Origin of the sequence: Calditerrivibrio sp. (genome assembly GCA_026415135.1) — a bacterium.
Lineage (GTDB): Bacteria > Chrysiogenota > Deferribacteres > Deferribacterales > Calditerrivibrionaceae > Calditerrivibrio.
The window spans coordinates 1-44,172 of sequence record JAOAHS010000060.1; the positions used below are offsets into that span (position 1 = coordinate 1).

General features: G+C 36.0%; 40 protein-coding genes. 29 read left to right on the top strand and 11 right to left on the bottom strand.

Annotated elements, in window-relative coordinates:
* The first annotated feature begins 85 nt into the window (after positions 1–85).
* The 4 genes from leuS to N3C60_09490 all read left to right on the top strand — a co-directional run bounded on the left by leuS (position 86) and on the right by N3C60_09490 (position 5,215).
* Positions 86–2,647, top strand: coding sequence for a leucine--tRNA ligase (leuS, locus tag N3C60_09475; GenBank protein MCX8085136.1), 2,562 nt, complete (start codon positions 86–88; stop codon positions 2,645–2,647).
* A gap of 36 nt (positions 2,648–2,683) precedes the next feature.
* On the top strand, positions 2,684–3,172 hold the full coding sequence (locus N3C60_09480; GenBank protein ID MCX8085137.1) for a hypothetical protein: 489 nt from the start codon (positions 2,684–2,686) through the stop codon (positions 3,170–3,172).
* On the top strand, positions 3,147–4,052 hold the full coding sequence (locus N3C60_09485; GenBank protein ID MCX8085138.1) for a hypothetical protein: 906 nt from the start codon (positions 3,147–3,149) through the stop codon (positions 4,050–4,052). Before N3C60_09480 ends, N3C60_09485 begins: the two co-directional genes overlap by 26 nt.
* Before the next feature lie 185 nt (positions 4,053–4,237).
* Entirely contained in the window at positions 4,238–5,215 is a 978-nt protein-coding gene (locus tag N3C60_09490) for a M23 family metallopeptidase (protein ID MCX8085139.1), read from the top strand.
* Here the strand turns inward: N3C60_09490 and N3C60_09495 are convergent.
* Complete coding sequence (locus tag N3C60_09495) at positions 5,196–6,332, bottom strand: SH3 domain-containing protein (protein ID MCX8085140.1); 1,137 nt, start codon at positions 6,330–6,332, stop codon at positions 5,196–5,198. The genes N3C60_09490 and N3C60_09495 overlap by 20 nt on opposite strands.
* Before the next feature lie 56 nt (positions 6,333–6,388).
* Here N3C60_09495 and N3C60_09500 point away from each other — a divergent pair, with 56 nt between their 5' ends.
* The 12 genes from N3C60_09500 (at position 6,389) to ccsB (ending at position 21,158) form a co-directional block, all read left to right on the top strand.
* Entirely contained in the window at positions 6,389–7,453 is a 1,065-nt protein-coding gene (locus N3C60_09500) for an AI-2E family transporter (GenBank protein ID MCX8085141.1), read from the top strand.
* An 18-nt stretch (positions 7,454–7,471) separates the two neighbouring features.
* A complete protein-coding gene (locus N3C60_09505; protein MCX8085142.1) occupies positions 7,472–8,395 on the top strand; it encodes a bifunctional riboflavin kinase/FAD synthetase in 924 nt (307 codons plus the stop codon).
* A complete protein-coding gene (rimO, locus tag N3C60_09510) occupies positions 8,392–9,687 on the top strand; it encodes a 30S ribosomal protein S12 methylthiotransferase RimO (GenBank protein ID MCX8085143.1) in 1,296 nt (431 codons plus the stop codon). The genes N3C60_09505 and rimO overlap by 4 nt, the downstream gene beginning before the upstream one ends.
* A gap of 16 nt (positions 9,688–9,703) precedes the next feature.
* The gene (bamD, locus tag N3C60_09515) at positions 9,704–10,465 is read left to right on the top strand and encodes an outer membrane protein assembly factor BamD (GenBank protein ID MCX8085144.1); all 762 of its coding nucleotides are present in this window, start codon (positions 9,704–9,706) and stop codon (positions 10,463–10,465) included.
* 9 nt (positions 10,466–10,474) lie between these two features.
* On the top strand, positions 10,475–11,740 hold the full coding sequence (gene serS, locus N3C60_09520) for a serine--tRNA ligase (GenBank protein ID MCX8085145.1): 1,266 nt from the start codon (positions 10,475–10,477) through the stop codon (positions 11,738–11,740).
* A gap of 23 nt (positions 11,741–11,763) precedes the next feature.
* Positions 11,764–12,435 (top strand): SAM-dependent methyltransferase, encoded by a 672-nt coding sequence (locus N3C60_09525; GenBank protein ID MCX8085146.1) that lies wholly within the window; start codon positions 11,764–11,766, stop codon positions 12,433–12,435.
* Between the two features lie 281 nt (positions 12,436–12,716).
* Positions 12,717–14,624: a DUF294 nucleotidyltransferase-like domain-containing protein gene (locus N3C60_09530; protein ID MCX8085147.1), complete on the top strand. Its 1,908-nt coding sequence runs from the start codon at positions 12,717–12,719 to the stop codon at positions 14,622–14,624.
* Between the two features lie 48 nt (positions 14,625–14,672).
* Positions 14,673–14,933, top strand: coding sequence for a DUF4212 domain-containing protein (locus N3C60_09535; GenBank protein ID MCX8085148.1), 261 nt, complete (start codon positions 14,673–14,675; stop codon positions 14,931–14,933).
* A 13-nt stretch (positions 14,934–14,946) separates the two neighbouring features.
* Positions 14,947–16,761: a cation acetate symporter gene (locus N3C60_09540; GenBank protein MCX8085149.1), complete on the top strand. Its 1,815-nt coding sequence runs from the start codon at positions 14,947–14,949 to the stop codon at positions 16,759–16,761.
* 146 nt (positions 16,762–16,907) lie between these two features.
* Positions 16,908–18,641: an ammonia-forming cytochrome c nitrite reductase subunit c552 gene (locus N3C60_09545; GenBank protein MCX8085150.1), complete on the top strand. Its 1,734-nt coding sequence runs from the start codon at positions 16,908–16,910 to the stop codon at positions 18,639–18,641.
* Positions 18,642–18,732: 91 nt separating this feature from the next.
* Positions 18,733–20,115 (top strand): cytochrome c biogenesis protein ResB, encoded by a 1,383-nt coding sequence (locus tag N3C60_09550; GenBank protein MCX8085151.1) that lies wholly within the window; start codon positions 18,733–18,735, stop codon positions 20,113–20,115.
* The gene (gene ccsB, locus N3C60_09555; GenBank protein ID MCX8085152.1) at positions 20,112–21,158 is read left to right on the top strand and encodes a c-type cytochrome biogenesis protein CcsB; all 1,047 of its coding nucleotides are present in this window, start codon (positions 20,112–20,114) and stop codon (positions 21,156–21,158) included. Before N3C60_09550 ends, ccsB begins: the two co-directional genes overlap by 4 nt.
* A gap of 156 nt (positions 21,159–21,314) precedes the next feature.
* Here ccsB and mtgA read toward each other — a convergent pair whose 3' ends face one another.
* Entirely contained in the window at positions 21,315–22,019 is a 705-nt protein-coding gene (mtgA, locus tag N3C60_09560) for a monofunctional biosynthetic peptidoglycan transglycosylase (protein ID MCX8085153.1), read from the bottom strand.
* Positions 22,020–22,276: 257 nt separating this feature from the next.
* Here mtgA and N3C60_09565 point away from each other — a divergent pair, with 257 nt between their 5' ends.
* The 7 genes from N3C60_09565 to rpsU all read left to right on the top strand — a co-directional run bounded on the left by N3C60_09565 (position 22,277) and on the right by rpsU (position 29,851).
* Positions 22,277–22,615, top strand: coding sequence for a P-II family nitrogen regulator (locus N3C60_09565; protein ID MCX8085154.1), 339 nt, complete (start codon positions 22,277–22,279; stop codon positions 22,613–22,615).
* A 9-nt stretch (positions 22,616–22,624) separates the two neighbouring features.
* On the top strand, positions 22,625–23,908 hold the full coding sequence (locus N3C60_09570; protein MCX8085155.1) for an ammonium transporter: 1,284 nt from the start codon (positions 22,625–22,627) through the stop codon (positions 23,906–23,908).
* Between the two features lie 160 nt (positions 23,909–24,068).
* A complete protein-coding gene (gene tig, locus N3C60_09575) occupies positions 24,069–25,397 on the top strand; it encodes a trigger factor (GenBank protein MCX8085156.1) in 1,329 nt (442 codons plus the stop codon).
* 10 nt (positions 25,398–25,407) lie between these two features.
* Positions 25,408–25,995, top strand: a complete 588-nt coding sequence (clpP, locus tag N3C60_09580; GenBank protein MCX8085157.1) for an ATP-dependent Clp endopeptidase proteolytic subunit ClpP — start codon at positions 25,408–25,410, stop codon at positions 25,993–25,995.
* Between the two features lie 51 nt (positions 25,996–26,046).
* Complete coding sequence (clpX, locus tag N3C60_09585; protein MCX8085158.1) at positions 26,047–27,303, top strand: ATP-dependent Clp protease ATP-binding subunit ClpX; 1,257 nt, start codon at positions 26,047–26,049, stop codon at positions 27,301–27,303.
* A complete protein-coding gene (gene lon / locus N3C60_09590; protein ID MCX8085159.1) occupies positions 27,296–29,614 on the top strand; it encodes an endopeptidase La in 2,319 nt (772 codons plus the stop codon). Before clpX ends, lon begins: the two co-directional genes overlap by 8 nt.
* 18 nt (positions 29,615–29,632) lie before the next feature.
* Complete coding sequence (gene rpsU / locus N3C60_09595; GenBank protein MCX8085160.1) at positions 29,633–29,851, top strand: 30S ribosomal protein S21; 219 nt, start codon at positions 29,633–29,635, stop codon at positions 29,849–29,851.
* 27 nt (positions 29,852–29,878) lie between these two features.
* On the opposite strand, the gene N3C60_09600 is transcribed toward rpsU, so the two are convergent.
* From N3C60_09600 to proB, 9 genes are all read right to left on the bottom strand, one after another.
* A complete protein-coding gene (locus tag N3C60_09600) occupies positions 29,879–31,867 on the bottom strand; it encodes a transporter substrate-binding domain-containing protein (GenBank protein MCX8085161.1) in 1,989 nt (662 codons plus the stop codon).
* 72 nt (positions 31,868–31,939) lie between these two features.
* Positions 31,940–32,398, bottom strand: a complete 459-nt coding sequence (locus N3C60_09605) for a nucleoside deaminase (protein ID MCX8085162.1) — start codon at positions 32,396–32,398, stop codon at positions 31,940–31,942.
* Positions 32,395–33,102: an RsmE family RNA methyltransferase gene (locus N3C60_09610; protein MCX8085163.1), complete on the bottom strand. Its 708-nt coding sequence runs from the start codon at positions 33,100–33,102 to the stop codon at positions 32,395–32,397. The genes N3C60_09605 and N3C60_09610 overlap by 4 nt, the downstream gene beginning before the upstream one ends.
* Positions 33,087–33,872 (bottom strand): 50S ribosomal protein L11 methyltransferase, encoded by a 786-nt coding sequence (locus N3C60_09615; GenBank protein MCX8085164.1) that lies wholly within the window; start codon positions 33,870–33,872, stop codon positions 33,087–33,089. Before N3C60_09615 ends, N3C60_09610 begins: the two co-directional genes overlap by 16 nt.
* Positions 33,866–34,339, bottom strand: a complete 474-nt coding sequence (locus N3C60_09620; protein ID MCX8085165.1) for a tRNA (cytidine(34)-2'-O)-methyltransferase — start codon at positions 34,337–34,339, stop codon at positions 33,866–33,868. Before N3C60_09620 ends, N3C60_09615 begins: the two co-directional genes overlap by 7 nt.
* Positions 34,340–34,675 carry a ribosome silencing factor gene (gene rsfS / locus N3C60_09625; GenBank protein ID MCX8085166.1) on the bottom strand — a complete coding sequence of 112 codons (336 nt, stop codon included), beginning with the start codon at positions 34,673–34,675 and terminating at the stop codon, positions 34,340–34,342.
* Complete coding sequence (gene nadD / locus N3C60_09630) at positions 34,669–35,316, bottom strand: nicotinate-nucleotide adenylyltransferase (protein ID MCX8085167.1); 648 nt, start codon at positions 35,314–35,316, stop codon at positions 34,669–34,671. The genes rsfS and nadD overlap by 7 nt, the downstream gene beginning before the upstream one ends.
* Position 35,317: 1 nt before the next feature.
* Positions 35,318–36,547, bottom strand: coding sequence for a glutamate-5-semialdehyde dehydrogenase (locus N3C60_09635; protein ID MCX8085168.1), 1,230 nt, complete (start codon positions 36,545–36,547; stop codon positions 35,318–35,320).
* On the bottom strand, positions 36,525–37,688 hold the full coding sequence (gene proB / locus N3C60_09640) for a glutamate 5-kinase (GenBank protein MCX8085169.1): 1,164 nt from the start codon (positions 37,686–37,688) through the stop codon (positions 36,525–36,527). Before proB ends, N3C60_09635 begins: the two co-directional genes overlap by 23 nt.
* Positions 37,689–37,823: 135 nt before the next feature.
* On the opposite strand from proB, the gene N3C60_09645 reads away from it, so the two are divergent.
* The 6 genes from N3C60_09645 to truB all read left to right on the top strand — a co-directional run.
* Positions 37,824–38,291: a ribosome maturation factor RimP gene (locus tag N3C60_09645; protein ID MCX8085170.1), complete on the top strand. Its 468-nt coding sequence runs from the start codon at positions 37,824–37,826 to the stop codon at positions 38,289–38,291.
* Between the two features lie 27 nt (positions 38,292–38,318).
* On the top strand, positions 38,319–39,605 hold the full coding sequence (gene nusA / locus N3C60_09650) for a transcription termination factor NusA (GenBank protein ID MCX8085171.1): 1,287 nt from the start codon (positions 38,319–38,321) through the stop codon (positions 39,603–39,605).
* 67 nt (positions 39,606–39,672) lie between these two features.
* A complete protein-coding gene (infB, locus tag N3C60_09655) occupies positions 39,673–42,642 on the top strand; it encodes a translation initiation factor IF-2 (GenBank protein ID MCX8085172.1) in 2,970 nt (989 codons plus the stop codon).
* Positions 42,643–42,924, top strand: a complete 282-nt coding sequence (locus N3C60_09660) for a DUF503 domain-containing protein (GenBank protein ID MCX8085173.1) — start codon at positions 42,643–42,645, stop codon at positions 42,922–42,924.
* Complete coding sequence (gene rbfA, locus N3C60_09665; protein ID MCX8085174.1) at positions 42,924–43,274, top strand: 30S ribosome-binding factor RbfA; 351 nt, start codon at positions 42,924–42,926, stop codon at positions 43,272–43,274. Before N3C60_09660 ends, rbfA begins: the two co-directional genes overlap by 1 nt.
* On the top strand, positions 43,274–44,172 hold an 899-nt coding region (gene truB, locus N3C60_09670), incomplete at its 3' end, for a tRNA pseudouridine(55) synthase TruB (protein MCX8085175.1). The genes rbfA and truB, both read left to right, overlap by 1 nt.

Below are 44,172 nucleotides of genomic sequence, written 5' to 3' on the forward strand. Positions count from 1 at the left end.
ACCAATCCCAACCTTTTTCTTGATGTTTTGTAAAAATACTGCTATTTTTTCTGTTAAAAAAGTTTGAAAATTGGAGGCTGTTTTTATGAAGTATAATCCATCGGTTATTGAAAATAAATGGCAGAAGATATGGGAAGAGAGAAAGGTTTTTAAAGTGGAGATGGATGGATCAAAACCTAAATTTTATTGTCTTGAAATGTTCCCCTATCCTTCTGGTAAGATACACATGGGTCATGTGAGAAATTATGCCATTGGGGATGTTATCTCCAGGTACAAATTTATGCAGGGGTTTAATGTGCTGCACCCTATGGGATGGGATGCTTTTGGTCTACCGGCAGAAAATGCTGCCATCAAAAATAATGTTCATCCAGCAAAATGGACCTATTCAAACATAGAAAATATGAAATCTCAGCTTAAAAAGATGGGTTTGTCTTACGATTGGGACAGGGAGATAGCTACCTGTGATCCAGAGTACTACAAATGGGAACAGATGATCTTTTTACAGATGCTGGAGAAAGGGTTGGTTTATAGAAAAAAGTCATTACAAAATTGGTGTGAAGATTGTCATACAGTGCTTGCTAATGAGCAGGTGGAGGATGGCAGGTGCTGGCGTTGTGGAGAAGAGGTTACCAAAAAGGAGATAAATAGCTGGTATTTTAAAATCACTGACTATGCTGAGGAACTTCTTGAGTGGACATATAAATTACCTGGATGGCCAGAAAAGGTCTTAATAATGCAAAGAAACTGGATAGGTAAGTCCTATGGTGCGGAAGTGGATTTCAGGGTGGACGGAGAAGATACGGTGATAACTGTGTTTACCACAAGGCCAGATACCTTGTATGGGGCAACATTCATGCTTCTTGCGCCTGAACATCCTTTGGCAAAAAGCCTCATTAAGGATACCGATAAAGAAAAGGATGGTCTGGCTTTTATAGAATCTATTTTAAAAGAAGATAAAGTAAGCCGTATGGCGGATGATAAGGAGAAAAAAGGTTTTTTTACTGGGAAGTATACAATCAATCCCCTTACTGGCTACAAGATGCCCATTTATATAGCTAATTACATCCTTATGGACTATGGTACTGGGGCAGTTATGGCTGTGCCAGCCCATGATGAGAGGGATTTTGATTTTGCAAAGAAATATAATCTGGAGATAATTGTGGTGATCAAACCCCATGATAGGGATCTGGTTCCTTCTGAGATGACAGAAGCGTATACTGAACCCGGCATAATGATTAATTCTGACAAGTTTAATGGTATGGATAGTGAAAGGGCAAAGGCTGAGATAACAAGCTATTTGGAGTCCTTGGGGATAGGTAAGAAGACAGTAAATTTTAGATTAAAGGATTGGGGGATATCCAGGCAGAGGTATTGGGGAGCACCTATACCTATAATATATTGTGATGATTGTGGGACTATTCCTGTACCTTATGAAGATCTGCCGGTGAGGTTACCTCTTGATGTAGAATTTACAGGGATTGGTAACCCACTTGATAAGTCTGAATCTTTCAAGAATGTGAAATGTCCAAAGTGTGGTAAAGACGCTACAAGGGAAACGGATACAATGGATACATTTGTGGAGTCTTCTTGGTATTTCTTAAGATACTGTTCACCAAAAAATGACAATGCTCCGTTTGATAAAGATGAGGTGAAATATTGGATGCCGGTTGATCAATATATAGGTGGTGTAGAACATGCTATTTTGCACTTATTATATTCGAGATTTTATACAAAGGTATTGAGAGATCTTGGTTACATAGATTTTGATGAACCTTTTGAAAGGTTGTTAACGCAGGGGATGGTTTGTAAAGAGACTTATAGATGTAGTGAGCATGATTGGCTTTTCCCTGAAGAGGTGGAAGGTGGAAAATGTGTCCATTGTGGTAAGGGAGTCGAAGTGGGTAGAGTGGAAAAGATGAGTAAGTCCAAAAAAAATGTTGTTGATCCGGATAGTCTTATCGAGGAGTATGGTGCGGATACTGCAAGATTGTTTTCACTTTTTGCTTCTCCACCTGAGAAAGATCTTGAGTGGAGCGAGCAAGGGGTTGAAGGTTCGTTTAGATTTTTGGGTAGGGTTTGGAGACTGATTACCAAAAATATAGAACTTTTTAGCTACAGCTTTTCTGGTGAATACACCTGCGATAGCAAAGTAGCAAAAGATATTTTGTATTACATGAATGCTACTATAAAAAAAGTTACTCTCGATATAGAAAAATATCAGCTAAATACTGCTGTAGCTGCAATTATGGAATATTCGAACAATCTCCAGGATGTTGAGCCTAACCTCTCCACAGAAGCTGAAAGGTACTATTTTAAAGTAGCCCTTGAGAATCTAATGATACTTCTTGCGCCTTTTACCCCTCATATAGCGGAAGAATTGTGGCACCTCACTGGTCATGAGGGGTTGATAGCGTATCAAAGGTGGCCCCAATACGATGAAAAATTGACAGTAAGGGATGAGGTTACCATTGCTGTTCAGATAAATGGTAAAGTTAGAGGTGAGATTGTTATTCAGAGGGGAACAGATGAAAGAGTGGTACTTGATATGGCTAAGAATGACTCAAAGGTTTCGAAATATTTAGAAGGTAAAGCACTAGTAAAGGAAATTTATATTAAAGAAAAACTTGTAAGTCTGGTGGTAAAATAGGGGTTTAACCCCTATTTACCATCAGCTGGGGCGTATATGTTTAAAAAATTACTTTTTTTGTTGTTACTGGTTATGGTTGGGTGTGGTTATCAGATTGTAGGGCTGGGGAAGTTACCAGATGCTAAATTTTATCTTGAGCGTATAATCAATATGGATAAGGAGTCTGATTTTTTTACCCTAATGGATGATGAATCAAAGATGTTTTTAAATACCCACAATATTCTTGCCTCTAAAGAAGATTATGATTATTCATTAAGCTTGATGCTTAGCTCTGTGAATACTGACAGTTCCATAGTCTCAAAAACCAGCCAGACGATGCAGACTAACCTCACCTCTTCAGTAACAATTGTGGTAACAGATAAAAACGGTAAAAAGGTTTTCGAGAAAAACTATACCTCTACAAACAGCTATAATATCTCTAACAACATCTCTCTTAACATAGAAGAGAGAAATAATGCATTTAGGAAGACGCTAAAAGGTATACTTTTAGATTTTCTTTATGATTTCGAAAAAGCCAAAAAATAGATTTATAATTGCTGGTAGCAGATACTTTTGTGAGAAGCAGGTTTCTAAGCTTTTAAAAGATACCAAGTCAGATAGTGTTAGATACTTTTATGGCGATGAATTTGAGCAAGAGGATTTTTTTGAGTATATCATGTCTGTTCCCATCTTCTATGAAGAGAACATTGCTGTTTTAAAAGATTTCGATAAGATTAAAGAAAAAGTAAGATTGGAGATATTAGAAAAGCTTTCTAAGATGAAGGTAAACAGGGTATATCTTTTATTTTATGATGAAAAACCTAAAGAGGAAACATATAAAAAGTTTGCTGGCGATTATGAGATCTTTTTGGAGAATAAAAGATTGTTAAATCCAAGCTACGTAATGGATGCTTTTAAGGATTCTGGCATATCTATTAGCTATGATACAGCAAAATATATATTTGAAATGTGTAATAAGGATCCTATGATTATAGATAATGAGGTGGAGAAGATAAAGATTTTTTTCAATTATAACAAACCTAAAAGTGATGAAGATATTATATCCTTATTGAGTTTTACCAAAACTGAGAGTATCTATCAGCTTATCAGGGCTTTTTTTAGTAAAGATATCCAGCGTTCCTTGTCTCTTTTGAAAGTTATTGTTGATGAGGGGGAGAGCCTTGAAAGGATTTTCTATGAACTTGTAAGACATATTATTAGTATAACCCTTTATCAGATTTCGCCTTCGCTTGTCTCAGAATATACATATACAATAAATAATTACAAAGATTATCTTGCTAAGTGGAGTTTTGAGAAGGTTTCTGAACTTCTCGACGAAATTATGGAGATAGATTTTGGTATAAAAACCGGTCAGGAAAATTATTTAAGTGGTTTATATAGAATTATTTATAAGTTACGAGATTAGATTTAATGGCTTATTAATATTGCTCTTTAGATCCTTGTCGTGTAACTTGTTGATATGTCTTGTAAATAAAAGTATTGACACGGCTAAATATATTGTTTATAAAACAGCTGTTTAATATCCAGTTTGAGCCTATGGGGCTCATCATAATTTATTATTATTGGAGGGAAAAATAATAGGAGTTAGAAATGTTTTGGAAAAGTTATATAGAAAAATTAATAGATTTTTTCAAAAAAAGAGATGAGCATGTAACTGTACTGATATTCAAAGATTCAGGCTTGGGTGAGGTAAAAGCAAAAAATCTCCACCATTCGACTCTAAAGGCTGTGGCCATAGGTGCCTTGTCCTTCTTAGTTTTTGCATTTTTATCATTTTTAGCTGCTACTTTTTTGTTCAGTGAGAGGATGACGGCTCTTAGGTACTTTGCAGAAAACCAAGCTCTAAAGAAAAAGATTTCAGAGTACAATCGAAAGATATCAGAGATAGAGCAAAAGATGAATTATTTAAGTGAGTATGAAAATAAGCTTAGAAATCTATCCAATGAACTTAAGATTACTCCAAAACAACTACCTCAGGGTGGAAGGGAAACCCCTCTTAATAGTTTAAATATAGAGTCAAAAATCTCTTCAGAGGATGTAGATAAAAAATTAAAAGATATCGATAAGCTTAAAAAACAGTTAGAAGAAAAAGAAAAGTCTATGTCCGAACTCCTTGATATGCTTAATACAATCAAATTGGTTGTAGACTCTACCCCTACAATTTTGCCTGCAAATGGCTGGATATCAAGTGCTTATGGTAGAAGGATCTCACCTTTTGGCAGAGGTATGGTGTTTCATGAGGGGATAGATATATCACTTAGACCTGGTACACCTATACGAGCTACTGCAGGTGGTGTTGTGGTATATGCTGGTTGGCAACAGGGGTATGGTAGACTTGTAGTTATAGATCATGGCTTTGGCTATAAGACAAAGTATGGTCATAACTCTGTTTTAAAGGTGAAAGTAGGACAAAGGGTGAAAAGGGGTACTGTTATTGCCCTTTCTGGGAATTCTGGGGATAGCACAGGGCCACATGTTCATTATGAGATAGTGATAGGTAATAAAACTGTGGATCCTATGAAATTCATGAAATCGAATAAAATAGCATCTATATACTCTGGCAGATAGTAGTTATTTTATAAGCTTTTTGCCATAGCCCTGTATTGTCATATAGTAATTTTTGTTTGATAACCTTGTTATATTTTGTATCGTTCAAACTTTCTACTGCATGGTATATAAGGTAGTCGTTGTCTATTTTTTCTCCAAACAGTACAATATGACCTTTCATATGGATGAAAGTGCAAAAAGCTGGAGCACTGTTTAGTGCTTTTAGAAAGCTATCCTTATTGCCTCCTTCCCAAAGGGTTTTACCCACTTCTGCTTGTTGTTTTGAATTTCGTGGTAGATCCACTCCAAAGAGCCTGAATATGTCTCTAATCAATGCAGAACAGTCCCTAAAACCATATTTGCCACCCCAGTCGTATGGTTGTCCAAGAAGTGATTCGAGAATATCCTTTACAACAGTTGTATCAAATTTTAAAGGGTGTGGCTTTAGTGAAGGGTCTGTAGTTATCTCTTTTGTTGTTCCATTTGGAAAAATTATATGAAATGTATTGTTTGAAACTACTTTGTAGGGGATTCTTGAACCCAGTCCTATTGTCAGGTTATCAAGGATAATCTTATCAGATACAACTGCGAGCTTAGGTAATTCGAAGTATTTTTTGTAATCTTCGTAACTTTTTAATAAGATGTAATTCTTTTGTACCCATCCTCTGGTAAAAGAACTTTGTACATAATACCACTGTTTGTCTTTCGATGTGTGTAGAATTACAACAGGTTCAAAAGGTTCTATAAGGCTATATTGATTTCTGTCTATGGAGTCATGTTTGTTGTGGGTTAGCATCGCATAGGTGGGGTACATTTTTATATGTGTTCTTTTTGTGGTAATGCCAAATAAGTTTTTCTCTTGTAGGTGCTCAAGGTCTCTGTTGATTTCCAGCACTGATATAATCTTTTCATCAAGGGGCTCACGGTTTATAAACTTTATTCTACTTGATAGGTTATCGTGATATAGGTATCTTTGCTTAATATCGATAGGTGTCAAATGAGGAAAATCTATAACATTGGCTGAAAACTCAATGTTTGTATAGATGGTTTGGTTTAGTTTGATGTAATCTATTTCATAGGCCAAGGCATTTATTGATAAAAATAGACATACTAGAACTTTTTTTGTGTTGATTAACATACTCATATATGATATATTTTTTTAAGGTTTAAGTCAAGGACACTTGTGGAGTTGAAATGGTCTTTAGGTTAAGATTAGATCTTAAGGCACTATTAGGATTGTCACTTTTACTGTTGATTGTAATTTTTTACATAAAACTTCAAAATGTTGTGAATATCTTTGCAGTATCTTTTTTGATCTCCTATATTCTGATTCCAATGGTTCATTGGGTGGAGCGCTTATTAAAAGTTCCACGGGTGATAGCTGTTTTGTTAATATTTTCACTTTTTACATTTGTAGTGGTCCTCGTGGCAGTTTTTTTTCTGCCTATTTTATATGCTGAAGTGATATCGGTAATAAAAGGGGTACCCAGCTATTTAGAGTTACTTTTAAATAAAGTACAAACGTTGCTCAGCAGATACGGTTACAGCATCGATTTTAATCAAATGACTGGTTTTCTTTTTGCTAAATTAAAAGAACATGGGACTTTTATCTTAAGTAGTTCCATGATGATCTTGGGGTCTGTTTTTTCTTCTTTGTCTACTTTTTTGGGTCTGTTCATAATCCCTGTGTTAGTTTTCTATTTTTTAAAGGATTTTGAATATATTTTAAAAAAGATGCTAAGGTTGATCACTGACAATACAGGTATAGACTTTTTTTATTATAACAAACAGTTTAATGAGATTTTGAGGAAGTATTTCAGAGGGCAGTTGTTGGTCTGTTTTTGTTTGGGGTTGATGTATGGGGCTTTAAATTTTTTGGTGGGTATAAATGGAGGATTTGCTATAGGTTTTATTTCTGGCCTACTTAGTTTTGTACCTTATCTGGGTTTTATTTTTGGCATTTCTATTTCTATTATCATGGCTTACGTCCAATTTACAGATTTGCTACATCCTTTTATGGTTTTGATCGGGTTTGGAGTGGTTCAGGGGATAGAGAGCTATTTGCTCACACCTAAATTGGTTGGTGAGAGCTTAGGCTTACACCCTATTGCAGTTATATTTTCTCTGTTTGTTGGTGGGTATCTTATGGGTGTTGGAGGGATGATTTTGTCCATTCCAGTTGCAGCTTTTTTGAAGATTGTTTTAGGTAATTATCTGGAGTTTATTTCTAAGAACAAAAATGTTGATAACTTACCATAAAAATGATAACTTATCCCCATGAAATTGATAAAAGGCTTAGAAAACTTTTTTATAGATAAAGGTTCTGCTATTACGATCGGTAATTTTGATGGGGTGCATATAGGGCACTCAGAGATCATAAAAAAAGTAGTCTCTTTGGCAAGAGAAAATGATCTATTATCTATAGTAGTTACGTTTGATCCCCATCCAGTAAAATTCTTTGGTGAAGAAATATTACTTTTAACAGATCTGGAAAAGAAAAATGAGTTACTTGAAGAGCTGGGTGTGGATTGCCATCTTGTATTAAATTTTAATAAAGAACTGATGTCGATGGATCCAGAGGTCTTTGTTAGGGAGATTATTGTAAAAAGGCTGAAGGCAAAATATGTGGTAGTAGGTTATGACTATAGGTTTGGAGCCAGGAGAAAGGGTGATTTTGAGTTACTAAAAATCTTTTCAAAAAAATATGGGTATGAGGCTATCAAACATGAAAAAATAATTTTGGATAATCTAACAGTTTCCAGCAGCAATATTAGAAAATTGTTAAAAGATGGTGAGCTAAAGTTAGCAAGTTCCATGTTGGGTAGATTTTACTCTATAATAGGTAAAGTTATAAAAGGTGATGGTATTGGAAGACTTTTATCATATCCTACGGCTAACATTAAAGTAATAGAATACCAGACACCTAAAAATGGAACTTATGCTACAAAAATTAAGATAAAAGATATTATGTATGACTCTGTGACCAATGTTGGGTTTAGGCCTACAATCCCTGGCAATCATGAACTAAGGATTGAGACCCACATCTTTGATTTTAATAACGATATATATGATGAAAAAGTGGAACTTTTTTTTGTGGATTATTTGCGAGAAGAGAAGAAGTTTGAAAGTTTTGATGAACTTAAGGTGCAGATCTCTGAGGATTGTAAAAGAGCAAAATATATTTTAAAGGGAAATGTATGAATGTTGCATTTATAAGCTTGGGTTGTTCTAAGAATCAGACAGACCTTGAATATCTTATAGGGGATATGGTTGTGGAGGGATTTAATATCGTTACAGAAGTGGAAAAAGCGGATGCTATCATTGTAAACACGTGTGGGTTCTTACAAAGTGCCGTAAGTGAGGCAATAGAAAATATTTTAGATGTTGCCAAAAGAAAAAAGAAAAGGGCAAAGCTTATCGTATCTGGATGTATGGTGGAAAGGTATATGTCTGAAATAGCAAAAGAGCTGCCTGAAATAGATTTTTATACTGGCGTGGGTAAATTGAGTGATATTATATCTTTTTTAAAAAGAGGTGTAAAAGGATCTAAGGGGGAAAGGAGATTTTATGGGGAACACAGAGTACTTATAAACCCTAATTACTATGCTTATGTAAAGATCTCAGAAGGATGTAACAATAGATGTTCCTACTGTACCATACCATCAATAAGGGGTAATTTGGTGAGTAGATCCATGGAGGATATATTAAAAGAGACTGGGCAGCTTATATCAAAAGGTGTAAAGGAGATTATCCTTATCTCTCAGGATACAACCAAATATGGTATGGATGGGAAAGGTTATGGGATCTTAGATCTTTTGGAGAATCTTGTAAAGATTGAAGGTGATTTTAAAATTAGGCTTTTATATATGAATCCAGACGGTGTAAATGAGGCTCTTATAGATTTTGTAGCTAACCATGAGAAGATGATAAAATATTTTGAAATACCTGTTCAACATATAGATGATGATATATTAAAAAAGATGAATAGAAGATCCGATAGTAGTAAGATCAAATCTGTATTTAAATATATCAGGGATAAGGTTCCAAAAGCCTTTATTAGGACTACATTTATAGTTGGTTTTCCAGGTGAAGACGAACGAGCCTTCGATAAGCTTAGAAATTTTATTCTGGAATACAAACCGGATTATGCTGGATTTTTCCCATACTCAAGGGAGGAAGGTACTGTAGCATATACTTTTGGTGATATTCCAGCTAAGTCTGTTGTGAAAAGAAGGATAACTGAACTGCAAAAAATACAGAAGAGAATTACTTCAGAGCGATTGAAAAAAATGAAAAAAGATATTATTACTATTTTTATTGAGGGTATTTCTGAGGAAAACCCATTTCTTTATGATGCCAGAGCTGAATTTCAAGCTCCAGAGATTGATGGTAAAACCTTTGTTTTAGGTGGAGAGGTGAACAAAGGTTATGGGCCTTATAAAGCTAAGATAAGAAGGGTGATTTATCCTGACATATACTGTGAGTTAATATAAAAATAGTGAGGTATGAATGAAAAGGTTTGGATTATTGTCGATAATTTTTTTAGTACTTTTAATTGTTGCATGTTCTTCAAAGGAGCCGCCTAAAAGGCCTGCTGAAGAGTGGCTAAAGGAAGGATTAGAGTATTTTCAGAAGAAGAAGTACCAAAAAGCTGCTGAGGCGCTGGAAAATGCAATAATAGAGTCAGATTCTCCAGAAATTGCTGCACAGGCACAGCTTTTATTGGGTGATTCTTATTTCTTTATGAAGGAATATGAACAGGCTATACCTTCTTACAAAGAATATTTAAATATCCATCCGGATTCACACGATGCTAAGAGGGCGATGTACAGATTGGCCCTGTCATACTATAATCAGATCGATACAGTTGATAGGGATCAGGAAAACACGGAACTGGCACTTAAGACTTTTGAACAGTTAAAGGACAAGTATCCAGATTTTGCTGCTGAAAACAAGGTGGATAAAAAGATCTTAGAACTTAAGAATATGCTTGCTGAAAAAGAGCTGTATGTAGCAAAATTTTATTTTAGAATTAAAGAACCTAATGCAGCAATAAGAAGACTTGAATATCTTGTAAAACATTTTAAGGGAACAAAATCTTATCCAGAGGGATTGATTATGCTTGCAGAGCAGTATGTGGATAAGCCAGAAAAGGCTAAATATGTGGTGGAGCTTTTAACAGAACTCGCCAAAACTAAAGAGGGTGTGGTTTATCTGGATAGAATCTCTTCGGTACTTGCAAGATTAGAAAAAGCGCTCAGTAAAAAATAGAGGGATATTATGTTGGATTTAAGGTTTGTTGTGAATAATATCGAGTTTGTAAAAGAAAAAACAGCCCAAAGGGGCTATGATTTCGATTTTGATAAAGTGATAACACTGGATAAGGAGCGAAGGGAGATCATTCAAAAAGTTGAGGAATTAAAAAAATATAGAAATGAAGTTTCAAAGCAGGTTGGTCTGTTGAAAAAAGAGGGTAAGGATATTTCCGATATCTCGACCAAAATGAGAACTGTGTCTGAAGAGATAGACCTTTTGGATAAAAAACTGGAGGAGGTTCAACAGTCATTAAATGACCTTATGTTGATCATCCCAAATATTGTAGATGATAGTGTTCCAATTGGAACTGATGAAACCTTTAATGTAGAAGTTAGTCGTTGGGGTGAGCATAGGGTTTTTGATTTTCCACCAAAGCCCCACTGGGAGATAGCAGAAAGCCTTGATATAGTCGATTTTGAAAGGGGAGCAAAGCTTGCTAAATCAAGATTTTCCTTATACAAAGGTTTTGGGGCTATGTTAGAAAGGGCCCTTATAAATTTTATGTTGGACCTGCATATTTCAAAAGGGTATATTGAGGTGATACCACCTTTACTGGTTAACTCCAAGACAATGACAGGTACTGGTCAATTACCGAAGTTTGAAGAGGAGCTTTTTAAGTGTGAAAGGGATGAGCTTTATCTCATACCTACAGCTGAAGTACCGGTGACAAATATCTATGCTGATGAGATCTTAGACCAATCCCATTTACCTATAAAGATGGTTTCATATACCCCTTGTTTTAGGAGGGAAGCTGGTTCTTATGGCAAGGATGTAAGGGGGTTGATAAGACAACATCAGTTTAATAAAGTGGAGATTGTTAAAATTGTGGAACCAGATAGATCTATGGAGGCTCTTGAAGAACTTGTTGATGATGCTGCTAACGTACTGAGACAATTGAATCTACCATATAGGATTGTAAAGCTATGTAGTGGTGATCTCGGTTTTGCTTCGTCAATTACCTACGATATCGAGGTTTGGCTTCCGGGGCAGGGTTGTTTCAGGGAGATCTCTTCCTGTAGTAACTTTAAAGATTTTCAGTCGAGAAGAGCTAAGATAAGGTATAGAGGTCGTGACAAGAATATTGCTTTCCCCCATACCTTAAATGGCTCAGGATTGGCTGTAGGGAGAACTTTTTTAGCGATACTGGAAAATTACCAGCAAGCCGATGGATCGGTAATTATTCCAGAGGTTTTAAGAAAGTATATGGGTGGTATTGAGATTTTAAGATGAGGATATGGAATATGGAGTAGATTATGTTGGTGGTAGCTGGACTACCCCTTGATTTTGAGTACTATAGTATTCCAGAAGATCTAAAAGATATAATTCGAAATGCAAGTTTTGTTATAGGTGAAGAAAAAAAGAATGTTTTAAGGGTCCTAGCTCGTTGTGATGCACGGGATAAGGAGTTTCTTTTATTAAACGAGCACACTAAAGCATCAGACTACCATTTAATGATTAAAAAAATCAAGGATAAAGATGTTGTGGTGATGTTTTCTGATGGGGGGACACCGTGTATAGCAGATCCAGGGTATAAATTTATCGATGCTTGTTATAACAACGGTGTAGAGGTTATTGCATATCCCGGTCCATCAAGTATAACCTCTGCAATTTCCATCAGCGGTTTTTTTGCCGAGAGCTTTTATTTTGCCGGTTTTTTGCCTAAGGAGAAAAAAGAGCTACAAAGTTTTATAAAAAAGATTGATGAGCTTAATGAAACCACAGTTATACTTGAAAGACCTTATGCCATAAAAAATATGGTGGATTTCCTCTTGTTAACAAAAAAGCGAAAAATTTTTTTTGCAGTTAATATAGGGATGCCCAACTTTATATCTTTTAGAGGGACAGTTCAAAATCTTCTTAACTTTCTATCAAAAAATGATAAAATAAAAGCACCTTTTGTTGTTGTCTTAGAAAAAATCTGCTAAAATATAATTAAAATATAAAATAAAGATTAACATAAAAAGTAAATATTGGCTTGTTATAGTTTTAAAACCGCAAGGTTTTAAAATAAAAAAACGTTATACGAGACGGGCTATATCTTGTATACAATTTGTATTTGATTATATATGCTTGATGGTAAATAAAAAAACAAAAAGATAAATATTTCTTTATTATAAAAAATATGTAACAACTTGATAAAAGTATTGACATTGTTTTTATAGTTTGTTATATTTATGTTAACGATGCTTCTTAAAGGAGTTAATTTGTGTTTGTATTTTCTTTTGGAATAGAAACCGATAGGCTAAACGATATCCTGATAAGGTATGAGCCCTTTTCTGTTTTAAGCCCCTTAGAGATTGAGGAACTAACTGCTAAAATAGTTCTAAAAAAGTATAAAAAGGGCGAGATGCTAGTAACTCAGGGTCAGCCTGTGGAAAAGTGTATTAGATTTGTATTGGATGGTTCTGCAAAAGTGTTTGTTATATCCGATACCGGGGATGAGGTTGTTGTTGATTACAGGTGTCAAGGGGATATCATTGGACTGTTGTCGATAGCTACAGAGGGTGGATCTTTGGTAAACGTTGTTGTTGTTGATGATTTGACCTGTTATGAGCTTTCAAAGGATGATCTATATGAACTTTTTTCTAAAAATTATAGATTTCTTGATAGCTTCCTAAACATATATGTAAAAAAATATCTTAGAAAGGTTAGTGCTGAGTTTAAAGAAAATGCTTTGTATTATGGCAGTATAGATAGGCTGTTTTTTACATCACTTATATCTTATCTTGTGGTTAGTGACTATCCTTCTGTATCAAAAGATACATCAATACTGGAAGCAGCAAGGATGATGATGGAGAAAAACTATAGCGCTGCTATTGTCTTAGAGAATGGGACAGCTCTTGGAATTATCACAGATAAGGATCTCCGAAAAAAAGTGGTAGCTAAAGGATTAGATTATAATACACCAGTTAGTAGCGTTATGAGTTCTCCTGTTTTCACTGTGGAATCAGATATTACATGTTTTGAAGCTATAGTAAAGATGGTTTCCCTTGGTGTTCACCATCTTGTTGTCACAGACAACAGTAAGATATTAGGCGTTGTGGATAGTGAGTCACTGATGAATTTACAATCCTCCTCTCCTTTATCTTTTGCCCGTGAAATAGAGTTGCAGGAGTCAGTGGATCGTTTGTCAGAGCTCAGTGATAAGATAATAAATGTGTCTGCTACGATGTACAGAAATGGTTTTAGAGCTGAAAACATAACGAAGATAGTATCTGAGTTAAACGATAGAGTACTCAGGAGGATCATTGAGATCGGTATAAAGATTATAGGTGAGCCACCTGTTAGGTTTTGTTGGTTAGCTATGGGGAGTGAAGGAAGAAAAGAACAAACTTTTAGGACCGACCAAGACAATGGTATAATTTTTGAAGATGTTGATGATACCAGAAAAAAAGAGGTGGTTGCATACTTTAAATCTTTGGCTGAGTTTGTAAATGATGCCCTTATCAAATGTGGTTTCCCTCCGTGCCCGGGTAACTATATGGCAAGAAATCCTGAATGGTGCCAGCCTATATCTACCTGGAAAAGGTACTTTGAAAAGTTTTTTGCTATGCCAACAACAGATGCTGTTTTAAAAGGTCAGATTATCTTTGATTTTAGAGGGGTTTATGGTGATAAGAATCTCTCTTTGGAATTAAGAAACTTTATAAACAATTTAAAAAACAGATCCCTCTTTATAAATTTTATGGCAAAAGGTCTTGTTAATTATGGTTCCCCTCTAACATTTTTTGGGTCGTTTGTGACAGAGAAGGATGATAACGGTGATGAAACTTTTGATATCAAAAAAAAGGTACTTGCTCCACTTGTTGGTATAATCAGGCTTTTTGCTATAGAGGAGGGTTTAATGAGTTTATCTACTCTTGAAAGGATTAATGATCTTGTAAGGATAAGACACAAGGTCATCATAGAATACTATAGAGAAATAGAGCAGTCCTTTAATTTTTTACTCGATATAAGAATGCGTAATCAAATTTATCAATATATTTCAGGTTTAGAAGTAACCAATAACATAAAAGTTCAGTCCCTAAGTAGTATCGAGAGCAGAAATTTGAAATTGGCATGTCAGCTATTAGATAAGCTTCATGATGTTTTAAAAAGAAGGTATGGGTTATAAGTTTATGGTCCTATTATGGACTATAAAATAACAATAAAGGAGGCTAGTATGCAGGTCAATGAAAAGCTTCAGGCATACTGGAAGGAGAACCTAAAAGTTATCTTCATCCTTCTAGCTGTGTGGTTTGTTGTGTCGTATCTTTTTGGTATAATCATGGCTGATTCTCTTGATGCAATCAGAATAGCAGGTTTTAAGTTGGGTTTCTGGTTTGCGAATCAGGGCTCTATTGTTATTTTTGTTATTCTTATCTATGTTTATGTTGCGTGGATGAACGCCATAGATAAGAAATACGATGTGCATGAAGAATAGTGGGAGGTGTTAGATGAGTATATTGGTTTGGACGTGGATTATAGTTGGTCTTTCTTTTGCTCTTTATATAGGGATTGCTATATGGTCAAAGGCATCATCCACTGGTGAGTTTTATGTAGCGGAAAAGCAGGTTCACCCTGTGGCTAATGGTATGGCGACAGCTGCTGACTGGATGTCTGCGGCATCTTTCATCTCTATGGCTGGTATGATCTCTTTCATGGGTAGAGATGGTTCGATGTATCTCATGGGTTGGACTGGTGGTTATGTTCTTTTGGCACTACTACTTGCACCTTATCTTAGAAAGTATGGTAAGTACACAGTTCCCCAGTTTGTTGGTGACAGGTATTATTCTCAGACTGCTAGATTAGTTGCTCTTTTGTGTGCTATCTTTATATCAGTAGTTTATGTTGCTGGTCAGATGAGGGGTGTTGGTATCGTTTTCTCAAGGTTCCTTGAAGTTAGTATCAATGCTGGTGTTATTATCGGTATGATTATAGTTCTTTTCTATGCTGTTTTGGGTGGGATGAAAGGTATTACTTATACTCAGGTTGCCCAGTATTTAGTTTTAATTATAGCGTACCTAATACCAGCTATTTTCATATCTATTATGATCACTGGTAATCCTATACCACCTTTAGGGTATGGTTCTACTGTTTCAGCAGGTGGTGGCCAGTTACTTGGTAGTGGAGAAGGTAAATATGTTTTGGATCTTCTTGATCAGCTCCACAAAGACTTGGGTTTTGCTGCTTACACAAGTGGACAGAAACCACTTATAGATGTTTTCTTTATCACCTTTGCACTTATGGTGGGTACAGCAGGTCTTCCACACGTTATTATTAGGTTCTTTACAGTGCCAAAAGTTAAAGATGCAAGAAGCTCTGCTGGTTGGGCACTGCTTTTCATTGCTATTCTTTATACTACAGCACCAGCTGTTGCAGCTTTTGCAAGAACAAACTTCCTTTTAACTATCAATGGTAAAAAATATGAAGAAGCACCCAGCTGGTTTAAAAACTGGGAAAAGACAAAGCTTGTAGGTTTCCAGGACAAAGCGATTTATGAAACAGCAGATGGTAAAAAGATCGCTGTTTATAAAACGAAAGATGGTGTTTTAAAATACAAAGATGGTAAAGAGGAGAAGGAGTTCAAGCCTGAAGGGATGAAGCTTGTCAAAGATTTTGATGGTATCATGACCATTGCAAAAGACCCAAATATAAACGAAGTTTCCGTTGATAGAGATATTATGGTTCTTGCAAACCCAGAAATTGCTAAACTTCCAGCTTGGGTTGTTGCTCTTGTTGCTGCTGGTGGTTTGGCTGCAGCTCTTTCTACCGCTGCTGGACTTTTGATAGTTATCTCATCTGCTATCTCCCATGACTTGGTAAAGTCTATTATTGCTCCTAACATGAGTGAAAAATCTGAGATGGTTTGGGCAAGGGTAGCAGCATTTTTGGCAGTGGTTGCTGCAGGGTATTTTGGTATTAATCCTCCTGGATTTGTTGCTCAGGTGGTGGCATTTGCATTTGGTCTTGCTGCTGCATCTTTCTTCCCAGTTATCATACTTGGTATTTTCTGGAAGAGAGCCAACAAAGAGGGTGCTATTGCTGGTATGCTTGTGGGTATAATATTTACTGCTTGGTATATCATCTATTTCAAATTTATAAATACCGATCCTAAGGCATGGTGGTTTGGTATATCTCCTGAGGGTATTGGTACTGTTGGTATGATTCTTAACTTTGTGACAATGGTTGTAGTTTCTCTTATGACAAAGGAACCACCGAAAGAGGTGCAGGATCTTGTAGAGAGCGTTCGTTACCCAAGAGAATCTTAAATTTATGGGGGCCTAAGGCCCCATTTTTTATTTGTAATAGTCAAAAAGTCTTTACAAAATTTACACCATATTAAGAACTTTTACACCACATTTACTTTTATTCATCTATAACTAAAATAGAGTCAAAAAACCAAAGGAGGTATTTGATGAAAAAAGTTTTGATACTTTGTTTAGGTTTTATGTTGGTTTCCTTTGGTGGAGTGGCGTTTGCAGCAAAAACAACACCCGACAAAACCCCTGATTATGCTAAGGTGGTTCAAAAAGGTGTTGACTTTACAATATGCTATGGGTGCCACGACACTGTAAAAGAATTAAGGGGTATGGGCAAACACTCAAAGATTGCATGTGAAAATTGCCATGGGAACATTCAAGAGCATTTGAAAAATCCTAAAAATCATCCCGTTGTATTCACAGAATGGCAAGCTTGTGGTAAATGCCATAAGGAGCAGTTCGAGACATTTATGCAGGTTAATAAACATAGGCCAGCAAGGGATGAGAAGTCTCAGTTAACAAATAGGTCACCAAACCCATTTTGGGATAAGCTGATGATGGGTCATGGTTTTACGAAGGAACATTCCCTTACAAGAAGCCATCCTTTTGCACTTCTTGATCAGATCTTGGTTGATAGGGCTACTGGTGGAAGGTTTCAGCCTAAAAACGGATGGATGTATGTGAGTGATGGACCTAAAAAGATATGGGATGTTTTAGTGGATACACAGCCTGATGTAAAAGAGCACAAAGTGCATATGAAGCAGACTGCAGCAGCTCTTAATCCAGTCTGTTTCTCATGTAAGACACAAGATCATATTTTAGATTGGGCATATATGGGTGATCCAAATGTTGGGGCACCATTCTCAAGAAAAAGCAATCCTGTTGAGATGATAAACTCTAAAAAGATGCAACACGGTCTCACATGCTATACCTGCCATGATCCCCATGCAGCTAAACCAAGGATCGTTAGAGATGCCCTTATAGCTGCACTTACAAAGCCAGATGGAGATACATTGTGGCACAAAGATCCAAATAAAACTAAATTTACCGTTAAAGATATGGGCATGAGGGGTTATACAAGGAAGATTGCAATTCTTGAAAAGTATGACTCAAAACTTCAGTGTGGCCAGTGCCATGTGGAGTATGTATGTAACCCTGGATTTGAGCGTAAGAGTGGTAAACCTGTAACCTTTGATGATATAAGGACAAACCATTTTCCATTTAAAGATGTGTTCTCAATCTATGATCACTATGTAAATCAGCTTGACTTTACAGATTTTATACATCCACTTACCGGAGCAAAACTTATCAAGTTCCAGCATCCAGAGGTGGAAGCATTTTATAACTCCAAGCATGACAAGGCAGGGGTTGGATGTGATACATGCCATACTCCTAAGATGAAGGATAAAAAGAGTGGTAAAGTTTATACTTCTCATTTTGCCGTATCACCAAAACACAATCTGAAAGCTTCCTGTCTGTCTGGAAATTGTCATAAGGGCTGGACTGAAGAGGATGCTAAGCATTCTATAGATTCAGTAAAAGCATACATAAAGGGTAAGATGAGGAAGGCAGAGTTCTGGCTATCTACACTTATAGATAAGATAGTAGAAGCAAGGAATGCTGATCTGCCTGCTGATATCATTGCAAAAGCACAGGATTATCATGTCAGGGCTCACTTCTTATGGGAGTGGTGGACAGCTGAAAACTCTGATGGTTTCCATAATCCTCAGCAGGCAAGGGAATCTCTAGCACAGTCGATAGATGCATCCATGGCTGGTGTAAAACTGATAGATGATGCTCTAAAAGCTAAGAAAGCAGCAGCACAGCAGGCTGCTCAAACTCAAACACAAACTCAAACCCAGACTCAACCCCAACAGCAGGCAAAATAGTAGATATAATATTTAAATATTGAGAAAGGCGGCTTTAAGCCGCCTTTATTTTGTATTGAAATGTTGGTAAATTTTATATAAGGTAGAAAAGATGAAAAAAATATTGGATTTTTTCAGTTCATTAAAGTTAGCGTTAATATTATTTTTCATATTAATTTTAATGTCTGCAATAGGCTCTTTTATTTCAGCTGCAAATCCAACCTCTGGGCTTATAGATTTTCTGAGTAGATCAACAGGTAAAAGCCATCAACAGATAGTATTTTTTTTGCAGAGGTATGGTTTGTTGGATCTGTATCATTCGAAGATTTTTGTAGTTTTATTAATATTTTTTACCATTAACATTGTTGTATGTACCCTTAAGAGATTACCCAGTATAGTAAAGATTTTTTTAACTGATGTAACTAATACTTTTAAAGTAAATGAAGAAAAAGAAGCCGTTAAGATCTCCTCTGATAAAGAAACAAAAGATATTATTAACCAATTATATCAAATTTTCAAAGGTTATAAGACTGATGAAAGGACCTTAGAAGATAACGTCATCTATTTTAGGGCAGAAAGGGGAAGGGTAAGTAGAATTGGAGTACATGTGGTTCATTTCGGTGTATTAGTGCTAATTTTATCGGGCATAATGGGTAACATGTTCGGCTACAATGGGAATATAGCTATATTAGAAGGTGATATTGATGACACTGTTATAATGAAGGATAATAAAAGCTTTAAACTACCTTTCAGTGTTAAGTTAAACAATGTTTTGGTGTCATATTATGATAACACCACAAAGCCGAAAGATTTTAGTTCTGAAATTGTTATTAAAAAAGATGGAAAACCAGATGAATTTTATACTATAGGTGTTAATAGACCTTTAAAGTATGAAGGCTTAAAAATATTTCAAGCAAGTTATGGATTTTATCCCTCTAAGGATGTTCAATTTAAGTTTCTATACAGAGGTACTGAAGGGGAAAAGAGAATTTCTGCTAAGATGGACGAACTTGTTAGTATCACTAATGAATTGGGACTTGTTGTAAGGGATTTTATACCTTCGTTGAGTATGGATAGTGAGGGTAAGCTTATAAATATAAACGATGTTATGATTAACCCTGCTGTATTAGTGGAATTCTTTTATAAAGGTGCCTCACAAGGGATAGTCCCTATACTTGCAAATTATCCGGATACTTGGAGGTTTCAGGGATTTGATCTGCAGTTTGAAAAAGCGTATGGTGTGCAGTTTTCTGTTTTTTCTATAAATTATAATCCATTTATACCCCTTATATATATTGGTTTTGTCTTACTGTCTGTTGGTATAGTCATAGCATATATAGTGGAACATAAAATCATATATATAAAGATCGTTGATAATGGTAAAAGGAGAGAAATTATAATGTCAGGATACAGGCATCGATTCAAGCAGGATACATTAAGTATGCTTGAATCCATTGGAAGAAAGATTGATCAATATTTGGGAGTGGAAAAGTGAATGATAGTTTGATGTTTGGTGTTGCTTCTTTGATGTATTTGCTGTCGATGTTTTTTTATATTGTCCATCTATTTGTAAGAAAAAAAATGATAGGATTGTTAGCTACCTATACATGCTTTCTTGGGTTTATAATACATACTGTTGCTTTTCTTGGTAGATGGTATCATTTGTATGTCAAGTTTAATATGCCCATAATCCAGTCTATACCTATTACTAATCTTTACGAGTCGTTACTGTTTTTTGCGTGGAGTATCATTTTAGGTAATTTTATAATAGAAAAATGGTTTAAGACCCGTCTATTTGGAGCTTTTATCACAGCAATTGCAGGTATGTCTATTGCTTTTGTAGATGCTGTTGGAGCTAGTAAGTTAGTTCAACCGGTGCTCCCTGCTTTAAAAAGTAACTGGTTATTGGCTCATGCATCGTTGAGCTTTTTGGCATATGCGGCGTTTACTTTATCTTTCAGTGCTGCAATTGTTAATTTAGCAACAAAGTGTAATAATAGAAAAAGTATGGTTTATCTTTTTTGGACTTTGTCGTTTTCTGTGTTCATCTATACTACTGGGATTATTCTAACTAATGTTGCATTTAAATTGACTAAGGGTACTAATCTGTTAAAAGCTTTTGAAGGATTGGGTATCTTCCTTTGTTTGGGCTTTTTTGTAGTATTTGCATTCGTATGGATTTTGGGTGTTAAAATAGGTGCTTTTTTATCTAAATTTATACCCGAGCAACTATCCATAGAGATGGTGGAATTTAGGTTTATTTCTATAGGTTTTTTGATATTTACAATTGGGGGGCTTGTGTTTGGTGCGATTTGGGCTGATATATCTTGGGGTAGATATTGGGCTTGGGATCCAAAGGAAACGTGGGCTTTTGTAACATGGCTTGTTTATGCTTTTTACCTTCATATGAGATTGATAAGAGGGTACGATGGTCTTAGATCATCGGTACTTGCTGTTATTGGATTTTTGATTACTATTTTTACATACATAGGGGTAAATCTACTCATGCCGGGGTTGCATTCTTATGGTGGGATGTAAATATAGTTTTTTTAATGTTTAGGTTAGGCACTTATAAAATAACTTATAAAAAAGTTTTATAGCTTTTGGGGTAGATTTCATATTAGGTATACAAGTCCAGAATTCAGTGAATATTAAATATATAGATGATAGTGGTGTATTTTTGCCCATAATTGTTTATTGATCTTTTTTGTAACCTTCTATTGTTTGTATTCTGTTAAGAATTATTTTTGTCCTATTGGTTACAAACTTTTGGTTGCTTTTTGGGTGATATTTGATGGGGTTGGGTAGTATAGCTGCCAGTTGAGCGGCTTCTATTGGTGAAAGGGCAGAGGCTGGTTTTCCATAATAAAACTTTGCTGCCTCTTGTACTCCAAAAATACCATCACCAAGCTCGGCGATATTAAGATATATCTCAAGTATCCTTTTCTTGGATACCACTTGTTCCATTCGATAAGTGAGTATAGCCTCTTTGATCTTTCTCAAGGGGTTTTTAGTGGGAGAAAGATATATATTTTTTACCACTTGTTGGGAAATTGTGCTGGCACCATACTTAAATCTTCCAGATTTGAAATTCTCTTCAAAAGCGTTTTGTATTGCTTCAAAATCAAAACCATCATGTTGCCAAAATTTTGAATCTTCAGAAACTATAACAGCTAATCTCATAGGTCTTGAAATTTGATTAAGTGGAACCCACGTGTGTTTAATTGTCTTTTTAATCCCCTTGTTCTCCCATTGTTTCATTCTGTATTTCATAAATGATGTGGGGATAGGGTTCTCTTTTGCTAACCTTTTTACATCGTAGAAAAAAGCAGGGACAACGTATACAAAAGAACCTAATATGAATAGTATAATAATTAACAATAATATCTTTTTGATCATTTAATCCGCTTTTAAATAACGTTTAAGAGTTGTTATTCTATTTTTGGTGGATCAATTTAATCTGGGTCATGCACTGCTTTATAAAGCTTATTAAAAGTTTTTGCAAGTAATATTTTTATGTTGATATTTCAAAGGCAACATTTGATTAAAAAATAATCACTTGAGGTGTTAGCTAAAGATAAAATCCTTGTTTTTTCATATCTATTTATTGGCATGTTTGTTGAAGATAAGTGAGTAATAACCTCAGGAGGTTTAATATGAAGATGGTAAGGGCTATAATAAAACCATTTAAGCTTGATGAAGTAAAAGATGCGCTTACTGAAATTGGGATTACAGGTATGACTGTTGTGGAAGTAAAAGGGTATGGAAGGCAGAAAGGGCATAGTGAACTGTATAGGGGTGCAGAATATCAGATCGAGTTTATTCCTAAGGTCATGATCGATCTCGTGGTGTCTGATGAATTGGTGGAAAGTGTAATTGAGACGATCTCTAAATCAGCCAGAACAGGAAAGATTGGTGATGGCAAAATATTTGTAATCCCTGTGGAAAAGGCTGTAAGGATTAGGACAGGTGAATTAAATGAAAATAGTCTATAGGAGGATAAAATGAAAAAGATATTTTTTGTTTTAATGCTTTTAGCTTCATCTGCAGTGGGTTTTGCCAGTGATAAACCTACTCTTAATGCGGCAGATACAGCGTGGGTTATAACAGCTACTGCCCTTGTGATGCTTATGACACCTGCTGGGCTGGCTCTCTTTTATGGTGGGATGACAAGAAGTAAAAATATCCTAAATACCATAGGTATGAGTTTTATGGGTTATGCGGTAGCATCGGTTTTGTGGGTGGTAGTTCTCTTTAGTTTAGCATTTGGTCCTGATGTGGGTGGTATAATAGGTAGTCTGGATCATGTCTTTCTAAATAATATAAAGATTAGTGATTTGCAGGGTACAATACCAAAAATTCTTTTTGTTGTCTTTCAGATGACTTTTGCTGGTATTACGTTGGCTCTCGTGAGTGGTTCTATTGTGGAGAGGGTAAAGTTTGGTTTTTGGATGGTTTTTAGTGTGTTATGGTTAATACTGGTGTATGCTCCAATTGCCCATTGGGTATGGGGTGGAGGCTTTATCGGTGCTATGGGTGCCCTTGATTTTGCTGGTGGGACAGTAGTGCATATAAATGCTGGTGTTAGCGGGTTGGTTTTAGCACTTCTTGCTGGAAAAAGAAGGGACTATGGTAAAACAGCCATAATTCCATCTTCAATAGCATTAACAGTGTTAGGAGCTGCATTGTTATGGTTTGGCTGGTTTGGCTTTAATGCTGGTAGCCAGTTGGCTGCTGATGGGATTGCTGCAAATGCGTTTTTGGTCACAAATACTTCTGCTGCTATGGGGGCAATTACATGGATCATTATTGAGTGGATTGTTGCAAAGCGTCCAACAATGCTTGGCGCAGCATCTGGTGCAATAGCTGGTCTTGTTGCCATAACACCTGCAGCTGGTTTTGTATCTGCACCAGCATCAGTTTTGTTTGGTATTTTATCTGGAATAGTGGGTTTCTTTGGTGTGTTTGTGCTAAAGAGCAAGCTCAAGTATGATGACTCCCTCGATGCTTTTGGGGTGCATGGTCTTTGTGGGATGTTGGGGGCAATTCTTACGGGGGTCTTTGCAAGTCCAGAAATAAACCCTATAGGTAAGGGGCTCTTGTATGGGAATCCAGGTCAGGTTTGGGTACAGTTTGTGTCTGTAGTTGTTACTATAGTCTATTCGGCGATTTTAACTGCGGTTATCTTCTATATTACAAAGTTATTTGTGTCTGTTAGGGTGGATGATGAGGCAGAACTAAAAGGTTTAGATGAAGTTGAACACGGAGAGAGGGGATTTAATATATAATTGGGCAGGGTAACCTGCCTTTTTTTATTTATAGCTGTAATTTAATAAAAAAAACTTGACTTTGACCCTATTAAAAATTATAAAATCTATTCTTACTTGGTAGAAATTAAAGGGACGGTCCCTTGTTTATCCATAGAAAAAATCTTTAAAGGGGTAAGAAATGAAATTTAACGTATCAGATGCTGAGAATTCTCAGAAATTGCTTGAGATTGAGTTGCCTTATGAGCAATACACCAAAGAATTTGAAAAACAGCTTAATAAGATCCTTCCTTCAGTAAAATTACCGGGATTTAGGGTAGGTAAAGCTCCAAAGGAGATGGTGAGAAAGGAATTCAAACATAAACTCAGTGTACAAGCTCTTGAAGAAACCATAAATAGTGCAATATCTAAAGCTATTAAAGAATCTGGTGTTGTTCCCTTAAATATTCCAGTTGTCAAAGATGTTGTTTTTGAGGATGATAAGCCTATTACATTTAAAGTGTTTGTTGATGTTTATCCTGCTGTGGAGGTTAAAAATTATAAAGGCTTTGAATTTGAAAGGGAACTCAGGGTTGTATCTGATGAGGATGTTGATGAGGTTTTGGAGAGTTTAAGGCATCAGCATGCGGTTTTTGAGGTGGCTGACGATGGCTATGAGGTTAAAAATGGTGATAGGGTTGTAATAGATTTCGTTGGTAAAATAGATGGGGAAGAGTTTGAAGGGGGTAAAGCTAGCAATTATACGCTTGATATAGGTAGTAAAAAGTTCATCGAGGGTTTTGAAGAGGGTATAATAGGGATGAAGAAGGGGGAGACAAAAGATATAAAGGTGGTTTTCCCGAAAGATTATAGTGAAAATCTTGCTGGGAAGGAAGCTGTTTTTACTGTGACTGTCCATGAAATAAAGCTTAAAAAACTACCAGAATTAAACGATGAATTTGCTACTACTGTGGATCCTAACATAGAAAATTTGGAGAAGTTGAAAGAGAGTATTAAAAAGGAGATCGTTGATGAAACTGAGCTCATAAATAAGGAACAGTTTTATGACAAACTTATTCAGAAGCTCGTAGAGGAAAACCCATTTGACCTACCCCAATCCATGATAGATGAGCAAAGTAGAAACTTAGCAGATAGAGCAATAAAAAACTATTGTAGGATGTATGGCTTAGACCCGAAAAAAGTGGATATCGATCCGGATAAGATCAAGGATAATTATAGAGATCAAGCTATTCTGCAGACAAAGGGTGCAATTTTACTAAATGCTATTGCCGATAAGGAGAATATAGTTGTGACTGATGAGGATGTTGATGCTAAAATAAAAGAATATGCTGAGACCCTTAAAATGAGTTTTAATGATTACAAAGATCTTGTTATAAAAAATGGAACGATTAACACAATAAAAAACAACGTTCTTGTGGATAAAATTTATGATTTTCTATGCTCTGTGAATAATGTTAAGGATACATACGTAACATTAAAAGAGGTAAGAGAAAGGGAAAAAGTAAGTTAGGGGTGGACAGATGAGTTTTTTTGTCCCATATGTCATAGAACAGACTGGAAGAGGAGAAAGGGTATACGACATATACTCAAGACTCCTTAAAGATAGGATCATTTTTTTGGGCACAGCTATAGATGATTATGTGGCTAACATTGTTGTTGCTCAAATGTTGTTTTTAGAAGCAGAAGACCCAAAAAAGGATATATATTTATACATTAATAGTCCAGGTGGTGTGATCACAAGTGGCCTTGCTATTTACGATACCATGAACTATATAAAACCAGATGTATCAACAATCTGCATCGGACAGGCTGCCAGTATGGGAGCAGTATTGCTTGCATGTGGTGCAAAAGGGAAAAGGTTTGCTTTGCCAAATACACGAATTATGATACATCAGCCTCTGGGTGGGTTTCAGGGGCAAGCTAAGGATATTGAGATACAGGCAAAAGAGATATTAAGACTCAAAGCCAGAATCAATGAGATCCTTGCAGAGAGAACCCAAAAAACGATTGAACAGATTGACGCTGATTGTGATAGGGACTTTTTTATGAGTGCTGAAGAAGCAAAAGCCTATGGTTTGATAGATGAGGTTATTACGAAAAAATCTTGAATATAATAATTACAGTTTTATATTAATTGCAATGAACTTTTGAGGTAATTTATGAAGAAGAAAAAAGATGGGATGTACTGTTCATTTTGTGGCAGGCACCAGGAAGAGGTTAATAAACTTATTGCAGGTGTAGATGTTTTCATATGTGATGAGTGTGTTAGGATATGTGATGATATATTAAAAGAGGAAGCTGTATCCAACAAAGATGCTATCAATACTCAAAATCTTCCTACTCCTGATAAGATTAAAGAGGTGTTAGACCAATACGTAATAGGGCAGGATGCTGCCAAGAAGACTTTGAGTGTTGCAGTATATAACCACTACAAAAGAATCTTTTTCAAATCGAATAATGACATAGAAATTGAAAAATCTAATATCCTCCTTATCGGTGCTACTGGTACAGGTAAGACCTTATTAGCAAGGACATTGGCTAAAACGCTGAATGTTCCTTTTGCCATCTCAGATGCGACCACACTCACTGAAGCTGGTTATGTTGGTGAAGATGTGGAACATGTTATTTTGAGGCTGTTGCAAGCAGCAGATTTTGATGTAGAAAAAGCTCAGAAAGGGATTGTTTTCCTTGATGAGATAGATAAAATATCCAGGAAGTCTGAAAATGTTTCCATTACAAGGGATGTCAGTGGAGAGGGTGTCCAACAAGCCCTTTTAAAGATTGTTGAAGGTACTATTGCAAACGTTCCACCACAAGGGGGAAGAAAACATCCTAATCAGGAGTTTATTCAAGTGGATACTACGAATATACTTTTTATCTGCGGGGGTGCTTTTGAGGGGCTAACTGAGGTGATAAAACATAGAATAGGGAAAAAAGCTGTTGGTTTTAAAAGTAGTGAGGAGTTAAAATCTGTAAATGAGATGAGTAAATCGGATATCCTCAAGCATGTCCAGCCCGATGATCTCATCAAATATGGCCTTATTCCAGAGCTTGTAGGTAGGCTTCCTGTAGTTGCTGTATTGGATGATCTTGATGAGGATGCCCTTATAAAAATCCTTGTAGAACCTAAAAACTCTATTGTGAAACAGTACAAGGAGCTATTTAAAATGGATAATGTGGAACTTACGTTTACAGATGGTGCGCTAAGAAGTATTGTGAAAAAGGCGATAGAGCGTAAGACAGGTGCCAGAGGGTTAAGGGCTATAATAGAGGAGATCATGACTGATATAATGTTCAAGGTACCTTCTATGAAGGATCTGGTGGAGTGTGTGATAACTGAAGAGACAGTCCTAAACAAAACAGAGCCCCTTTATATATATAAGAAAGAGAAAGAGAGGAGTAAAGAGATTGCCTGAGAAAACTATGTATAGGCAATACCCTCTTATCCCTATTAGGGATGCTGTCCTATTACCTTTTACCATAAATGCGGTATTTATAGGTAGAGAAAAGTCTATAAATGCTATCAGGATAGCTGAAGCCTCTTCGAAGCTTGTTTTCGTTACGTTGCAAAAGTCGTCTGAAATAGAAAATCCCAATCTAACAGATATTTATGATATAGGGGTAGTTGCCAGGATATTGCAATCTTTGAAACTACAGGATGGTTCGTATAAGGTCCTTTTTGAAGGTATTAGAAGGGGTAAGATTGTAAATTTCATCAATACAAATGAGTCAATTTTTGCTGAGGTGCTGGAAACGGAGGAATTTTTTGAACAGACCCCCTTCTTTGAATATCTTAAAACAACACTTTTTGAGACATTTCGAAGATTTGTAAGGACAACCGGTAAGCTTACTAATGATATGTTAAATGCGATAATGGATCTTGATGATATCGTAAAACAGGTTTACACGATAACTATACATAGCATTACAAAACTTGAAGATATACAAAGTGTTTTAGAGATAGATGATCTTGATGGCAAGATAGAAAAGCTCATTGAACTTTTGGAGATTGAGATAGAGCTTTTTAAACTCGATGAAAAGATAAAAAACAAGGTGAAGTCTCAGATTTTGAAGAATCAAAAGGAATACTATCTCAACGAGCAGTTAAAAATTATAAACAAAGAGCTCGGTAGAGAAGATGATTTAAAAGCTGAGTTTGATGAACTGGAATCAAAGATTAAAGCTTCAAAGATGCCTGAAAATACTCGGGAAAAGGCATTGAAAGAGCTCAAAAAATTAAGACTAATGCCACCTATGGGGGCAGAAAGTACAGTGTCTCGTAACTATCTTGATTGGTTGCTAAGTATACCATGGGGAGAATATACGGAAGATAAAGCTGATATAAGTGAAGCTGAGTCTATACTGGATCGAGACCATTATGGGCTTGAAAAGGTAAAAGAGAGGATTCTGGAGTATTTGGCAGTTAAACAGGTGGCAAATGATCTTAAAGGTCCTATAATCTGTTTTGTGGGTCCTCCGGGTGTAGGTAAAACATCTCTTGCAAAATCTATTTCGGAGTCTTTGGGAAGACGATTTATTAGAATGAGTCTCGGTGGCTTAAGGGATGAAGCTGAGATCAGGGGACATAGGAGAACTTATGTTGGTGCTCTGCCGGGTAAGATTGTGCAGGGGATAAAAAAAGCTGGGACGATGAACCCTGTTTTCTTGTTGGATGAGATTGATAAATTAAGTAGTGATTTCAGAGGAGACCCTGCTTCAGCGCTTTTAGAAGCCCTCGATCCAGAACAGAACATCGGTTTTGTAGATCACTATCTTGAGGTGGAACTCGATCTGTCAAAAGTTTTTTTTATCACAACAGCTAACAGATTAGATACCATACCTCATCCTCTAAGAGATAGGATGGAGGTTATAAATATTAGTGGTTACACCGAGTTGGAAAAGCTAAATATTGCTAAAAACTTCATAATCCCAAAACAGCTAAAGTTATATAATATTCAAGGTAAAATTGAGTTTACGGAGAAGGGGATACTTGATGTGATAAGATACTATACAAGGGAGGCTGGTGTAAGGAACCTTGAAAGAGAGATAGCATCTCTTGTTAGGAAAGGGGTAAGGGATATACTTAAGAATGGTTTGAATTCAGTCATAATCACCCAGAAAAAAGTGGAAAAGTATTTGGGTGTAAAAAAATTTACTTATGATATCGCGAAGCTCAAAAAAGAGGTAGGTGTTTCTACGGGGCTTGCCTGGACACCGTATGGTGGTGATCTATTACAGATAGAAGTGGCTTTGATGCCGGGCAACGGGAAGCTGACAGTTACTGGGCATCTGGGTGATGTTATGAAGGAATCAGTAAACATTGCCCTAAGCGTGGTAAAAAGTAAATCTGATAAATACAAGATCCCCTCTTATAAATTCAAAGATTACGATATCCATGTTCATGTTCCTGAAGGAGCAGTCCCAAAAGATGGGCCTTCGGCAGGTATAACGATAACTATAGCATTATTATCTATCTTCTCTGGTTTACCTGTGGATAACAGTTTTGCTATGACTGGTGAAATTATTTTAAGGGGTAAGGTGTTAGCTGTGGGGGGAATCAAAGAGAAGGTTTTGGCTGCTGTTAGATCTGGGATTACAAAAATTATTTTACCAATAGAGAACAAAAAAGACTTGACAGAGATTCCAAAAGAGGTTAAAAATAAAATTCAGGTCTATTTTGTAGAAGATATTGATGAAGTAGCAGAATTGACCTTAGTAAAAATATAAAAAATGGGGTGAGTTAAATTGGCTATTAATGCTGTAGTAAAAGTTGATGGTGACAATGTGGATCAAGCTCTCAAGCTCCTTAAGAAAAAGGTAGAAAGAGAGGGGCTTGTTAGAGAGATCAAAAAGCATGCTTACTACGAGAAGCCTACAGAGGTAAAGCGAAGAAAAATTCTTAAGGCCCGTAGGAAACAGCAAAAGCTTGTACGTAAGCTACAGGAAAAGTATAAGTATTTATAATATGTAAGCCGCCATTGGCGGCTTTTTTTATACTTTCTTTATCGGAAGCAGGATCTTGAATGTTGTTCCTTTATTTTCCTCTGATTCTACAAGGATCTTGCCTGCATGTTTTTCTACTATGAGTTTGACCATGTAAAGTCCTAAACCGCTCCCCTTAGGTTTTGTGGTATAAAGGGGTTGGAATATTATATCTAATTTATCCTTTGGAATACCACATCCATTATCAGAGACTTCTATGATGGCAAAAGCCCTATTTTCTATTATGATCTTATGCATTTCTACTTTTATAATACCTTTATCTTTGATCGCCTGAATGGCGTTTATGATGATGTTTTCAAACATCTCCACAATCAGATCGGGATCGCATTCAACTTTTTCGGTAAGGTAATCAGTCAGTAAAACCTCTATATTTTTGCCAAAGGTGTGGGTGGAAAGGGTATGCTTTATTAAGTTGGAAAGATCAACTGACTGATATTTTAATTCTAATCCTTTTGTAAAAGACTGTAGCTGTTTGACTAAGTTTGTGGCTCTTTTAAATACAGTAAACGTCTTGTCTATTGTCTCTGAGATAACTGGATCATTGTTTAGTTCTTTTATTACTAACAGGTAGTTATTCATGCCTGATAACAGATTGTTAAAATCGTGTGCCAAACCTGAAACCAATATCTCCATATTTTTTTCTGCTTTTAATTGTTCAATCTCTTTTGTAAGATTTATCGTATCCGTAAGGTCTTTGCCCTCTACTATGATATATTTGATGTCATTGTTCAAAAGTATTGGGGTAAAAGAAAAATAGTAGATCCTTTCGGTGCTACCTTCCATTTTTATGTTTATATTTGTGGTGATCTTCTGTTTTTCCTGAAGAACTTCTTCCAACTTTGAGTCTATTTTTTTTACGAGCTCTTCGCTGGCAGAGAAGAGAGGATAATTTGTTAGATGGAGACCTTTTAATTTATTTTTTTCTGCATTCATTGTTTCTATTGTTAGTTTGTTGGCTTCTAAAGTATGACCAGTTTTGTCGAGGAGAACGATTATATGGTTTGCATTATCGAAAATACTAATAAATTTTATTTTTTCTATCTCTAACTCGTTTGTTCTTTTTAAGACTGCCTGTTTTAGAAAGTAATTGATAACGAAGAGTAAAAATAAACCTATACTCAAAAGGATTATGACATAAATAAATGGAACGTAATTGAATTTTTTTAACTGGTATATTCCAAACCATTTTTCTCTGAGTTCTTCCATTTCGGCTTTTGTTATCTTTTTCATACCGTTTTCCACTAAGGCTAAGACTGATTCGTTACTTTTAAGAGATGCCCTGTGGAGATGATTGGTGAAAATAGGTTCTGGGAGAATCTTGAATTCCTTTTGTAGTCCATATCTGTGAAGCAAATAGAAGCCTGTATTTATACCAATGGCAAAAGCAGAAATATCATGGTTTTTAGCTGCGATCAATATATCCTCATCTGAAGGGAATTCATTTATATTCCTGAAATTTAGAGATTTTAACACGTTTACAGTTGCACCACCTTTTTTGGTAGCTATCTGGAAAGATTTTAAGTCGTGGACATTGGAGATACCAGTTATATTTTTGTGATAAAAGATATGGGTATCGACCTTTTCATAAGGAGAAGAAAAGGAGTAGATCTTTTCCCTTTCAGGGTTTTTAAAAAGGGTATCTATGATATCGTATTTACCTTCTTTCATCTCTTGTTGGGCGATGTTCCATTCTTTTGCATATATTTTTACTCTGATGCCAGTTTTGGATTCAAACTTTTTCCAAAGATCAATACTAAAACCTGTGAGCTCCCCCTTTTCATTTATGAAGGAATAAGGGGGATAATTGTTGTCAATTACTATTTTGAGTTCATCTTTTGCTGTGAGTACCTTGCTAGTGAGGGAGAATATAAAAATGCAAACAAGAAGAATAATCTTAATGAAAAAGATTTTTGTCAATTTTCTACTCAAACCAGTTTTTTTACTAAAAAAATCTACAATGATAATAGTAACTCCCAAATTGTGTATGTATAGAAAGTATAATTGGGATTAACAGCTTTGTCAAATGGTTTATCTAAAATTTTACAAGTTTTACATTTTTCTGAGATTTTTAAAGAAGTTTTGCATCAGTGATCTTATCTTATCTTCAAAGATCCCATATTCGTATTCAACGGAATGATTTAAAGTTTCTATATCAAAAATCTTTGCATTGGAGATTACGCCACCAAATTTGGGCTCAAGTATACCAAAAACGACCCTTTTAATTCTAAAGTGTAAAATAGCCCCAGCACACATTATGCAAGGTTCTAATGTAGAATAAAGGGTACATTCGTTTAGTCTCCAATCACCAAGCTTTTTGGCAGCTCTTTTTAGAGCTATTATTTCTGCATGATCGAGGGAATTTTTGGTCACCCGTTTTTTGTTGTAGCCTGTGGAAAGTATTGTGTTCCCATGTACAACGATTGCTCCAACCGGTACATCGTTGTACTTTAGAGCTCTTTTTGCCACCTCTATGGTTTTAGCCATGAAAATATTATCTAAGTCGGTCATTGTCCAGAGGTATCTATTAAGATCTTTACATATCCTGTGAATATGATTGCTGCGGTTTCCGATTTTAAGACACCTTTTATGGGTGATATCTTTTTAAAACCTTTGTTTTGCAATGTTTCGAGTTCTACATCTTCAAATCCACCTTCAGGTCCTATTAACAAGCCAACTGATTTTGTGGTTAGATCGATTTTTTCTTTTGATGAACATCTTTCATAGAGAACAAAGTTTTCTTGCGTTTTGGGGGTTATATCTGATAGATCTACAGCATCTTCAACAACTGGTAAAAAGTTGTGTTCCGCTTGCAAAAAGCCTTTGTAGAGTAATTTTTTCATCCGTTCAGAGGTGCTTGTGTTTATACCTTGAAAGCTTCTTTTAGTGATTACCGGGATCAATTTTGTAATCCCTATTTCCCCAAGCTTTTCTATAGCTGAATCGAGGTACTCCCGCTGAATGATACTTAAGTAGACATCCAACTCATAATTCGGTTTATCGTGGGGTTGTTTACTGTTTAGGGTGAATATACCAGACTTTTTCATTCCAAAATAGAACTGGTACTCTCCAACTTCTTTGTCATTGATGAATATAAATTTGTCTCCAATCTTTGTTCGTAAAACATTTTTGATCTGATGGTACAGATCATCTTCGATCTCTATCTCTTCTTTGAGCTCATTTTGGATGTAGAATCTTTTTAGTTTTTCAAACATTTAGTCAACCTCACAGCAGTCCATCCATTCTTATTTGATATTTTTTCAATACTGTAATTTACAAGGTTTAAATTCTCTAAAAAAGATTTTAGTTCATCTGTTAAAATACCTGATAAAATGATGATGTTTGGATCCAACCTCAGGATATCACCTCTTATTTTTAACAGCACTGAGCTTATAATGTTTGCTATGACTATATCCAGTTTGACATTTTTGATGGAATCTGGTGTACCTGCCCAGAATAGAATGTCAGTGGCATTATTAAGCATCATATTTTCCTTTGTGTTTTTGATTGCCAAACTATCGTTGTCAAAGGCCAAAACCTTTTTAGCTCCAGAAACCTTTGCTGTTAAAGCTAATATGCCAGTACCACATCCTATATCTAATACAGTCTTACCAGCACAACATTCTTCTAAAAGCTCTGCAGCTAACTGTGTTGTAGGATGATTTCCGGTACCGAAAGCAAGAGATGGATTTATCAAAATACAGCTCTGGGAATCCCTTTCATTAGCATCAAAAATATATTTTATGTTTGGTGTTAGTTGACCTGCTCTTAGGAACTCTTTCCATTTGTACTCCCAACCACTGTTTTCTATGCTGTTTATGGAGTAGTTTTCAATAAATGGGGTAATGTCCTGTAGGAGACTTTCTTCACAGTAAATGGTGAACGTTTTTACACTATCGAAATCATCTTCTACCATATAGATCCCAATACTTTCTAAAAACTCTTCAAGCCCTTCTTTGAAAGTATGAAATTTGATCTCTAACATATCAGGCCTTTGAAATTGTTTCTTCTTAACATATCGTAAAGAACAATAGCCACAGAATTGGATAGATTGTGGCTTCTTATTTTATCACTCATGGGTATTTTGTAAAGTTTATCCCTGTATGTTGATCTTATATGGTCTGGTAATCCAGCCGATTCATTACCAAATATCAGGATGATTTTATCGCTTTCTGGTATTTCTGGGTAGATTTTTGTACCAAACTTACTCAGAAAAGCATATTCGAACTCTTTTTCATCATAGAGTGAGGCAAATTCATTAAAGCTATCTATCTTTTTAATCCTAACATGTTCCCAGTAATCTAAGCCAGCTCTTTTAAGGTATTTGTTGGAAAGGGAAAAGCCAAGCTTACCAATTAGGATCAGTTCCACATCGGTACCGGCACATAATCTTGCAATATTACCTGTGTTTTGAGGTATTTCTGGTTCAAAGAGGGCTATTTTTATCTCCATCTAAATGTCCACCTTTTCACAGGCTCCCCAGATGGATTCGAGTTTGTAGTAGTCCCGTTCGTTTTTCCCCATTATGTGTATAAGAATACTACCAAAGTCTATACATACCCACTTGGAGATACCGTATCCTTCATCTTTGAGTTTGGTTAGTTTTTCCTGTTTGCATACCTCTTCGACGTAGTCGGCGAGGGTTTTTATATGGGTTTCGGAGTTTCCAGTGCAAATGATGAGATAATCGGCTATGGATGAAACCTCTTTTATCTTATATATTACAATATTTTCAGCCATTTTCTCTGATAATTTTTCTTTAATCTTCTTTATTACCCCTTCTAACATTCTTCCTCCTGGTAGAGCTTTTTTTCTATAATGTAGTTGTAAACTTTATCGGGTAAGTAATCTAACATCTTGTTATCTTTTATCATCTCCCTGATATCTGTGCTTGATATGGGGATTTCTTTTATTTTTGTCAATATTATTTTTTCAGACATACCAAACTGGAAATCTTCTATGTTGATCACATATTTAAGTAGTTTTGGGGGTATTTTTAAAAGCATTGATTCTATTGGATGTTCGGGTCGGTTTACAACTACAAAGTTGGATAGTTTAAAGAGCTCCTGCCAGTTTTGCCATGTCTCTATTGTTGAAAAGATATCAGTACCTACAACAAAAAAAAGCTCATTTGGTTTGTATATTTTGTTGAAATCGAGTAGAGTAAGATAAGTGTAAGATTTTTTGTCCCTTTTAACCTCTATGTCTGATATATCAAAAATGTTTTGATCCAAATCCTCAGTGGCAAGTTGTAGCATTCTTATCCTATCCGATGGTGATGCTATCGGATAATTTTTGTGGGGTGGTAGCTTGGCAGGGATAAAAAGAAATTTATCGAAGTTAAATATTTTTTGAACTTCTGTTGCTAAGTTTATATGCCCTTTATGAACAGGATTGAATGTGCCTCCAAATAGAGCTATCTTTTTCAATTTATCTTATCTGTCCCGTACCGAATATTTGATACTTTGTTGTTGTAAGGTCTTTTGCACCCATAGGACCCCTGCAATGAAGTTTTTGAGTACTTATACCTATTTCAGCTCCTAAACCAAATTCCCCTCCGTCTGTAAAGCGGGTAGATGCATTGACATATACTGCAGCTGAATCTACCATGTCTAAAAATTCCAAGGCATTGGTGTAGTTTTCTGTAACTATCGCGTCTGAATGACCTGAACCATACCTATTTATATGTTCTATTGCTTCAGCTAATGAGTCTACAACTTTAATGGAAAGCTTAAGATCAAGGTACTCTTCACTCCAATCCGATTCTGTTGCTGGCTCTACATGCCTAAAGTTTTGTGCACGTTCACAACCAACCAATTTTACGTTGTGATTGTGGTAGATTTCCACCATTTCAGATAAAAATTCATTAGCAATAGCATGGTGTACTAAAAGGGTCTCCATAGCATTACAGACACCTGGCCTACTAACCTTAGCATTGAGTGCTATATTGATTGCCATATTTTTATCTGCAAACTGATCGATATAAACGTGGCAGACACCTTTATCATGTTTTACTACTGGTATTAACGAATGCTCTGTTACGTAAGAAATCAATGCCTCACCTCCACGTGGTATGATGAGGTCAATATACTGTTTAGCTTTTAACATGGTATTCAAAATCGTTCTGTCTGGATCGATGACTAAAGTAACTATATTTTCATCGAGGTGACATTCATCTAAAGAGATCTTTATGATCTTTTCAAGGGATTTATTGGAAAAGGTGGCCTCTTTACCCCCTCTTAATATGGAGATATTGCCAGATTTTATACATAAAGAAGCGGCATCTATGGTAACATTAGGTCTTGATTCATAAATAATCCCTATCACACCAATTGGTACACGAACTTTGTTTATCTTGAGCCCATTTGGTCTTGTTATACCATACTCTACTATCCCCAGCGGATCTTCTTGTTTTACTATATCAATTACGCTTTGTATCATGGCATCTATTCTTTTGTCATTTAGAATAAGGCGATCAATGATGGAATTCTTTAAGTTATTTTTTTGGGCTTCTTCGAGGTCCTTTAGATTTTCTTTTAGGATATCTGATCTATATTTATCAAGGTTTTTAGAGATGGTTTGAAGTAGCTGATCCCTTTGGGTTGAGGTCAGTTTGATTATTTTTCTTGAGGCCTCTTTAGCTCGTTTTAAAAATTCCATCATTAACTCCATTTTTTTTGATTATGACAAGATCATCTTTGTGTATAACTTCATCGCTGATTTTATAACCTAAAAGCTCCTGAATCTTTTCTGTTTTTTGACCCTTAATCTTTTTTAAGTCTGAAGAGGTATATCTGGTTTTACCCCGCGCAATTTCCATTCCATAAATATCTGTGATCCTGACTATGTCACCAATATTAAATTTGCCGGTGATATCAAGAATACCAGAAGGCAGTAGTGATCTATTCATATCGAGGATAGCTCTGACTGCACCGCTATCGATGATGATTTCACCTTTTGGAGTTGCTGCATAGGCTATCCAGAACTTTTTTCTATCAATTGCATCTTCTATGTGGGAAAAGAAAGTACCAATTATCTCACCTTTTAAAAATCTGATAATATTTTCTGGTTTTTTCCCATTTATTATACCCACGTAGCATCCCGAATCCAAAGCCTTTTGGGCTGCCATTATCTTTGTTTTCATACCGCCAGTACCAACACCTGAAATGGAGTCCCCTGCAACATTTAAAATATCTTTGTTAAAATATTTCACTTCGTTTATAAGTGTGGCATTGGGACACTTTGACGGGTTTTTATCAAATAGTCCATCTACATCGGATAAAATAAGCAAAAGATCTGCACCAATAAGACCAGATACAAGGGCTGATAGATTATCATTGTCTCCAAAAGTATCCACATATTTTATTTCGTTTGTGGCTACAGTATCGTTTTCGTTTATAATAGGTATAACATTCAAGTCGAGCAACTTTTTTAAAGTGGAGCGGGCGTTTAAATACCTTTTTCGGTTTGCAAAGTCTTCTTTTGTTAACAGTATCTGTCCCACGTTCATATTGTATCTATTAAAGGCTTCTTCGTAATATAAGATTAGCTTTGCTTGCCCTACGGCAGCACAAGCTTGTCTATCTACTATATTTTTTGGTTTAGAATCAAAACCTAAAGTTTTAAAACCTGCAGCAATAGCACCAGAGGATACGATTACAACATCTTTTACGTCGTTTTTGATTATATGAATAGCATGAGCAAGTTCAGCGAGAAACTTTTTGTCTATTTCATCCTTTCCTGCAACGATGCTGCTACCAATTTTTATCACTAAGGTGTTTATCTTGGGCAATTTCCTCATGTTTGCTTTAATATACAAAATTCTTAAATAAATCAATAGGACAATAAAAAAACTTGATTTTTCTTTTGTAGCATGGTATATAAAAAACAAGTGGGTATTCTCCCACTTATTTTTTTGTGCAAGGCAGGAAAAGTTATGAGAGAGAAAAATAGTCATATCGTAGAAAGGGTTAAAGAATACGCTAAAAAATTAGCAGAAGAAAATAGTGTAGAAATTTTTGATGTTCAGTTTGTGAGGGAGCCGTCTGGATATGTGCTCAGGATATATCTAGATAAAGAACATTTGACCCTTGAGGATTGTGCTATTTTTAGCAAAGAGATTTCTAAATGGCTTGATACGGAAGATTTTATAGAACACAAGTATAACCTTGAAGTATCCAGCCCCGGTTTAAATAGACCTATAAGGGGCATTGAAGATTTCAAAAAGTATGTTGGTAAGAAATGTAAGATAGAGCTTTTTAAGAAAGATGAAAATGGGAGAAAAAGCTACACAGGGTATATAAAATCTGTGGCTGGTGATGTGATACAGTTGGAATATAAAAGCGATATCTTTACTGTGTGTTATAACGATATAAAGAAAGCACATCTGGAGTATGAATTTTAAAGAAAATTATAGATTTCAGGAGGAATGATGATAAAAGAGATCTTAAAAGTAGCTGATGAAATAGGGCGGGAAAAAGGTTTTAGTAGAAAGGTTATTTCTGCTGCCCTAAGGGATGCTATTTATAAAGCCCTTGTTAAGAAAATAGGGGACTACGGTGAGCCGGTAGTGGAGATAGATCTTGAAAAAAATATTTTTAATATCAAGGTGCCCAAAGAGGTTGTGGAGGATGTGGATAGTTCCTGGCATGAGATCCTTTTGGAAGATGCCATAAAGATTGATAAGGATGCTTATTTGGGTAAGGTAATTATGGTGCCTGTAACAATCGAAGAGATTGGTAGGCAGCTTGCGACTACCGTTAAAACACGACTATTTGAAAAGTTAAGGGAAGCTGAGAAGGATATCGTTTATTCAGAGTTTCAAAACAAGGTGGGTGAAATAATCACAGGCATTGTTCTTAAAACGGACAAAGATGGTGTAACTGTGTCGATAGGTAAAACAGAAGCTCTTTTACCAAAGCGGGAGATGATCCCTGGGGATTATTATTCCAGAGGTGATTATATTAGGGCTTTACTGCTGGAGATAAAGCTGGTAAAGGGGTGGCCTCAGCTTATATTGAGCAGGACGCATCCTCAATTTTTGAAAAAGCTTTTTGAGTCTGAGATACCAGAGGTGTTTGATGGAGTTGTTGAGATCAAGGGGGTTGCAAGGGAGCCAGGTGACAGGGCAAAAGTAGCTGTATACTCTACAAATAGCAACATAGATCCAGTGGGAGCCTGTATCGGTATAAAAGGGGTAAGGATCAACGCTATCAGTAATGAATTAAGGGGTGAGAAGATAGATGTTATTCTTTGGTCCCCTGATCCTGTAAAATTTGTTTGTGCCTCCATATCTCCAGCGGAAGTGATATTGACCAATATTTTTGAGGATGAATCTACCCTTGAGATTGTTGTTCCAGATGATCAGTTGTCTTTAGCAATTGGCAAAAAAGGGCAGAATGTGAAGTTGGCATCTATTCTTACAGGATGGAAGTTGGATATCCTGAGTGAAAGTGAATATAATGCCATTAGAAAACAGCGACTTTTAGAGCAGGAACAGGAGATGAAGGAGTTCTATCAGATATACAGTTTGGAGAATTTATCTATTTTGACCCCTGATATGATCTCTAAGCTCATGACAGCTGGGATTACAGATCTTGAAGTGCTTACTACCTCTTCTGTGGATCAGGTTTCTGAAGTGTTGGGTATTTCCCAAGATGAGGCTATAGAGTTAATAAATGCTGCTATTGACTACATATCTGATAAGTTAGAGGATTAAAAATCTGGTTTACAGTTTGCTTTATGTCGTGTATTATAATGGTATCTAAATTTTAGAGGTGTAGTGAATGAATCGTTTTAAAGTTTCAGAATTGGTGAAGAAAGGGATTGTGGCATACGAAGACTTAAAGGAGAGGCTTAAGAACATCGGTATAGATATTTCAGGGGAAAATGATGAGTTGGCTGAAGAGACTTTGAGTTCTGTAGGAGTGGATATTAAAAAGCTGCATCTGGACAAAAGACAGGAGTTGTTAAAACAAGCCATTGATAGACGAAAAAGACACTCGAAGGTAACAGAGGTAATCGTAAAGGATACTAAGGATACAGGTGCAGACAGTGCCAAAAGGAAGTTGACTAAAGAAGAGCTTCTGAAAAAGAAATTAGAGCTTGAAAAGAGTTTGAAAAAGGTGGATGCTGATAGGGAAAAAGCAAAAGAAGAGCAGGTAAAGATCGATACAGAAAAAGTAGCTGAAATCCCAACACAACATGAAGATATCCAAAAAGATCAAAATATATCTACACCAATAAAAGAAGAAGAGGTGATAACTGAGGTGCCAGAGGTTGTGGTTGCTAAAAGTTTTGAACTTACACCTACTGGGCAGGAAGTGCCAATAGATGCTACCAAGCAAAAAAAGGAAGAACATGGCAAAGGATTCCATAGCAAAAAACAATGGGGTGATAAAAGACAGAAAGATGGTTCTACTGGGCAAGGGGGGCAAAGGGATTATAAGGGTAGACATCATAGGGATGATGTAAGAAAACATGATGGACAAAAAGGAGCAAGACCTCCTCATCCTGGCAAATTGGTGCAAAAGGATTCAGGGCAAAGTCGTGATACAAAGGGGCAGCCAAGACCTCATGAAGATCGTCAAAAATTTCAAAAACCCCAAAAACCCCAACACTCCGAAAAAGGTAAAAAAACTGAGATAAAGGATAAAAGTACAGCATTCTCTCCTGTAACTGATGTATTGATAGAAGATAAGGAGTTGATTGTAAAGAAAAAGAAATGGGAAGAGGATGTGCCAGAAACCCCAGTTGAGGAAAAGGATATAGAGTCAAAAAAGGTAAAAGTAAAAAAATCTATATCAAAAAAAGAGAAAAACCTTAAACAGAATATACTTGAGGATTTGGAACTGCTTGAGTTAGAAAAAGAAGTAGAAGTAGAAAAACTAGCTGAAGAAGAGTTTGTAGAAGAAGTTGAAGAAAAGGTCAAAAAGGTAGCAAAAACAAAGGAAAAAGAAAAAGAAGAGTCGAAGGAGCCAAAGGTTTTTGTTAGACCTTCTAAGATAACAATTGGAGAAGCTATCTCTGTAAATGATTTGGCTGGTTTACTCGGGGTAAAAATTCCTGAGATTATAAAGAAATTGATGGGTATGGGGATGTTTGTCACTGCTAATCAATCAATTGATGCAGAGACTGTACAACTTATAGCAATGGACTATGGTGTTGAAGTAGACGTCAAAACTATTTCAGAAGAGGATCTTTTGCCTAAATACGAGTCCAAGCCTGAAAACCTAAGACCAAGGCCACCAATAGTGACAGTAATGGGGCATGTTGATCATGGTAAGACATCTTTGCTTGATGCCATTAGAAAAACAAAAGTAGCTGAAAAAGAGGCAGGTGGTATTACACAACATATTGGTGCCTATGAGGTGGATATAGATAGAGGTAAAATTGTGTTTCTGGATACACCGGGGCATGAAGCCTTTACGACATTAAGGGCAAGGGGGGCTAATGTTACCGATATAGTAATCCTTGTGGTTGCTGCAGATGATGGGGTTATGCCTCAAACGAAAGAGGCTATAGATCATGCAAGGGCAGCAGGGGTGAGAATTGTTGTGGCTATAAATAAAATAGATAAACCTAATGCAAATCCAGAAAAGGTTAAAACACAGCTTGCCGAGTATGGTATCATATCCGAAGAGTGGGGTGGTGAGTATCAATTCCAGGAGATTTCAGCTAAAAACAGGATAGGGATTGATGATCTTTTGGAAAGGGTATTGTTGGAAGCTGAAATGTTAGAGCTAAAAGGGGATTACGTAAAGCCTGCAGAGGGTATTATCATAGAATCCAGATTGGATAAACAAAAAGGTGTATCGGTATCTCTGATTGTCAAAGATGGGGTGTTGCGTGTGGGAGATACCTTCATAGCTGGTGTACACTATGGAAAGGTTAGAGCTATGTTTAACTATGCTGGTAAAAATATCAAAGAGGCTGGTCCATCGATACCTGTGGAGCTAATGGGTTTTAGTGAGGTGCCAGAACCTGGTGAGACCCTTTTAGTTGTGCCCAATGAGAAGATTGCAAAACAGATTGTGGATATCAGGCTACAAAAACAGAGGGAAAAGGATGAAGCTGCTAAAGCTAAACTGACCCTTGATGATATCTTCAATAAAATCAAAGAGGGGGAAATTAAAGATCTTAATATTATACTTAAAGCCGATGTTCAGGGTTCGTTAGAAGCGTTGAAATCATCATTGGTGAAGCTCTCTAATTCTGAAGTTAAGGTGAAGATCATTCATGATGGTGTTGGTGGAATCAATGAATCTGATGTTTTATTGGCAATGGCTTCGAAGGCAATTATTATAGGTTTTAATGTTAGACCAGATGCCAAAGCTAAGACTGTTGCTGAAAGGGAAAAGATAGATATAAGGCTTTATTCTGTCATATATCAAGCTATAGAAGAGGTGCAAAAAGCAATTGAGGGGATGTTAACCCCTGAAATCAAGGAAAATATTATTGGTAAAGTAGAGATTAGAAAGGTTTTCAGTGTTCCGAAGGTGGGTAAGGTTGCAGGTTGTTATGTTTTAGAAGGTAGGATAGTGAGAAATGCAAATGTTAGAGTTATAAGAGATAATATAGTTATTTATACTGGTAAGATCAATTCCCTTAAACGGTTTCAGGATGATGTTAGAGAGGTTGTGGCTGGCTATGAATGTGGACTTGGCATAGCTAATTATAATGATATCAAAGAGGGTGATATATTAGAAGTCTTTGAAATGGTTGAAGAGAAAAAGCTGCTAAAGGATGTAGAATAGATGGTAATTGGAACGCTTCTTTTAGAAATGGATATTCCTGCTGCAAGATCATTGAAAGATAAAAGAAGTGTTGTTAGTAGTTTTAAGGCAAAACTAAGGAGTAAGTTTAATGTATCTGTGGCTGAGGTTGGGGACAAGGAGATATGGAATAGAGCTTATATTGCTGTGGCTATTGTGGGTGAAAATGCTGGTTTTATAGATTCCCAGCTTCAGGAGGTAATAAAATTTACCGAATATTTAAAAGATGCTGTAATTGTTGATATAAAACAGGAGATTATTTGATGAAGAAAGAATCCTTTAGAGATAGAAGGGTGGGTGAACTGTTAAAGGAAGAGATTGCACGGATTGTTCAGTTTGAGGTAAAAAACCCGAATATACATGGTGTTATAATCACGGATGTTACAGTCACAAAAGATCTCAGTCTTGCTAAAGTGTATATCAGCAGTTATGATGGTACCGATGTGGAAATGCTTAAAAGTGAATTGGAGCATTCCAAAAGTTTTATCTACTCAAGATTGAAAAAGTCTATAAAAATCAAAAGAGTGCCAGATCTCACTTTTTTTATCGATAATACATTAGATTATGCTGATAGGATTGAAGGTTTGATAAAGAAGATTTCCCACCCTGAATAATGAATGGCTTTATAAATTTATACAAAGAAAAAGGGTTGTCTTCCCATTTTAATATAAAAAAACTTTCTAAAGTTCTAAATAATTGTAAAGTGGGACATACTGGCACATTGGATCCTTTGGCAGAGGGGGTTCTACCGGTTTGCATTAATGAAGCTACTAAGCTTGCCTCGTATGTTATGGCAGAGGATAAAGAGTACCAAACTAATGCTATTTTGGGTTTTAGGACTGATACTTTTGATATCACAGGTAAGATCTTGGAAAGAAGTGATGGCTATGTACCGACGATTGAAGATATAAAGGAGACTGTGAAGGGATTTGAAGGGGAAATAGAGCTTGTAATCCCATCTTATTCTGCAGTGAATATTCAAGGGAAAAGAGCCTATGAACTTGCAAGGAAGGGTTTGATAGAAAATGCTGGTTTTAAAAAGAGTTTTATATATAGCATTGAAGTAATAAAGTACGATTACCCCTTTTTACAGTTAAAACTATCAGTCGAAAAAGGAACGTATATAAGAAGTGTAATTGATCGGTTGGGTGTTAGGCTTGGAACTTTTGCCACAATGGAATCCCTTTTAAGATTGAGGAGCGGAGTTTTTGGTATATCGGAATCTTTAAAGGTTTGTGAAATTGAAGAAATGATAAAACATAATACCTATGATTTTTTAACTCCGATAAATAGAGTACTGGACTGGAGTAGAGTGATTGTGGATGACAGATATGTACAACTTGTCAAAAACGGTGTATCCCTCCATAAAAACAAATATCTTTACATACCTGAGGAAACAACAAAATGTGTTTTCATTACAAATAAAGAGGGTGTTCTTCTTGCTATTGCTGAAAAATTTAAAGATGATATCCCTTTTAGAAATATAAGGATTTTTAATGATGATAGGTTTAG

What these genes read in the sequence shown, in the direction of transcription:
- leuS (MCX8085136.1), top strand. Translation starts at nt 86, where the DNA reads ATGAAGTATAATCCATCGGTTATTGAAAATAAATGGCAGAAGATATGG.
- N3C60_09480 (MCX8085137.1), top strand. Translation starts at nt 2,684, where the DNA reads ATGTTTAAAAAATTACTTTTTTTGTTGTTACTGGTTATGGTTGGGTGT.
- N3C60_09485 (MCX8085138.1), top strand. Translation starts at nt 3,147, where the DNA reads ATGATTTCGAAAAAGCCAAAAAATAGATTTATAATTGCTGGTAGCAGA.
- N3C60_09490 (MCX8085139.1), top strand. Translation starts at nt 4,238, where the DNA reads ATGTTTTGGAAAAGTTATATAGAAAAATTAATAGATTTTTTCAAAAAA.
- N3C60_09495 (MCX8085140.1), bottom strand. Translation starts at nt 6,332, where the DNA reads ATGTTAATCAACACAAAAAAAGTTCTAGTATGTCTATTTTTATCAATA.
- N3C60_09500 (MCX8085141.1), top strand. Translation starts at nt 6,389, where the DNA reads ATGGTCTTTAGGTTAAGATTAGATCTTAAGGCACTATTAGGATTGTCA.
- N3C60_09505 (MCX8085142.1), top strand. Translation starts at nt 7,472, where the DNA reads ATGAAATTGATAAAAGGCTTAGAAAACTTTTTTATAGATAAAGGTTCT.
- rimO (MCX8085143.1), top strand. Translation starts at nt 8,392, where the DNA reads ATGAATGTTGCATTTATAAGCTTGGGTTGTTCTAAGAATCAGACAGAC.
- bamD (MCX8085144.1), top strand. Translation starts at nt 9,704, where the DNA reads ATGAAAAGGTTTGGATTATTGTCGATAATTTTTTTAGTACTTTTAATT.
- serS (MCX8085145.1), top strand. Translation starts at nt 10,475, where the DNA reads ATGTTGGATTTAAGGTTTGTTGTGAATAATATCGAGTTTGTAAAAGAA.
- N3C60_09525 (MCX8085146.1), top strand. Translation starts at nt 11,764, where the DNA reads ATGTTGGTGGTAGCTGGACTACCCCTTGATTTTGAGTACTATAGTATT.
- N3C60_09535 (MCX8085148.1), top strand. Translation starts at nt 14,673, where the DNA reads ATGCAGGTCAATGAAAAGCTTCAGGCATACTGGAAGGAGAACCTAAAA.
- N3C60_09540 (MCX8085149.1), top strand. Translation starts at nt 14,947, where the DNA reads ATGAGTATATTGGTTTGGACGTGGATTATAGTTGGTCTTTCTTTTGCT.
- N3C60_09545 (MCX8085150.1), top strand. Translation starts at nt 16,908, where the DNA reads ATGAAAAAAGTTTTGATACTTTGTTTAGGTTTTATGTTGGTTTCCTTT.
- N3C60_09550 (MCX8085151.1), top strand. Translation starts at nt 18,733, where the DNA reads ATGAAAAAAATATTGGATTTTTTCAGTTCATTAAAGTTAGCGTTAATA.
- mtgA (MCX8085153.1), bottom strand. Translation starts at nt 22,019, where the DNA reads ATGATCAAAAAGATATTATTGTTAATTATTATACTATTCATATTAGGT.
- N3C60_09565 (MCX8085154.1), top strand. Translation starts at nt 22,277, where the DNA reads ATGAAGATGGTAAGGGCTATAATAAAACCATTTAAGCTTGATGAAGTA.
- N3C60_09570 (MCX8085155.1), top strand. Translation starts at nt 22,625, where the DNA reads ATGAAAAAGATATTTTTTGTTTTAATGCTTTTAGCTTCATCTGCAGTG.
- tig (MCX8085156.1), top strand. Translation starts at nt 24,069, where the DNA reads ATGAAATTTAACGTATCAGATGCTGAGAATTCTCAGAAATTGCTTGAG.
- clpP (MCX8085157.1), top strand. Translation starts at nt 25,408, where the DNA reads ATGAGTTTTTTTGTCCCATATGTCATAGAACAGACTGGAAGAGGAGAA.
- clpX (MCX8085158.1), top strand. Translation starts at nt 26,047, where the DNA reads ATGAAGAAGAAAAAAGATGGGATGTACTGTTCATTTTGTGGCAGGCAC.
- N3C60_09605 (MCX8085162.1), bottom strand. Translation starts at nt 32,398, where the DNA reads ATGACCGACTTAGATAATATTTTCATGGCTAAAACCATAGAGGTGGCA.
- N3C60_09610 (MCX8085163.1), bottom strand. Translation starts at nt 33,102, where the DNA reads ATGTTTGAAAAACTAAAAAGATTCTACATCCAAAATGAGCTCAAAGAA.
- N3C60_09615 (MCX8085164.1), bottom strand. Translation starts at nt 33,872, where the DNA reads ATGTTAGAGATCAAATTTCATACTTTCAAAGAAGGGCTTGAAGAGTTT.
- N3C60_09620 (MCX8085165.1), bottom strand. Translation starts at nt 34,339, where the DNA reads ATGGAGATAAAAATAGCCCTCTTTGAACCAGAAATACCTCAAAACACA.
- rsfS (MCX8085166.1), bottom strand. Translation starts at nt 34,675, where the DNA reads ATGTTAGAAGGGGTAATAAAGAAGATTAAAGAAAAATTATCAGAGAAA.
- N3C60_09635 (MCX8085168.1), bottom strand. Translation starts at nt 36,547, where the DNA reads ATGGAATTTTTAAAACGAGCTAAAGAGGCCTCAAGAAAAATAATCAAA.
- proB (MCX8085169.1), bottom strand. Translation starts at nt 37,688, where the DNA reads ATGAGGAAATTGCCCAAGATAAACACCTTAGTGATAAAAATTGGTAGC.
- N3C60_09645 (MCX8085170.1), top strand. Translation starts at nt 37,824, where the DNA reads ATGAGAGAGAAAAATAGTCATATCGTAGAAAGGGTTAAAGAATACGCT.
- nusA (MCX8085171.1), top strand. Translation starts at nt 38,319, where the DNA reads ATGATAAAAGAGATCTTAAAAGTAGCTGATGAAATAGGGCGGGAAAAA.
- infB (MCX8085172.1), top strand. Translation starts at nt 39,673, where the DNA reads ATGAATCGTTTTAAAGTTTCAGAATTGGTGAAGAAAGGGATTGTGGCA.
- N3C60_09660 (MCX8085173.1), top strand. Translation starts at nt 42,643, where the DNA reads ATGGTAATTGGAACGCTTCTTTTAGAAATGGATATTCCTGCTGCAAGA.
- rbfA (MCX8085174.1), top strand. Translation starts at nt 42,924, where the DNA reads ATGAAGAAAGAATCCTTTAGAGATAGAAGGGTGGGTGAACTGTTAAAG.